Annotated in this window: 45 protein-coding genes and 1 pseudogene; 17 read left to right on the top strand and 29 right to left on the bottom strand. The window is 68.1% G+C overall.

Translation table 11 applies throughout. The features are described from left to right. Window positions 1-308 precede the first annotated feature (308 nt). On the top strand, window positions 309-1,109 hold the full coding sequence (locus BLS34_RS19810; protein ID WP_028795885.1) for an undecaprenyl-diphosphate phosphatase: 801 nt from the start codon (window positions 309-311) through the stop codon (window positions 1,107-1,109). 46 nt (window positions 1,110-1,155) lie between these two features. Then, a complete protein-coding gene (locus BLS34_RS19805; protein ID WP_093153127.1) occupies window positions 1,156-2,409 on the top strand; it encodes a serine hydrolase domain-containing protein in 1,254 nt (417 codons plus the stop codon). Here the strand turns inward: BLS34_RS19805 and BLS34_RS19800 are convergent. Continuing rightward, window positions 2,391-2,672 (bottom strand): helix-turn-helix domain-containing protein, encoded by a 282-nt coding sequence (locus BLS34_RS19800; protein ID WP_245565665.1) that lies wholly within the window; start codon window positions 2,670-2,672, stop codon window positions 2,391-2,393. The genes BLS34_RS19805 and BLS34_RS19800 overlap by 19 nt on opposite strands. A gap of 143 nt (window positions 2,673-2,815) precedes the next feature. Here BLS34_RS19800 and BLS34_RS19795 point away from each other — a divergent pair, with 143 nt between their 5' ends. Continuing rightward, window positions 2,816-3,061 carry a hypothetical protein gene (locus BLS34_RS19795; RefSeq protein ID WP_139189405.1) on the top strand — a complete coding sequence of 82 codons (246 nt, stop codon included), beginning with the start codon at window positions 2,816-2,818 and terminating at the stop codon, window positions 3,059-3,061. A gap of 16 nt (window positions 3,062-3,077) precedes the next feature. On the opposite strand, the gene BLS34_RS19790 is transcribed toward BLS34_RS19795, so the two are convergent. The 11 genes from BLS34_RS19790 to araD all read right to left on the bottom strand — a co-directional run bounded on the left by BLS34_RS19790 (window position 3,078) and on the right by araD (window position 18,740). After that, window positions 3,078-3,557, bottom strand: a complete 480-nt coding sequence (locus BLS34_RS19790; RefSeq protein ID WP_051245118.1) for an acyl-CoA thioesterase — start codon at window positions 3,555-3,557, stop codon at window positions 3,078-3,080. 28 nt (window positions 3,558-3,585) lie between these two features. Then, the gene (locus BLS34_RS19785) at window positions 3,586-7,980 is read right to left on the bottom strand and encodes a translocation/assembly module TamB domain-containing protein (protein WP_093153124.1); all 4,395 of its coding nucleotides are present in this window, start codon (window positions 7,978-7,980) and stop codon (window positions 3,586-3,588) included. Window positions 7,981-7,983: 3 nt separating this feature from the next. Further along, window positions 7,984-9,783: an autotransporter assembly complex protein TamA gene (locus BLS34_RS19780; RefSeq protein ID WP_156907415.1), complete on the bottom strand. Its 1,800-nt coding sequence runs from the start codon at window positions 9,781-9,783 to the stop codon at window positions 7,984-7,986. Between the two features lie 120 nt (window positions 9,784-9,903). After that, window positions 9,904-10,125 (bottom strand): hypothetical protein, encoded by a 222-nt coding sequence (locus BLS34_RS19775; protein ID WP_028795890.1) that lies wholly within the window; start codon window positions 10,123-10,125, stop codon window positions 9,904-9,906. Next, window positions 10,118-12,127, bottom strand: coding sequence for a TRAP transporter permease (locus tag BLS34_RS19770; RefSeq protein ID WP_051245120.1), 2,010 nt, complete (start codon window positions 12,125-12,127; stop codon window positions 10,118-10,120). The genes BLS34_RS19775 and BLS34_RS19770 overlap by 8 nt, the downstream gene beginning before the upstream one ends. A gap of 92 nt (window positions 12,128-12,219) precedes the next feature. Continuing rightward, window positions 12,220-13,188, bottom strand: coding sequence for a TAXI family TRAP transporter solute-binding subunit (locus tag BLS34_RS19765; protein WP_169400894.1), 969 nt, complete (start codon window positions 13,186-13,188; stop codon window positions 12,220-12,222). A 150-nt stretch (window positions 13,189-13,338) separates the two neighbouring features. Continuing rightward, window positions 13,339-14,724: a sensor histidine kinase gene (locus BLS34_RS19760; RefSeq protein ID WP_093153122.1), complete on the bottom strand. Its 1,386-nt coding sequence runs from the start codon at window positions 14,722-14,724 to the stop codon at window positions 13,339-13,341. 115 nt (window positions 14,725-14,839) lie between these two features. Further along, window positions 14,840-15,310, bottom strand: a complete 471-nt coding sequence (locus BLS34_RS19755) for a GFA family protein (RefSeq protein WP_093153119.1) — start codon at window positions 15,308-15,310, stop codon at window positions 14,840-14,842. A 23-nt stretch (window positions 15,311-15,333) separates the two neighbouring features. Further along, window positions 15,334-16,200 (bottom strand): TauD/TfdA dioxygenase family protein, encoded by an 867-nt coding sequence (locus BLS34_RS19750; protein ID WP_028795893.1) that lies wholly within the window; start codon window positions 16,198-16,200, stop codon window positions 15,334-15,336. A gap of 94 nt (window positions 16,201-16,294) precedes the next feature. After that, window positions 16,295-16,999, bottom strand: a complete 705-nt coding sequence (locus tag BLS34_RS19745; protein ID WP_093153118.1) for an SDR family oxidoreductase — start codon at window positions 16,997-16,999, stop codon at window positions 16,295-16,297. A gap of 16 nt (window positions 17,000-17,015) precedes the next feature. Next, window positions 17,016-18,740: an L-arabinonate dehydratase gene (araD, locus tag BLS34_RS19740; RefSeq protein ID WP_028795895.1), complete on the bottom strand. Its 1,725-nt coding sequence runs from the start codon at window positions 18,738-18,740 to the stop codon at window positions 17,016-17,018. Between the two features lie 474 nt (window positions 18,741-19,214). Here araD and BLS34_RS19735 point away from each other — a divergent pair, with 474 nt between their 5' ends. Next, entirely contained in the window at window positions 19,215-19,919 is a 705-nt protein-coding gene (locus BLS34_RS19735; protein WP_215906169.1) for a hypothetical protein, read from the top strand. 14 nt (window positions 19,920-19,933) lie between these two features. Then, window positions 19,934-20,464: a cupin domain-containing protein gene (locus BLS34_RS19730; protein WP_093153115.1), complete on the top strand. Its 531-nt coding sequence runs from the start codon at window positions 19,934-19,936 to the stop codon at window positions 20,462-20,464. A 4-nt stretch (window positions 20,465-20,468) separates the two neighbouring features. Here the strand turns inward: BLS34_RS19730 and BLS34_RS19725 are convergent, their stop codons facing one another. From BLS34_RS19725 to BLS34_RS19705, 5 genes are all read right to left on the bottom strand, one after another. After that, window positions 20,469-21,728 (bottom strand): hypothetical protein, encoded by a 1,260-nt coding sequence (locus BLS34_RS19725; protein WP_093153113.1) that lies wholly within the window; start codon window positions 21,726-21,728, stop codon window positions 20,469-20,471. Beyond that, window positions 21,725-22,558 carry a nucleotidyl cyclase domain-containing protein gene (locus tag BLS34_RS19720; RefSeq protein WP_093153110.1) on the bottom strand — a complete coding sequence of 278 codons (834 nt, stop codon included), beginning with the start codon at window positions 22,556-22,558 and terminating at the stop codon, window positions 21,725-21,727. Before BLS34_RS19720 ends, BLS34_RS19725 begins: the two co-directional genes overlap by 4 nt. 700 nt (window positions 22,559-23,258) lie before the next feature. Further along, on the bottom strand, window positions 23,259-24,623 hold the full coding sequence (locus tag BLS34_RS19715) for a glutamate--cysteine ligase (RefSeq protein WP_093153109.1): 1,365 nt from the start codon (window positions 24,621-24,623) through the stop codon (window positions 23,259-23,261). Window positions 24,624-24,636: 13 nt separating this feature from the next. Continuing rightward, on the bottom strand, window positions 24,637-25,458 hold the full coding sequence (locus BLS34_RS19710; RefSeq protein WP_342740354.1) for a 16S rRNA (uracil(1498)-N(3))-methyltransferase: 822 nt from the start codon (window positions 25,456-25,458) through the stop codon (window positions 24,637-24,639). 158 nt (window positions 25,459-25,616) lie between these two features. Then, window positions 25,617-26,003, bottom strand: a complete 387-nt coding sequence (locus BLS34_RS19705) for a nuclear transport factor 2 family protein (RefSeq protein WP_093153106.1) — start codon at window positions 26,001-26,003, stop codon at window positions 25,617-25,619. A 182-nt stretch (window positions 26,004-26,185) separates the two neighbouring features. On the opposite strand from BLS34_RS19705, the gene BLS34_RS19700 reads away from it, so the two are divergent. Beyond that, the gene (locus BLS34_RS19700; protein WP_093153104.1) at window positions 26,186-26,512 is read left to right on the top strand and encodes a DUF2312 domain-containing protein; all 327 of its coding nucleotides are present in this window, start codon (window positions 26,186-26,188) and stop codon (window positions 26,510-26,512) included. A 172-nt stretch (window positions 26,513-26,684) separates the two neighbouring features. Here the strand turns inward: BLS34_RS19700 and BLS34_RS19695 are convergent, their stop codons facing one another. Both BLS34_RS19695 and BLS34_RS19690 read right to left on the bottom strand, forming a co-directional pair. Next, window positions 26,685-30,212: an indolepyruvate ferredoxin oxidoreductase family protein gene (locus BLS34_RS19695; RefSeq protein WP_093153101.1), complete on the bottom strand. Its 3,528-nt coding sequence runs from the start codon at window positions 30,210-30,212 to the stop codon at window positions 26,685-26,687. 188 nt (window positions 30,213-30,400) lie between these two features. Next, window positions 30,401-30,970, bottom strand: a complete 570-nt coding sequence (locus BLS34_RS19690; RefSeq protein ID WP_175474311.1) for a PAS domain-containing protein — start codon at window positions 30,968-30,970, stop codon at window positions 30,401-30,403. A gap of 211 nt (window positions 30,971-31,181) precedes the next feature. Between BLS34_RS19690 and BLS34_RS19685 the strand changes: the two genes are divergently transcribed. Beyond that, complete coding sequence (locus BLS34_RS19685; protein WP_093153096.1) at window positions 31,182-32,195, top strand: NAD-dependent epimerase/dehydratase family protein; 1,014 nt, start codon at window positions 31,182-31,184, stop codon at window positions 32,193-32,195. A gap of 6 nt (window positions 32,196-32,201) precedes the next feature. Here BLS34_RS19685 and BLS34_RS19680 read toward each other — a convergent pair whose 3' ends face one another. Further along, the gene (locus tag BLS34_RS19680) at window positions 32,202-32,723 is read right to left on the bottom strand and encodes an SH3 domain-containing protein (protein ID WP_028795904.1); all 522 of its coding nucleotides are present in this window, start codon (window positions 32,721-32,723) and stop codon (window positions 32,202-32,204) included. Between the two features lie 231 nt (window positions 32,724-32,954). Here BLS34_RS19680 and BLS34_RS19675 point away from each other — a divergent pair, with 231 nt between their 5' ends. Both BLS34_RS19675 and BLS34_RS19670 read left to right on the top strand, forming a co-directional pair. Continuing rightward, a complete protein-coding gene (locus BLS34_RS19675) occupies window positions 32,955-33,941 on the top strand; it encodes a 2-hydroxyacid dehydrogenase (RefSeq protein WP_028795905.1) in 987 nt (328 codons plus the stop codon). 33 nt (window positions 33,942-33,974) lie between these two features. After that, window positions 33,975-34,553, top strand: coding sequence for a PAS domain-containing protein (locus tag BLS34_RS19670; RefSeq protein WP_139189403.1), 579 nt, complete (start codon window positions 33,975-33,977; stop codon window positions 34,551-34,553). A gap of 39 nt (window positions 34,554-34,592) precedes the next feature. Here the strand turns inward: BLS34_RS19670 and BLS34_RS26015 are convergent, their stop codons facing one another. After that, complete coding sequence (locus BLS34_RS26015; RefSeq protein ID WP_175474310.1) at window positions 34,593-34,760, bottom strand: hypothetical protein; 168 nt, start codon at window positions 34,758-34,760, stop codon at window positions 34,593-34,595. Between the two features lie 127 nt (window positions 34,761-34,887). Between BLS34_RS26015 and BLS34_RS19665 the strand changes: the two genes are divergently transcribed. Then, window positions 34,888-36,675 (top strand): SLC13 family permease, encoded by a 1,788-nt coding sequence (locus BLS34_RS19665; protein WP_175474309.1) that lies wholly within the window; start codon window positions 34,888-34,890, stop codon window positions 36,673-36,675. 31 nt (window positions 36,676-36,706) lie between these two features. Then, complete coding sequence (locus BLS34_RS19660) at window positions 36,707-37,606, top strand: DMT family transporter (RefSeq protein WP_093153089.1); 900 nt, start codon at window positions 36,707-36,709, stop codon at window positions 37,604-37,606. Window positions 37,607-37,908: 302 nt separating this feature from the next. Here the strand turns inward: BLS34_RS19660 and BLS34_RS19655 are convergent, their stop codons facing one another. Further along, window positions 37,909-38,829 (bottom strand): dihydrodipicolinate synthase family protein, encoded by a 921-nt coding sequence (locus BLS34_RS19655; RefSeq protein ID WP_028795909.1) that lies wholly within the window; start codon window positions 38,827-38,829, stop codon window positions 37,909-37,911. A gap of 84 nt (window positions 38,830-38,913) precedes the next feature. Then, window positions 38,914-39,501, bottom strand: coding sequence for an SCO family protein (locus BLS34_RS19650; protein ID WP_028795910.1), 588 nt, complete (start codon window positions 39,499-39,501; stop codon window positions 38,914-38,916). A 132-nt stretch (window positions 39,502-39,633) separates the two neighbouring features. Between BLS34_RS19650 and BLS34_RS19645 the strand changes: the two genes are divergently transcribed. Next, window positions 39,634-40,395 carry a precorrin-6A/cobalt-precorrin-6A reductase gene (locus BLS34_RS19645; RefSeq protein WP_093153086.1) on the top strand — a complete coding sequence of 254 codons (762 nt, stop codon included), beginning with the start codon at window positions 39,634-39,636 and terminating at the stop codon, window positions 40,393-40,395. Here BLS34_RS19645 and BLS34_RS19640 read toward each other — a convergent pair. Further along, window positions 40,370-40,984, bottom strand: coding sequence for a histidine phosphatase family protein (locus BLS34_RS19640; protein ID WP_093153084.1), 615 nt, complete (start codon window positions 40,982-40,984; stop codon window positions 40,370-40,372). The genes BLS34_RS19645 and BLS34_RS19640 overlap by 26 nt on opposite strands. A 10-nt stretch (window positions 40,985-40,994) precedes the next feature. Beyond that, window positions 40,995-41,792, bottom strand: coding sequence for an adenosylcobinamide-GDP ribazoletransferase (cobS, locus tag BLS34_RS19635; protein ID WP_093153081.1), 798 nt, complete (start codon window positions 41,790-41,792; stop codon window positions 40,995-40,997). 99 nt (window positions 41,793-41,891) lie between these two features. Here cobS and cobT point away from each other — a divergent pair, with 99 nt between their 5' ends. Both cobT and BLS34_RS19625 read left to right on the top strand, forming a co-directional pair. Further along, a complete protein-coding gene (cobT, locus tag BLS34_RS19630; protein ID WP_028795913.1) occupies window positions 41,892-42,935 on the top strand; it encodes a nicotinate-nucleotide--dimethylbenzimidazole phosphoribosyltransferase in 1,044 nt (347 codons plus the stop codon). Beyond that, window positions 42,935-43,531 carry an NUDIX hydrolase gene (locus BLS34_RS19625; RefSeq protein WP_093153079.1) on the top strand — a complete coding sequence of 199 codons (597 nt, stop codon included), beginning with the start codon at window positions 42,935-42,937 and terminating at the stop codon, window positions 43,529-43,531. Before cobT ends, BLS34_RS19625 begins: the two co-directional genes overlap by 1 nt. Window positions 43,532-43,620: 89 nt before the next feature. Here the strand turns inward: BLS34_RS19625 and BLS34_RS19620 are convergent, their stop codons facing one another. Beyond that, window positions 43,621-44,454, bottom strand: coding sequence for an ABC transporter permease (locus tag BLS34_RS19620; protein ID WP_245702074.1), 834 nt, complete (start codon window positions 44,452-44,454; stop codon window positions 43,621-43,623). Continuing rightward, window positions 44,451-45,221: an ABC transporter ATP-binding protein gene (locus tag BLS34_RS19615; RefSeq protein WP_093153076.1), complete on the bottom strand. Its 771-nt coding sequence runs from the start codon at window positions 45,219-45,221 to the stop codon at window positions 44,451-44,453. Before BLS34_RS19615 ends, BLS34_RS19620 begins: the two co-directional genes overlap by 4 nt. Before the next feature lie 95 nt (window positions 45,222-45,316). Between BLS34_RS19615 and BLS34_RS19610 the strand changes: the two genes are divergently transcribed. From BLS34_RS19610 to BLS34_RS19600, 3 genes are all read left to right on the top strand, one after another. Further along, complete coding sequence (locus BLS34_RS19610; protein WP_093153073.1) at window positions 45,317-46,630, top strand: ActS/PrrB/RegB family redox-sensitive histidine kinase; 1,314 nt, start codon at window positions 45,317-45,319, stop codon at window positions 46,628-46,630. A 181-nt stretch (window positions 46,631-46,811) separates the two neighbouring features. Further along, window positions 46,812-48,494 carry a methyl-accepting chemotaxis protein gene (locus BLS34_RS19605; RefSeq protein WP_175474308.1) on the top strand — a complete coding sequence of 561 codons (1,683 nt, stop codon included), beginning with the start codon at window positions 46,812-46,814 and terminating at the stop codon, window positions 48,492-48,494. Between the two features lie 299 nt (window positions 48,495-48,793). Continuing rightward, window positions 48,794-49,366 (top strand): ActR/PrrA/RegA family redox response regulator transcription factor, encoded by a 573-nt coding sequence (locus tag BLS34_RS19600; protein ID WP_211228985.1) that lies wholly within the window; start codon window positions 48,794-48,796, stop codon window positions 49,364-49,366. A gap of 302 nt (window positions 49,367-49,668) precedes the next feature. Here the strand turns inward: BLS34_RS19600 and BLS34_RS19595 are convergent, their stop codons facing one another. Next, window positions 49,669-50,811: a hypothetical protein gene (locus BLS34_RS19595; protein ID WP_245565666.1), complete on the bottom strand. Its 1,143-nt coding sequence runs from the start codon at window positions 50,809-50,811 to the stop codon at window positions 49,669-49,671. A gap of 305 nt (window positions 50,812-51,116) precedes the next feature. After that, window positions 51,117-57,671, bottom strand: a pseudogene (locus tag BLS34_RS26535) (hypothetical protein); the annotation flags it as partial.

The following is a 57,671-nucleotide window of genomic DNA, read 5'->3' as shown; positions in this document are numbered from 1 at the left end:
TCTCCTTGTCGGGAGCCGGGCGCGGAGACGCAATCCCGGATCCTTATCCCCCGCCTTATCGCGTAGCGGGCGGCTTCTATACACGTTGAGAGAGAGTCGAAAAAGACCAAATGTCCAATTTAGGTCCGATTTGGACCTAAATTGCATCGTACATGCCCGTGCAACCGGGAACAATCCCGGATCAGCGGCGGCGACGGTGTGATGTATTTTCGATTATAGATCCGATACGGGACTATTTTGCCGCCTGCGCCGCTCCGACGAATCTTATATTGTCCGAGCCGCGCAATCGGACAGCAGGGGGCGGGCGCGTGTCCATCGAACATCTGATCCTCATCGCCGTCGTGCAGGGGATCACGGAATTCCTGCCGATCAGCTCGTCAGGCCACCTGATCCTCGTCCCGACCCTGACCGGCGCGGCCGACCAGGGCCTGGTGATCGACGTGGCGGTCCATGTGGGTACGCTGCTGGCGGTCTGTCTCTATCTGTGGCGCGATATCGGACGCATGACCGCCGGCACCCTGCGCGGTCTGCGCGGCCGCCGCGATCCCGGCTTCCGTCTCGCCCTGCAGATCGTCCTGGCCACCATCCCGGTCATCGCCGCCGGCTACGCCCTGCAGCGTTACCTGGGTGGCATGCCGCGCTCGCCGGAAATCGTCGCCTGGGCGACGCTGGGCTTCGGCATCCTGCTCGGCGTGGTCGACTATGTCGGCATGACGATCCGGCGGATCGAGCACATGCGGTACGGCGAGGCGCTGTTCGTCGGCCTTGCCCAGGTGCTGGCGCTGATTCCGGGCACCAGCCGCTCCGGCATCACCATGACCGCGGCCCGCGCGCTCGGCTACGAACGCCAGGAGGCGGCCCGCTTCTCCATGCTCATGGGCATCCCGACGATCCTCGCCGCCGGCACCCTGGTCGGGCTTGACCTCTATGAGGCGGGCGACGCCCGGCTCACCGCGGACGCGCTGCTCGCCGGCGGCCTGTCCTTCATCGCCGCCCTGATCTCCATCGCCCTGATGATGGGTTGGCTGAAGCGGGCGAGCTTCCTGCCCTTTGTGGTCTACCGCATCCTAATGGGCGGCGGATTGCTGATCTGGCTCTATACGGCTTGAGACGCACTGCCTACTCTCGGCCTCAAGAGCATCGGAGGGAGCCGCGATGACCGAATATGCCGAGCACCAGAGCCTCACGGCCTTCGCCGACCAGACCGACAACCCCAAGGCGCTGGGCTTCGACCTCGGGCGGCTGGCGCGGATCGGCGACTGGATGCAGCGCTATGTCGAGGCCGGCAAGCTGCCCTATGCCATGACCGCCATCCTGCGCGGCGGCGAGATCGCCTATCTGGACGCCCGCGGCTACACCGATCCGGACGCCCGACAGGCGCCGGCGGTCGATCATCTCGCCCGCATCTATTCCATGACCAAGCCGATCGTCACGGCAGCGGCCATGACCTATTACGAGGAGGCGCGGTTCCAGCTGGAAGACCCGATCTCGCGCTTCCTGCCGGAATTCGCCGAGCCGCGGGTCTATGTCTCCGGCGAGGGCGACAGCATGGTGACACGGCCCGCCGAGGGGCCGATCACCATCCGCCAGCTCATGACCCATACCGCCGGGCTGACCTACGGCTTCTTCGATCCGGGCCCGATCGGCGCGGCCTACCGCAAGAACAACGTCAACTACTTCCCCGGCAAGGAGACCGTCGCCGGGGTCACCCAGCGCACCGCCGCGGTGCCGCTGCTGTTCGAGCCCGGCAGCCAGTGGACCTATTCGGTCGCCATCGACGTGCTCGGCCGGCTGGTCGAGGTGGTCGCCGGCAAGCCCCTGGGCGAGGTGCTGCGCGAGCGGATCTTCGAGCCGCTCGGCATGTTGGACACCGCCTTTGGCGCGCCGGAGGACAAGCTCGACCGCTTCGTGCCCTGCTACGAGAAATCCGGCCAGGGCATGAAGCGCGGCGAGGAGGCGGCGACCTCCAAGTTCCTCGGCAAGCAGGTCATGGAATCCGGTGGCGGCGGGCTGGTCGGCACGCTGCCCGACTACCTGCGCTTCATGGAGATGATGCGCCGGGGCGGGACCTTCGGCGCGGCCCGCATCCTGGGGCGCAAGACCGTCGATCTGATGATGTCGAACCACCTGCCGGGCGACATCGCCTCCATGGGCCAGTCGAGCTTCTCGGAGATGCCGATGGTCGGCATCGGCTTCGGCCTCGGCGGCTCGATCCTGCTCGACACCGCCGCCGCCCAGATTCCCGGCAGCGCCGGCGAATTCGCCTGGGGCGGGGTGGCGAGCACCGGCTTCTGGATCGACCGGGCGGAGGAGATCTCCGCCGTGTTCTTCACCCAGCTCACCCCGTCCTCCGCCTGGCCGCTACGCCGGGAGCTGCGGGTGCTGACCTATCAGTCGCTGGTCGACTGAGGCTCGGCAGGCGTTTCCTTCTCCTCGCGTGGCGGGCCGTCATAGTCCGCCACGCCGGCGGCCACGGCGGAGCAGGCCAGGCGGATATATTTCGGGATCTGCACCTTCTCGCCGTCGCGCTCGCCCTTCTCGTAATACTGGACGACGCGGCGCTTGAGGCCGAGCGCCTCGGCGGCCTCTTTCTGCGAGAGCTTCAGCGTCTTGCGCCACCGCTTGAAGTCCGCCGACTTCATCACATTGGAATCGTTGGACTGTTTAGCCACGGACACCCTCGCATTCGGTTGTGCCGGGATTTAACAGCTTCTTAAGCATCCAGCCAATATAAAATGCGCACGACGTGCGGTTTTAGCCTTGAAAGGACGCACGGTGTGCGCATATGTATATTTCTGGAAACACGGAGGGCATGATGGCACGTCATCTTTTTCTGCATAACGGCATCGCTTATGAAGGCGAGCTCGCCCTGTTCAAGAGCGCCCATGTCGGCGCGTCCAGCGCTCAGGCCGAGGCCGATCTGCCGGGCCTGCGTCCGGGCTTCATGTACAGCGTGACCGACGGCGCAGAGACCCGGATCATGGACGACGAGGTGGCGGTCCACCGCTACATGTTCAGCCATCCCGGCGCGACGGTAACGACGGTGCCGATGAGCCACTGATCCGTCGCGGCCGTTCCTATCCCGGGAACGGTCCGTCGCCGGCGCGTTCGCAGGCCGCCAGAAGCTGGCCGCGCAATACCTCTGAGATCGGCACGGAGCGACGGGCCCGCGGATCGAAGCAGACGGCGGTCGCCACCGCCGTCACCCGGCAGGTCCCGTCCACGAAGATCCCCTGCTCCACCCGGCAGGACGTGTTGCCGAAGCGCGTGACCCGCGTCCCGGTCCACGCGATGCCGGGGAAACGGATCTCCCGCACGAAATCCACCTCCAGGCGCCGCACCACCCAGGTGGTCTCCGGCGAGCCGCCCTCGGCGGCGGCACTGTAGAGGTTCTCGCCCGCCGCCATGAACATCCGGACCCGGCCGTTCTCCAGGAACACGCCGATCGCGTTGTTGTTCACGTGCCCGACGATGTCGAGATCGCCGGCGCGCAACCGCTCCTGGGTCCAGAAGGCGAAGCTGGACGGCGTGCTCGGATCGAAGGCGGCGTCGGTCATGGAAGGTCCCCGGAAGCGTGAGGCCTCCTCAATAGTCGAGCTCGTAGGTGACGCCAACCCGGCTTTGGGAATCCGCACCCACATCTGTCTCCACCGAGATGCTGTCGGTCACCTCGACTTCCACCACCGCCCGGCTGGACGCCCCGGACAGACCCTGCTGCAGCTTCAGGAACACGCCCGGCGCGATGTACTTGCCCACCGACAGCGACGCGCCGACCGAGCCGTCATCGGCGGTGCTGGTGTCCACGTCGATCGTGTCGACGCCGATCGCGTCGCGCACCTGCTCGGTGATGCCCGGCCCGGAGCCGAAGCTGCCGGACAGGATCGCCGCCGACCGGGCGAGTTTCAGCGCCTGAATGGGCGTCAGCTCCGCCTTGGTGGAGCCGAACAGGATGTGCGACAGGATGTCCTCCTCCGGCAGGGCGGGATCGCTTTCCAAGCTGATATCCGGGTCGCTCGCCCGGCCGCCGACGATGATGGAGGCGCGGATCTCCGTCAGCTCGGCGGTCAGACGCATGTCGAGGGCCGGATCCTCGGCGTCGCCGCCGTCGAAGATCACCCGGCCCCTCTCGAAATCGAAATTCTCGCCGACCGCGCTCAGCACGCCACGCCGCACGGCGATCTGGCCGTTCACCGCCGGCGCATCGGCCAGCCCCGTGACGGTCAGGTTGCCACCCCACTCGCTGTCCAGACCGCGGCCGCGCACGAAGACCTGGCCCGGAATGTCGATCTCCAGGTCGAGACGCAGGGGTGCGCTCGGCGCCTGCTCGGCCTCCTCACGCTTCTCCTTCTCCTCGGGGTCCTCGATCACCCGGCCGTCGCGGATTTCGACCACATCGATCGAGACCACGCTGGGCGGCAGGTTCTCCGGGATGCGGATCTCCGTCGGCAGCACGGTCACCTTGCCGGCAAGCAGGTATTCGGGCGAGGCGCCGCTGGCCCGCAGGTCCATGTCGATGGAGACCGAGGCCATGTCCATGTCGGAGGCGTTGAAGTTGTCCGCGGTGATGCTGATGTCCGCCGGGAACCCGGTCTCCGGATCGGCCGACAGGCTGCCGGAGGCGGAGACGGTGCCGCCGCCGGCGGCCCGGGCGTCGAAGCGCCGGATGACCAGCTCCTGACCCTCGCCCTCGGCCCGAAGCGTCAGGTCGCGCAGATAGAGGCCGGCCGACGGCACGTCGACCCGTCCCTCGTCCACGGTGACCGCGCCGGACAGGGCCGGATCGCCGACCGTGCCGCCGGCCCGCACACGCGCCTGGGCCCTGCCGGCCATCGCCACAAGGTCGATCGGCAGGAAGGCGGAGAGCCGGGCCAAATCCATGTCGGCATCCACGCTGGCCTGCAGGCCCGCGCCCGGCTCGAAGACCGGCGGCGAACCCGCCGGACCGGCGGCGCCGTCCACCACCGCCGAGACCGTCACCGTGGCCCCGTCCCCGACGGACGCGTCGAGCCGGGCGTTCGCCTGCCGGTCGGCCAGTTTCAGCACCGCCTCGGCCACCAGCGGCGGCACGTCGGCCAGATTGGGGTCGAGGGTCCGCACCCCCGGCGTGGAGAGGGCGATGTCCGCATCGGGATTCCCGATCGGGCCGGAGACGGCGATGTCGCCGCCGATCCGCCCCTCCAGCTCCAGGCTCGGGTCGGCCAGCCGGGCCAGGGCCGCCGGCAACTCTCGGATGGCGATGACGATGTCCAGATCGGCGGTGTCGAGTCCGGCATGGCCGCTTACCCGCCCGTCGTCGATCGCCAGATCGATGCCGTCGATGCGCGGCGCCGGGTCGAGGGCGACCTGCATCGCCCCCTGCTGGCGGATCGCCACGTCGCCCACATCCGCGTCGAGCCGGCTGACCGTGATCGGACCGGCCGCCGGATCCAGCGGGACGGAGGCCGCCGCGGCGAGGACCACCGGCACGCCGGCCTCGCCCTCCGCGTTCAGGGTCACCTGGGCCACCCCGCCGGTCACGTCGGCGCCGAGCACCGCCGTCTTCAGCGTGGCCCCGTCCACCGTCGCCCCGCCTACCGTCAGGTCGACGCGTCCGTTGGCCTTGCCGGTCGCGTCGGCCAGCGAGGCTTCCAGCAGAACGCGGTCCACCGTCGGGCCGTCGGCCACGGCCAGGGAGTTGGCGTCCAGGGTCAGCCCGACACCCTGGCCGTTGCGGTCCGTGAGACTGAGCGCGCCGGCGACGCTGCCGCCGGTGATCGGCACGTCCAGAGCGGTGCCGACGATGCCGAGATCGGCGATGGCGATCTCCAGGTCACCGCGGGCCAGCGTGCTGTCGAGTGCGACCGACGCGTCGCCTGAAACCGTGGCGCCGAGCCCGTCGAGCGACACGCCGCTGACCCGCAGCACCCCGTCGCCCAGGGCATAGCCAAAGGCCAGATCCACCGGCTCGCCGCCGAAGCCTAGGGACGCCGTCACATCCCCGGCCGGGCGGTCCGGCAGGCCGGCGACGGTGGCAGAGCCGGTGATCTCGTCCACCGGAGTGCCGGCCGCCACCAGATCGGAAATCCGCCAGGAGGCGGAGGCCGCCGGCGCCTCCAGGGTGCCGCCAAACGCCACGGCGACAGCGGCCGCACCGGACAGGTCGGAACCGGCGATGCCGCTCAGCGCCGACAGGTCGGCGGCGGCGAGGTCGATCCGGCCGCCGATCCCCCCACCGTCGAGATCGAGGGAGACGTCGCCGGTCGCCCGGGCGGCGGCGGCGATCAACTCCAGCCCGATCACCTCCAGCCGCCGATCGGGACCCAGGCTGATGCCGGCGATCAGGCTCGGCGCCGGGCCGACCAGACCGCCCAGGGCCGGATCACCCAGCCCGAAGTCCGAGCCGAAAACCGAGAGGGTGGCGGACACCGTCAGCGGGTCGAGATCGACGGTGCCGTCCAGTTCCACCTCGGCGGCGCCCGACAGATCCAGGCCGGCCAGATCGTTGAACCGGCCGAGATCGCCGGCGGTCAGCCGCAGGGTCGGGACCAGCCGGTTGCCGTCGGTGACCGTCGCGCGCCCCTCCAGCGTCGCCGCATCCGTGGTGAGCGCCAGGCGGTCGACGGTCGCATCCCCGGTCTCCGGGGCCACCACACCGGCCGCGGTCAGCGCCAGCCGGGGACCGAGCAGGCCGGCGGTATCGAAGCCCTCCAGCGCCGGCGTCGCCACGTTGCCGTCCAGGGCGACGCGGATCTCCGACGGCAACTCGGCGAGCGCCTGCTGCGCCTCGGCGGTCAGGGTCAGGGCGAGACCGTCGAGCGAAATGCCCTCCGCCACCGGCGCGCCCTCGACCGTCGCCACCAGCCGGCGCCCCTGCTCGTCCAGCCGGACGGAGAGTGCAAGATTGCCGCCAAGCGCCGATCCGGCAAGGTCGGCGAAGACGCCGAGCTCCGGCACCGCCAGATCCGCCTGGGCCGCCACCGGCGTGCCGGCCGCATCGACCTCCGCCGACGCCTGCAGGGTGGCCGCCGGCAGGGCGACCTCCAGGCTCTCCAGTCGGGCGCTGCCGTCGGGACGGGTCAGGGCCATCAGGGCGAGGTCGATCGGCTCGGCCAGCAATGTCCTCAGATCCGGCGGGGCCAGTGCGGCGGCGGCGACGCTCCCGTCCACCGCCAGGCCGTAGCCCTCGGCCGAGGAAGTCACCACCAGGTCCAGATCCAGCCGCGCCTGCGGTCCGAACCCGCCTTCCAGCGCGCCCTGCCAGCGTTCCAGCCCGCCCTCCCCGGTCAGCGACAGGGCGAGGGCCGGGCGGCCTTCGACGCCCAACAGCCCGGCGACCAGCCCCCCTTCGGGCTCGTGCAGGCTGAGATCCGCGCGCAGCACGCCGCTGGACGGCACCAGGGCGGCATCGATCTCCGCTCGGGCCGGCGGGCCCTGCGGCCGCACCGCCTCGATCCAGCCGCCGGCCCGGACCGCGTCGGCGGTGAGGGTGGCCGACAGGTCGGCGGTGACCGTCACCCGCTCGCCGGCGATGGCGGGGCCGAGGGTCAGGGCATCGACCGACAGCCGGTCCAGGGCGACTTCGATCCCCGGCACCTCGAACTTGAGGGACAGCGGCTCGGGGTCTTCCGGTACCGGCTCCTCCGGCGTCTCGGGCAGCACCGGCAGACGCTCCAGACCGGCATCCGCAAGGGCCAGGACGTTCACCGACACCCGGCCGGCCAGCAGGTCGAGCAGCGTCCAGTCGAGCAGCAGCGACCCGGCCCGGGCGAACTGCCCCTGGTCGTCATAGGCGGCGACGTCGCGCAGCTCGATCCGGCCCGGCAGGGTGCCGTCGATGGCGCCGATGCTGACGCGCACGGGCCCGTCGGCCGTCGCCTCCTCCACCAGGGCGATGATCCGGGCCCGGCCCCAGTCGGTATTGGCGACCGCCACCAGCCCCAGCACCGCGACCACGAGGACCGCGATCACGCCGGCGAGGATGAGGAGCGCGCGCCGCAGCATGGCTCAGAACGCCTGGCCGAGGCTGAAATAGACCTGGAAGACGTCGTCGCTGTCGCGCGGATTCAGGGGGAAGGCGATGTCGGCACGGATCGGGCCGATCGCGGTGAAGTAACGGAAACCCAGGCCGGCCGCCCATTGCAGTTCCTCGTCCAGGCTCGGCAGTTCCTGGTCGTAGACCTGGCCGGCATCGACGAACGGGACGATGCCGAAGTCGCCGAAGGCCCGCCAGCGCAGCTCCAGGCCGAAATCCAGCAGGGCACTGCCGCCGGTCGGCTCGTTGCCGGCATCCAGCGGTCCGACGCTCTGCAGCGCGTACCCCCGTACCGAGCCGGAGCCGCCGGCATAGAACCGCTTGTCGGCCGGCAGGTTGCCGGTCGAGGCGCCGACGATGGAGCCGATCCCGGCCCGGCCGGCCAGCACCAGGTCGCCCTCCTCGTCCAGGGCGAAGTACCGGGAATGGCGCAGGGACGTGGAATAGAACGACAGGGTGGAGCCGAGGCTCTCCAGATACGGCGTGAACTTCAGCCGGGTGCGCCCGCCCCGGGTCGGATTCAGCAGGTCGTTGGAGGTGTCGATGGAGGCGCCCAGCGGAATGCCGACCAGGGTGAACCGGTCCTCGGTGCCGTTCTCCTCGATCCGCGAGCGCTCCAGGCTGAGGCCGTAATCCACCGACAGGGCCTCGGACAGGCGCCGGTCGAACCGGCCGGAGAGCTTGTAGCTCTCGCTGTCGTAGCTGTCGGTGTACTGCTCGATGTACCCGGTCTCTATGGTGAAGGTCTGATCGGTCACCAAGACGTCCGGAAGGGTGAAGGCGCCGGTCAGGCTGGTCTCCACCTCGGCGACGGTCACCTCCGTGCGCAGCTTCTCCGCGCCGCCGAAGAGGTTGCGGTGTTCCCAATGGGCGCGGGTGCCGAGCCCTTCGGAGGTCGAATAGCTGATGCCGGCACCGATGCTGCGGGGCGGATGCTCGCGCACGGTGACGGTGACCGGCAGCAGACCGTCCGGGCCGACCTCGTCCGCGAAGGCGATGCCGGCGCTGTCGAACAGGCCGGTGCTGGCCAACGCCCGGCGGCCCTTGTCGAGCGCGCGGATATCCACCGGCGCACCATAGGTCCAGGGCAGGCGGCGCACGATGTAGTCGCGCTCGATGCTCTCATTGCCCTCCACGGTGACGGCCCCGTACCGCGCCCTGCCCTTCGGATCGACCCGGAAGATCAGATCCATGGTCTTGGCGTCGCGGTCGATCACCGCCTTGCGGTCCACCAGCTCGGCCAGGGGATAGGCCTGCTCCTGCAGCAGGCGGATCAGGGTGGTCTCGGCGTTCACCACCGCGGACGACTTCGCCGGCGCGCCCCGTTCCAGGCCCAGATCCTCGCGCGGCAGGCTGATATCGGCGGGTATCTGCCCCTGGCCGTCCGCCTCTTCGGCGGCGCGGACGGACACGTCGGCGAAGGTGTAGACGTCGCCGGGGTCGCCATAGACCAGGACGCGGACCGGGCCCTCCGGCGTGGCCGGATCGTCGATCCGGGGCACGAAGACCGCGTCGTAATAGCCCAGCGAACGGGCGACCCGGTTGAAGATCTCCTCGTCCTCGCGCGCCCGGCGTTCCAGGGCGGCGCGCGAGATCGGCAGGTCGTCGATGCGCGACTTCAGCACCGAGCTTTCCGCCACCAGGGATCTCAGCTCACCGGTACCGTCGAGCCCCTCGATGGTGACCTCGTAGACGATGCCGGCCTGCTCGTCCTGCGCCGGATCTTGCGCGAAAGCAGGGCAGATTCCGCCCGCGAACAGCAGGAGTGCCAAAACGGAAAACAACGCAAAGCGCATGAGCGCGGCCGGACCTTTAGTGGTCAGAACCTTCGGGTATAAGGGCCGATAGACTGGGAGTCACGCCTTGCCGCTGCCGCCGGCGGATCGCCGGCATCACTCCTCCGGCATCTCGATCGGCTCGCGGGTGATGCGCTCTCCGGGCTTGTGGGTCAGCACGACGGCCAGGACGACCACGAGACCGATGGCCAGGCAGATCGTCGTGAACAGATTGAAGGCGTAGGTGTGGAGGTAGAACACCCCGACCACGCCCAGCAGCACGAAGGCGATGACCAGCAGCCCCCAGTGCCACGCCTTGCCGATGAAGATGTCAGCCATGGGCCCCTCCCTTGCTGCCGGCGAACTGGGGCGCCGGATCGCGCCGCCGCATCAGGGCGACGGCGGCGCCGAGCGCGAGACCGCCCAGGGACAGGATGACGCCGGGCACCCCGAGGATATCGACGGTCGGCGGCATCAGGGCCAGCACCGCCGCGGCGAACACCGCCAGACGCTGCAGCCCCTTGAGCGGACCGTAGAGCCAGGATTCCAGGGCGGCCGAAAGCAGCCACAGCCCGGCCACCGCCGCCACGGTGGAATACACGGTCCACAGCACCGACCCCTCGAACAGCAGGGACGGATTATAGACGAAGGCGAACGGCACCAGATATTTGGCGATGCCGACGCGCGCCGACTCCACCGCCGTCGCCATGGGCGGTGTCTTGGCGATCGCCGCGCCGGCGAAGGCCGCCAGGGCCACCGGTGGCGTGATGGTCGAGACCACGCCGAAGTAGAAGGCGAACAGATGGGCCGCCATCGGCAGCACATCCAGCTTCTCCAGCGACGGCACGATCAGCGCCGAGACGGTGATGTAGACCGCCGTTGTGGTCATCCCCATGCCCAGCACGATCGCCGCGATCGCCGTCAGGGAGAGCAGGATCAGCAGATTGCCGCCGGACATGTCGATCACCGACTGGGTGAACTTCAGGCCGAGGCCGGAGACGAAGACCGAGCCGATGATGATGCCGGCACAGGCGCAGGCCACGGTCACCGGCACCGTCGACCGGATGCCGCTCTCGAAAGCCGCCAGGATATCGGCCGGACTCATCCGGGTCGCGGGTCGGATGAAGCTGAGGCCGACCAGCGCCAGGATGCCCCAGAAGGCCGACTTCATCGGCGTGTAGCCGGTCACCAGGAAGAAGATCAGCACGCCCAGCGCGAACAGCAGGTGCCAGCCGTCCTTGAGCACCTCCAGGGCGCGCGGCAGCCGGTCCTTGGAGATCCGCTCGATCCCGGTCTTCTCCGCCTCGAAATGCACCATGAAGTAGATGGTGGCGAAGTAGAGGAAGGCCGGGATGACGGCGGCCAGGATCACGTAGACGTAGGGCAGCGCCAGGTTCTCGGCGATGATGAAGGCGGCCGCGCCCATGATCGGCGGCGTGATCTGCCCGCCCGACGAGGCGCAGGCCTCCACCGCGGCGGCGAATTTCGGGCGATAGCCGAGCTTCTTCATCAGCGGGATGGTGAAGGAGCCGGTGGTCACCACGTTGGCCACGGCCGATCCGGACACCGTCCCCATGAAACCGGAGGCGACCGTGGCCGCCTTGGCCGGCCCGCCGACCCGGTGACCGGTCAGGGACACGGCGAGGTCGATGAAGAACTTGCCGGCACCGGAACGGATCAGCAGGCCGCCGAAGATGATGAACAGCACGATGTAGGTCGCCGCGACGTGCAGCGGCAGGCCGAAGATGCCGTCGGTGCTCATGAACATCGTGTCGATGTACTTCGCCGGTCGGGTCGGCGGGCCGTAGAAGAAGCCGAAGAACTTGTGGGCGTACAGCGCGTGGAAGATGAAGAAACCGGTCACGCAGACCATCGCCAGGCCGACGGTGCGGCGGGTCGCCTCCAGCACCAGGGCGATGCACAGGGTACCGACGATCAGATCGCCCTGCTCCTTGGAGCCCAGGCGCAGCTGGAAGGCGTCGATATCCCACATGGTCCAGACATGGACAAAGATCACCGCCAGCACGAGGCCCAGGTCGATGCCGAAGCCCAGCTTCTTCATCGGGCTATCGATCGGCTCGAAATGCGACCGGCGGAACAGCGGGTTGATCAGCAGCGCCAGCACCATCATCACCGTGAGGTGGGTGGTGCGGAACGAGCGGCCCTCCGGCGTGCCGAACTCGGCGACGTAGAGGTGGAAGAAGGAGAGCGCGACCGCGATCACCACGCAGAACAGGGTGATGGTCCAGGACAACGTCCAGCGCTTCTGCACCAGCAGGCGCTCGAGAAACGTGACCTCCTTGACCTCGCCGTAGTCGAGGGCGTTTTCCGTCTGGCTCATCGCGGCCGTCCCGGCTGTCTAATCTCAGGAATGGAATCGCTAAGCGGACGCCGGAAGGCCCGGCGTCCGCGAAGATCGGCGCTGCGGGGCGATCAGCTCGCCGGACGCACGCCCTTCTCTTCGTAATAGCGTGCCGCACCCGGATGCACCGGCACCGAGGCCCCGTTCAGGGCGTTCTCGAGGGTCACGTCGTTCCACGTCTTCTTCACCTCGGCGAAGGCGGCGTGGTTGTCCCAGAAGATGGTCATCATCTGGTAGACGAGGTCGTCCGGCAGATCCTTGCTGACGATCATGCTGGTGACGATGCCCAGGGTCGGGATGTCCTGCTCCACGCCCTCATAGGCCGCCGGCGTGATCGCGCCCCGGATGTAGCCCGGGTTGGCCTTGATGATCTCGGTCAGCTTCGGCTCCGGCACGCCGATGAAGCGCAGGCCCGGGCTGTGGTTCAGTTCGATGAACGACGCCTGCGGCATCGAGGTGGCGGCCATGAACACGTCGATATGGCCGTCCTTCATAAGAGCCACGGACTCGGTGTAATCCACGTAGTGGACGGTGCCGCCGTTGTTCTTGATGTCGTTGAAGTTGAAGCCGTAGGCCTGCAGAATCGACTCGGCGAAGGCCGTGCCGGTCCAGCCGGTCTTGCCCGGCGAAATGTTGGCGTCCTTCATGTCCTCGAAGGACATGATCTTGCTGTCGCTGGGCACCGCGACCTGGAAGGTCGACGGATAGAGCGTGGCGAAATAGGCGATGTCCTTGACCGCCTTGTCGAACTTGCCCTTGCCCTCGTAGCCGTTCGCGGCCGTATGGGCATAGGTCCAGCCGATCTCCGCGTCGCCGCCGCCGACCGCCTTGACGTTGGCGATGCCGCCGCCGGACGTGTTGGACGCGGCCACGCCGTCGATGTTGTCCTGCATGACCTGCATGATCTTGGCGCCGAGCGGATACCAGGAACCGCCCGAGGGGCCGGAGACCATGCGGACGAACTGATCGGCACTGGCGCCGGTCGCACCAAGGGCCAGAATGGGGGCGGCTACCATCGCCGCACGTGCGAGACGTCTCATCGTGTTTCCTCCATCACCTTCAATTCTCACCGGCCGTCTCATGCGGCCGTCCGACTGCAAAATTGCATCAGAGTGCCAGGGAGGCAAGAGACCATGCACGCCTAGAAGGGGATCGGAAGGGTCCAGGGCGCCGCGCCGAACCGGAAATTCTCAGCCGCGCAGGCGCTCTTCGGGCAGATAGAGATGGGCCGTCGTGCCTTCGCCGACGGTGCTCGTCAGGACCAGGGAGCCGTCATGCAGCTCCGCCAGGGTGCGCGACAGGGCCAGGCCGAGGCCCAGTCCCTCGGAGGCGCGCACCTGCGCATGGTCGCCGCGCACGAACGGCTCCATGACGCGCTTCAATTCCTCGGGAGAAATGCCGAAGCCGGTATCGCTGACCGCGATGTCGAGCCCGCCGTCGGAGGATCGGCGGATCGACAGCGCGATCCGGCCGCCGCTCTGGGTGAACTTCACCGCGTTGGACAGCAGATTGATGACGATCTGACGGATCTTCGACGGGTCGCAGCGCAGCGGCGGCAGGTCGGGATCGACCGCGACCGTCAGGGTCAGACCCTGAGAAGACGCCCGCTCGGCGATCAGGGCCTTGCAGGTCGATGCCAGCTCGGCCAGCGGAACCAGCTCTTCCTCCAGGGTGATGCGGCCGCTTTCCAGACGCGAGAGATCCATGGCCTGGCCGATCAGGATGTCGAGATGCTCGCCGGCATGCACGATGTTGCTGGCGTACTCGGTATAGCGCTTGTTGCCGATCGGCCCCCAGAGTTCCGCCTCGATCGCCTGACCGAAGCCGATGATCGCGTTCAGCGGCGTGCGCAGCTCGTGGCTGAGGCTGGCGAATCCGTCATGGCGGGTCCGGTCGATCTCCCGCGCATGCTCGCGCGCCATCGCCAGGTCGCCGGCCAGCGCGTAGTTCTCCAGCCGCAGGCTGATGCTCTCCACCAGGGTCCGCGAGACCACCCGGCCCCAGGCCACCACGGCGCCGAAATAGGGGATGCCGATCACGCCGATGGTCTGCAGGACCGGCTGATCCGAGACCAGGAAGCCGCCGACGGGCGGAACCACCACGATCACCAGGTAGCCCAGGAAGCAGCGCCACCAGATGGCGAAGGAGAACACCGCCCCCGCCGCCAGGGCGGCGATGCTGGCGGCATAGAGGGTGACCGCCTCGAGCGGCATCTGGCCGGAATACAGCAGGATCGAGGGCATGGCCCAGCCGGTGGCGGAAGCCAGCACCCCGAGATCGTGGACCAGCGCCCAACCGCGGTGGTTCGTTCCGGTGATGCGGCGGCGGCGCGCAAGGTTCCAGGCATAGACCCGGCCGGTCGCCAGGGCCACGTGCACGGCCATCCACGCCATGGCCAGCTCGAGCCCGACCACGCCGATACCGATATACGCCAGGACGACAGCCGCAAAGGTGCTCGCCAGCACCGAGGCCGGCGACCTGTACAGATAGCGAACCCGTTCCGTATCCAACGCGTCGCTCGACACGCCGAATCCCGGACCGGTCCCCCCTCTCCCCTCGAAGGCGGGAGCGGCCATGACTGACCTCCCAATAGGCTCAGGCGGCACTCGGTGCCGCCCTGTGCGGCGACGCTACAAAGCTGAAAGTTAAGGATTGGTTGATTTGTAAGTGGGCCTCCATCCCCGCCGTCGTTTAAGAAATAAGTCCTCTGCTGGCATGCCAGTCAGCGATAGATTCGTTCGGATATTCCTCGAAGCACTGATCGCCGGGGTCGACCGCGGGCACCACCCAGGGCGCCCTGGATCCCAGCATCAGATGGACCTTCTCCGGCGGCACCGGCAGGGCGGTGTCGATCGCCGAGGCGAAGGGATGGATGAGGTCGGGCCAGCGGCTGTCACAGGCCCAGAGCATGCTGCCGCAGTGGGCGCAGAAGCGCCGGCCGAGCGGGCTCGGGCCGTCCGGTCCCTCGGCGTGGTACACCGTCACATGCGCCTCGCCCTCGACGCTGAGGGAGGCCGCCTCGCCGCCGAGATTGATCGCGAAGCCGCCGCCGCCGGCGGTCTTTCGGCAGATCGAGCAGTAACAGAGGTTGAAGGGATAGGGGTGGGCGCTCTCGACGCTGAACCGCACCTTCCCGCAATGACAGGAGCCTTCGAGCTTCATTCCCCCCTCCTCTGTGTCACACCTCAGTGCGGGCGGTCGCCCTGCAGCGTCACCCGCCGCATGTGCCGGCGGTGTCCCTCGTAGTCGTTCACCGCCCGGTGCATCAGACAGCGGTTGTCCCAGACCGCGACCGAGCCGCGCTCCCAGCGGAACCGGCATACGAACTCGTCGCGGATCGCGTGGGCGTAGAGAAAGTCGAGCAGCGGCTTGGACTCCGCCTCGCTCCAGTCCCTGAAGCGGATCGTGTAGTTCGGGTTGACGAACAGTCCCTTGCGGCCGGTCTCCGGATGGGTGCGCACCACCGGATGCTCAATCAGCTTGTCGCCCTCCTCGTTGGCGTCGATCGCCATCGAGACCGAGGTGTTCCGGCCGCCCTGGAACTTCGACTGGCTTCCATAGGAGCGGATGCCGCTATGCAGCGCCGTCATCCCCTCCAGGCTGCGCTTCAGGCCGTCGGACAGGGTCTCGTAGGCGGCGTAGAGGTCGGCGAACAGCGTGTCGCCCCCGCGCGGCGGCACGTCGAGCGCGTAGAGCAGCGAGCCCATCGCCGGCGTTTCCAGGAAGCTGGTGTCGGTGTGCCAGTTACCGCCAAAGTTGTATTTCCCGACGTCCTCGGCCTCCTTGACGATGTCGATGATCTCCGGATGGCCGTCCAGCGACTTCACGAAGGGGATCGCCACAGGCTCGCCGAACAGCCGGGCGGCGCGCTTCTGGCGCTCGGGGTCGTCCAGGTCCTGGTCGCGGAAGAACACCACCGAATTGGCCAGAAACGCCGCGTGCACCTCCGCCGCCTGGGCGTTGGACAGCGGCGCGCCGAGATCGACGCCGCGGATGACGGCGCCGATCGAGCCGCCGAGCGGTTCAACGGCGATGGTGTCGTAGCTGGTCATGATGGCGTCCTCCGCACGTTCCCGTTTTGCGACAGTCTAGCCGCTGAAAACGGGAGCGCGAACAGGCGAATGTAGCCACCGATTGAGGTTCTTCTCACACACTTCGTGTGATGCCGCCGTCTACCCTCAGATTCTGCCCGGTGATGTAGGACGACGCGTCGGAGACCAGGAAGGCCGCCACGTCGGCGATCTCCTCGGCCCGGCCGTAGCGGCCCATGGGGATGCGGGCGCGGAACGCCTCCTTCTCCGGCCGGCTGTCGATGAAGCCCGGAAGGATATTGTTCATGCGGATGCCGGCGGCGGCGTATTTGTCGGTCACCAGCTTTGTGAAGGCGGCGAGCCCGGCGCGGAACACGCCGGAGGTGGGGAACGCCTCCTCCGGCTCGAAGGCGGCATAGGTGGAGATGTTGACGATCGTCCCGCCACCCTGCCTCTCCATGACCGGCACGACCAGGCGGGTCATGCGGATCACGTTCATCAGGTAGACGTCCAGGCCCAGGTGCCAGTCCTCGTCGGAGAGCTCCAGCACCGGCCCTTTCGGCCCGTGGCCGGCGGAGTTCACCACCGCGTCGATCCGCCCCCATTTGTCCAGGGCGGCATCGGCCAGCGCCTTCAGTACGTCGGGCTCCAGGTTGGAGCCGGTCACCGAGATGCCGCCGAGTTCCCGCGCGAGATCCTCGCCCTTGCCGGAGGAGGAGTTGATGGCGACGGCATACCCGTCCGCCGCCAGCTTCCGCGCGATCGCCGCGCCCATCCCGGAGCCGGCGGCGGTGATCAGAGCGACTTTGGTGTCGGGCATTCCGTGCCTCTCCAGCTCAATGAATCTCCGGCTCCGGCGTCGCCATGGTGCCCATCAGCACGTCGAAGTCGCAGCCCTTGTCGGCCTGGGTGATGTGGTCGGCGTAGATCGCGCCGAAGCCGCGCTCGAACTTGCGCTGGGGCGGGGTCCAGGCGGCCTTGCGGGCGGCCAGATCCTCGTCGGACACGTCCAGATGCAGGCGACGGCCGTCGACGTCGAGCTCGATCATGTCGCCGTCCTGCACGAAGGCCAGCGGGCCGCCGACCCAGCTTTCGGGCGCCACATGCAGCACGCAGGTGCCGTAGCTGGTGCCGGACATGCGGGCGTCGGAGATCCGCACCATGTCGCGGATGCCCATCTCCAGGATCTTCTTGGGGATCGGCAGCATGCCCCATTCCGGCATGCCCGGGCCGCCCTGGGGACCGGCATGCTTGAGCACGATGACGCTGTCCGGCGTGACCTCGAGGTTCGGATCGTCCAGGCGGGCGGCCATGTCGTTGTAGTCGGCGAAGACCACCGCCGGGCCGCGGTGCTTCATGAACTTCGGGTCCATGGCGGTCTGCTTGATCACCGCCCCGTTGGGCGCCAGGTTGCCGCGCAGCACCGCCAGCCCGCCCTGCTTGCTCATCGGGTTGGCGCGGCGGCGGATGACCTCCTCGTTGTAGACGTCGGCGTTGGCGATATCCTCGCCCAGGGTCTTGCCGGAGACGGTCACCGCGTCGGTGTGCAGCAGGTCCTTCAACTCGCCGAGCAAAGCCGGCAGGCCGCCGGCATAGAAGAAGTCCTCCATCAGCCACCGGCCCGACGGCCGGATATCGGCCAGCCACGGCACCCGGCGCGAGATCGCGTCGAACCGGTCGAGATCGATCGGCAGGCCGAGCCGGCCGGCCATGGCGATCAGGTGGACGATGGCGTTGGTCGAGCCGCCCATGGCCATGACGGTGGAGATCGAGTTCTCGAACGCCCCCTCGGTCATGATGTCGGACGGCTTCAGGTCCTCCCAGACCATGTCGACGATGCGCCGGCCGGACAGGGCGGCCATGCGCGAATGGTTGGAATCCGGCGCGGGGATGGCGCTGGAGCCGGGCAGCGACATGCCCAGGGCCTCGACCGCGCTCATCATCGTGGCCGCCGTGCCCATGGTCATGCAGGTGCCGGGCGAGCGGGCGATGCCCTCCTCGATCTCCTCCCAGTCGCGCTCGGAGATGTTCCCGACCTTCAGCTCGGCCCAGTACTTCCAGGTGTCGGAGCCGGAGCCGAGCGTCTTGCCGTGCCAGTTGCCGCGCAGCATCGGCCCGGCGGGCACGAAGATCGACGGAATGTTCATGCTGGCCGCCCCCATCAGCAGGGCCGGCGTGGTCTTGTCGCAGCCGCCCATCAGCACCGCTCCGTCGGCCGGGTAGGAGCGCAGCAGCTCCTCGGTCTCCATGGCCAGCAGGTTGCGGTACATCATGGTGGTCGGCTTCTGGAACGGCTCCGACAGGGAGATCGCCGGCAGCTCGACCGGGAAGCCGCCGGCCTGCCACACGCCGCGCTTCACCTCTTCGGCGCGCTGGCGGAAGTGGGTGTGACAGGGGTTGATTTCGGACCAGGTGTTGACGATGGCGATCACCGGCTTGCCGTTCCAGTCCTCGCGGCTGTAGCCCATCTGCAGGGTCCGCGAGCGGTGTCCGAAGGCGCGAAGATCGGCCGCCCCGTACCAGCGCGCACTGCGCAGATCCTCGTATGTCTTGCGCGCCATGTATTTCCCTCCGGTCGCTTGCTTGGTTCTGTGTTTTGCCGCAGTCGAGCACCGCACCCGGCGGGGGTCAAGGTGCGGCGTCAGGGTGGCCGAACCGGCCGCGGGCGGCCATACTCTCGGCCTGATTCGCGGAATGCGCCGGGGGGCTCATGGAATTCGACGCACACCACCTGCTGATGATGCTGGGGTTCCTCCTGGCCGCCTATTCGGTCGTCGCCAATGACGCGATCCAGACCCTGGGAACCTTCCTCAGTTCCAACAGCCACCGGCCGTGGTGGGTGCTGTGGCTGTTCGCCGGCGGCATCCTGACGGCCGTCTTCTTCTACGGCTGGTTCGCCTATGACGGCGACATCTCCTACGGGCGCCTGGAGAAGTTCCCGATCCCGGACCTGTTCACCTGGGCCCTGGTCCTGCCGCCGCTGATCGTGCTGATTCTGACCCGCTACGGCATTCCGGTGAGCACGACCTTCCTGATTGAGCACGACCTTCCTGATCCTGACCTCGTTCACCGCCACCGCCCTGCCGGCGATGCTGGTGAAATCGATCGTCGGCTACCTGGTGGCCTTCGGCGTGGGGCTGGTGGTGTATCTGGCGATCAGCAAGCTGTTCTACAGCCGCATCCTGGCGAGCCGGGACCGCGAACCGGCCAGATACTGGGTGGCGCTGCAGTGGATCTCGACCGGCTTCCTGTGGAGCCAGTGGCTGGTCCAGGACCTGGCCAACATCTTCGCCTACCTGCCGCGCCAGCTCGACATGTCGATGCTGATCTTCGCGCTGGTGGTGATGCTGGCCCTGCACGCCTATCTGTTCTACCGGCGCGGCGGCGCGATCCAGGGGATCGTGACCTCCAAGACCAACACCCAGGACATCCGCTCGGCCACGCTGATCGATTTCGCCTATGCGCTGATCCTGATCTTCTTCAAGGAATTGTCGAACGTGCCGATGAGCACCACCTGGGTGTTCCTGGGCCTGCTGGCGGGTCGGGAGATCGGCCTGGTCCTGATGCTGAAGGTGACCTCGCTGAACCAGGCGGGCCGGACCGCGGCGTCGGACATGGCCAAGGCGCTGGCCGGCCTGATCGTGAGCATCGCGGTCGCCTTCGCCATGCCGTACCTGGCGGCCTATACCGGCGGCTTCACCCACGACCACGCCCATCCGGTAACGGTCTCGCCGGATTAAGCAAGGGAGCCGACATGACCGACGCGACACCGACCGTCACCACCCCGACCGTCTCCACCCTGAGCTTCGGCCCGGACCGGGCGGCACCGAACCATCCGACCCTGCCGGTGCTTGTCCTCGGCGGCGTCGTGCCGGCCGGCACCTCGGCGCAGGAGGTGCAGGCCACTGTGCGCCGGAACGGCTGGGGCGGGGCCTGGCTCTACGGTGTGTTTCCCTATCACCACTACCACTCCAACGCCCATGAGGCGCTGATCTGCGTCGGCGGCGAGGCTGACCTGCAGCTCGGCGGCGAGAGCGGGGAGCGGGTGACGGTGAGGCGCGGCGACGCCCTGGTCCTGCCGGCGGGAACCGGACACAAGTGCCTGTCGGCCAGCGGCGATTTCCTGGTCTGCGGCTGCTATCCGCCGGGCCAGGAGAACCCCGACCTCAAGCGCGAGAACGACCCCCGCGACGGTGTGGACGCCCGGATCGCCGCTGTTCCCCTGCCGCAGACCGACCCGCTGTTCGGGCCGGTCGGACCGCTGCTGGACGCTTGGGTCCGGTAGACCGCTACATGCGGGCGCCGGCCCGGCGGCGTTTCTTGACCTGATTGGGATCGACCTTCGGCTTCGCCTGTTCCTCTTTGGCCGCCGCGACCCGCTGCTCCAGTTCCTTGTCGACCGTATTGTCGGTCCAATTGACCATGGTGCGGACCATCTGGACGCGCGCCATCTCGAAGCCGCGCCGGACCTTCGACCGGTCGTCGTTCTGGTTCACCTCCTCGTCCGGCATGATCGGCAGATTGGCCAGGATATAGCCGATCGCGTCATCGATGGTTTCGCCCTCTTTGCTGTCCAGGGCGGTGAACCAGATCCTGCACAGGTGGCTCCAGCCATCGAGCGCATAGGACACGTCGCGGCGGATCTGCTGGGCGAAGCCCTTGGTCTTATCGTACTCGCGGAAGACGTTCATGAAGTACGAGAAGAACTGCTCGATCTGATTGAAACGGTCGTCGACGTAGTCGAGAAAGTCCTTGATCGCGAACCGCACGAGCGTGATCCGGTCGGACGTCTCCGTGCGCGCCGTCTTTGAGTACTGCGTCATCGTCCGGTCCATCCGCTTGATCTCGTTCCGAGTCCGCGTCAGGAAGCCGTCGGTCTTGTTTTCCGCCTCGATGTTCACCGCGCCGAACGGCGCCATGTAGCTGGTCAGTTCCTCCAGGCGCTTGTTCACCACCTTCACCGGCGCGTCGAGCTCCTCCGAGGCGAAGGACAGCACGCGCTCGGTCAGGGCCGAGGCGTCAAGCCCGGCCTCCTTGCTGGCCTCCTTATCCTTGGTGAGCCGCATCAGCAGCGCGGTATCGGCACTTGCCATGAAGGCGTCGCCCTTGCGGATGCCGCAATCCCGGGTGAGCTGAGCCAGGAAGCTGAGATAGGTCATCAGCCGGTCCTGCTTCTCCCGGTCGACCTCCAGCGCCGCCTGCTGCCGGACCTCCTCGGTCTCGCCCATGGTCTGGTCGACGCGGATGCGGATCTCCCGCACCTTGAAGGGATCCGGGGATTCCGAGTCGTCGATGTCGTCGATGCGCTGGTACAGCTCCTTGTCGCGCAGGGTCATGCCGGCGAAGGCCGGCACGTCCCGCCAGGGCAGGATCATGACGCTGCGGGAATCGGTCCCGCCCATGCCGCTCGGCACGGTGATCTCCCAGTCCAGCTCGCGGCCCAGATCGACCACACGCAGGCGGCATTCGCGCAGACTGGTGCTCTCGAACGGAACGCTGGCGCCGCGCGCTTCAAAGCTCATCGGCAGGGGGCGGCCCTTGCGGCTCATCGCGGCGCCTCCTGGATCGACTCATTGAAGTTGCTCCAGGTCGACTGATCCACCGCCGCGGCCGCCCGGTCCAGGATCATGTCCGGGTCGGTCTCGCTGCCGCCGAAGGTGGTCATGCCGATGTTGCAGCGCACGGCGATCCGCCGGCCCGCATAGTCGATCGGATGGCCGCAGGCTTCCCGCAGCCGGCCGGCCAGGACCTGGGCGCCCTCCAGGGTCAGGCCGGTCGCCACCAGACTGGCGAACCAGTTGCGGCCGAGCCAGGAGACGATGTCGGCCGAGCGCATGGTCGCGCACAGCCGCGTGCAGATCAGCTCGGCCAGCGCTTCCGAGGGGACCGTCTCCTCGGGCACGACGCGGAGCAGGATCATGTAGCCGATCTGGCCGTGGCGATGAACCACGGACCCGGTATAGGCGATCAGCCAGCGCAAGGCCTGACCGTCGACGCAGTTCTCCTGGTCGATCACGCCGTTCCCGAAGCCGGAGGACCGGGCGCTGTCGGCCCGCCGGATCTGCAGCGCGATCGTTTCCGGCACGGGGCCGTCCACCTCGGCGGCGACAATGTAATGATCCGCCCCGCGGCTCATCGCCTGCAGGCCGTCCGCATGGGTCGGCACGATGACCACCGAGGTGACGCCATCCTGGCAGATCGGGCCGCCGCAGTCGGAATCCAGCGCCAGAGATCCGATGACGACGCCGCCGGGCGGCACCTCGAGCCAGGACTCGCAGGTCTCGGGCCCCCGAAACCCGCGTCCGCCCTCGCCGATCATCCGCTGAGCCGCAACCTGGGCCGCCAGATCCGCTCCCGAAATATAGATCGAACGCTCCATTCCTACCTTCTCCCGACCCCAACGGATGTGGCCACCCGACCCCCGGCCGGTAAACTCCCCAACCTTCTATTGCCCGCCATACGCGTGCCGATGAAGGCCTTCTCCTACCGCGGCCCTGTATTCCGACCGCGGAACCGGGCGAACACCATCGGGCGACCGCCGCATGCATTGGGACACCGTCCATCCGACAAGAGTGGCCGGACGAGAGCCAGACGACACCGAACCCCGAGAACCCCTTCAACTTACAAAGTATTTTAAAATCTTTCGAACTGCCGCCCAGAACCCCCAGTATTCGTAGAATGTAGCATATCCGGAATTTTCGTCTCAACCGGAAAGCCCATCAAAATCAAGACAATTAAATGCCTTTTGCTTTTGACTTCACCACGGCAGGAGCATTTCTGTTCTCATCGAAATGTAACATCTTATGCAGATGCCCATAACGACTGGAAATAGACCTTCCGCACCGCTCGCCGACGAAAGAACTAAGGTCAGCACTTTAAGAATGGGTTAACCGCCATGGTCCCGCGGTCCGGCACCCCTCGCACCCCCGCGGCGGCCGGCGGCAGGCAGGCGCGGGGGTCACGCCGCGCTCTCGCCTGAAGATACGCGCGGGTCCGGAATTTCTCGCAATGCGGGTGGACGCCGCACCGCCGGCGGCAAAGGAGAGCATGCCCCCGGACATGGGGGGACATGCTTGCGATCAGTAGCGCAGTTCCTCGAACACCGGGTCGACGCTGCCGTTCCAGCGGCCGTTATAGGCCTCGATCAGGTCGGCTGCCTGGCTGCGGCCGGTGGCGACGATCTCTTCCAGCGGCTGCAGGTAGCCGGTCTCGTCACTGCCCTGGTAGTCGAGACGGGCACGGCGCTTCAGGCCCTCGCGGGCCAGATCCACCACATCGGCCGACCAGTCCTTGAGGCTGCGGCCGCGGAACTCGGCGGCAAGGCCGTGACGGGGAACCGCGTTGCGGAGCTCCTCCTGCTCCTGGACCGTCCAGTCGCGGCAGAGCTGCCAGGCCTGGTCCTGCACGCCCGGGTCGTAGAGAAGACCGACCCAAAGGGCCGGCAGGGCGCAGATGCGGCCCCAGGGACCGCCGTCGGCGCCGCGCATCTCGATGTACTTCTTCAGACGGACTTCCTGGAAGACGGTGGTGGTGTGGTCCGACCAGTCGCCCATGGAGGCGGTGTGGCCCGCCACCTCCGGCAGCTTTCCGTCGATGAAGTCGCGGAAGCTCTTGCCCGCCACGTCGATGTACTGGCCGTCGCGGTAGACGAAGTACATCGGCACGTCGAGCAGGTAGTCGACATAGCGCTCGAAGCCGAAGCCCTCCTCGAAGACGAAGGGAAGCATGCCGCAGCGGTCCGGGTCGGTGTCGGTCCAGACATGGCTGCGGAAGGTGCGGAACCCGTTCAGCTTGCCCTCGGTGAAGGGCGAGTTGGCGAACAGGGCGGTGGCGATCGGCTGAAGCGCCAGCGAGATCCGGTACTTCTCCACCATGTCGGCCTCGGACTCGAAGTCGAGATTGGCCTGGATGGTGCAGGTCCGCTTCATCATGTCGAGGCCGAGCGAGCCCTTCTTGGGCATGTAGGCGCTCATGATCCCGTAGCGGCCCTTCGGCATCCACGTGATGTCCTCGCGGGTCGAGGTCGGGTCGAATCCGAGGCCGAGCATGCCGACCCCGAGTTCGTCGCAGACCTCGCGCACCTGGGCGAGGTGGGTATGCACCTCGTCGCAGGTCTGGTGCAGGTTGTCGAGCGGCGCGCCGGAGAGCTCGAACTGGCCGCCCGGCTCCAGGGTGATGGCGCAGCGGTTCTGGGTCAGGGCGATGACCTTGCCCTTCTCCTCGATGCCTTCCCAGCCGAAGCGCTTGAGGCCGTTCAGGATCGCACCGATCCCGTCCGACCCTTCGTAGGGCAGCCGCTTGTGGTCGGACAGGCGGAAGGCGAACTTCTCGTGTTCGGTCCCGACCTTCCAGTCACTGCGGGGCGTGACGGCGGAGGAGAACCACTCGATCAGCTGCGCCTTGTCGGTGATGGGCGCGCCCTGATCTTCAGGCGGACGGGACATTGAGCCTCCGGTATCAGTCGTGGCGAGCGGTCCAATCGCCCACGAGCGCCTGCCAGATGGCAAGCACCGCGAGCGCGGCCGTGTCGGCGCGCAGGAGACGCTCTCCCAGGCTGACACGCGTAACAAACGGCAGCTTCCGAAGCCGGTCAAGTTCCGGTTCGGCAAAGCCCCCTTCCGGTCCGATCAGGAATCCGGCCCTTGTCATCGGACGCTCCCGATGCATGGACAGCGCCTCGGCGATCGGCGGGCCGCCGGTCTCGTCGGCCAGAATCAGGGCGCGATCGGCCGGCCAGGCCTCGATCAGCGCCTCCAGTTTGGCCGGTTCGCGGACATCCGGGACGGTCAGCCGGTCGCTCTGCTCCGCCGCCTCGACGGCATTGGCGCGCAGCCGCTCGGTGTTCACCCGGTCGACCATGGTGTGCCGGGTCATCACCGGCCAGAGCACCGACGCGCCGAGTTCCGTCGCCTTCTGGGCGGTGAAATCGATCCGCGCCCGCTTGATCGGCGCGAAGGCGAGCCAGACATCGGGCTCGGCGCGCTGCGGGCGGGTCTGTTCTATGACGGCGAGGTCGGCGGACTTCTTGGCGACCGACGCGATCTCGGCGCGCCATTCGCCGTCGCGGCCGTTGAACAGCGCCACCCCCTCGCCGGGGCCGAGGCGCAGCACGTTCTTCAGGTAATGGGCCTGATCCTGGCCAAGCGCCACCACCCCGCCCGCCGCGAGCGGGGCGTCGACATAGAGCCGCGTTTCGATCCCGTCCTTCATGGGCGCGGTGTAGCCGGGGAGCCGGGGATGGGCAAGCGGGGTGTCGGTGCGCATTGCTTGTTCACGCACCTTCATTCTCTCATTGCCGTCATCCCGGTTCGCCCTCGGACCTGATCCGGGGCGAGACCGGGACCCAGGGTCCGGCAGTTGGGGCTGGGTCCCGGCCGACCTCCGGGTCGAGCCCGGAGCTCGCCGGGATGACGGCTGAGGAAAAGGGTGGCGGCCGTTTACAGCCGCTCCACCCAGTCGGAGCGGTCGTAGGGCGGGGTGCCGGCATCGGCGAAGTATTCCTCCGCGCTCAGGATCTTGCCGCCCATCACCCGATAGAACCCGACCGCATACACATCCTCCTCGCCATTGGAGATGTGGATCCGGGCCACCGCCCCCTCGGCCGTGGCGTCCACGGTCTTCACCGCGATCTTCCAGTCGCCCGGATAGGTCCGGTTGAGCCCGACGTAATTGGCCGGAGAGGCGATCCGCTCCCCGGTCTGCGGCCAGATCGCCTGGAAACCGCCGTCGAGCAGCCGCACCACCGAGTCCCAGTCGCGATGGTTCATCCGTTCCCACAGGGCGCGCACCGGGTCGGTCGGATCCGAAATCATGGTCGCCAGCATGCCAGCCTCCTGTTGCCGGGCTCGTAGTGCCAGGGCCGCAGATGTTCTATTTTTGTTCTAACGCTGTCAAGCTTGATTGCGCCGCGGGCTGCGCGTAGGGTCCGCACCCGTTTTCAGCGCCTTTTCCGCGCCCCGTTCCGCGCGGCGCCCCGCGCAACTGACCGCCTGAAGGAGAGCCTGCGATGTCGGACGACTACGACGACGAGACCGCCCCCGCGCCCGCCAGCAACAATTCGGGCATTACCTCCGCCAGCGAAGGCGATTCCCCCTATGTCGGCGGCATCAACGCCGGCCAGCTCGAGTCCTTCATCCAGCGGATCGAGAACCTGGAGGAGGAGAAGGCGAACCTGATGGCCGACATCAAGGAGATCTTCGCCGAAGCCAAGGCCCAGGGCTACGACGTGAAGATCATGCGCCAGATCCTGCGCCTGCGGAAAATGGAAGAAGACGACCGCGACGAGTTGGAGACCCTGCTGGAAGTCTACAAGCGCGCGCTCGGAATGGCCTAAGGGCTCACTCCACCTCTACTCCGCTCCCCAAAACACCGTCATCCCGGCGACGTCCGGACTTGATCCGGAGGTCGGCCGGGACCTAGCCGCCGGACGCCAGGGGCCCGGGCAGTCCCCGGATCAGGTCCGGGGTCTCCCGGGATGACGACCGGGGAGTGTTTGACGGCGCCCCCTACTCCGCCGCCTTCCGTGCCGCGTCCGGGTTGCGGAGCTGCTCCTCCAGCGCCTTCACCTTGGCCTCGGCCCGCTCCACATGGGCCTCCTTCACATGGCCGTAGCCGCGGATCTGTTCCGGCACCAGGGCCAGGTCGACCGCCACCGGGTGGGTCTGCGGTGAGAGTCCGTCGGCCAGCCGCTCCATGCGGGCGATGTACTCCTCGCGCAGGCGGCGCTCCATCTTCCGCTCCTCGGTCTTGCCGAAGACGTCGAAGGCACCGCCGCGCAGGCCCTTGAACTTCGCCAGCATGCCGAAAGCGCTCAGCATCCACGGGCCGTAGACCGATTTCTGCAGCTTGCCGGTCTCCGGATCGCGCTTGGCGAAGAGCGGCGGGGCCAGGTTGAACTCCAGCTTGAAGTCGCCCTCGAACGTGTCGTGGAGCTGCTTGCGGAAGGTGCCGTCGGTGTAGAGCCGGGCGACCTCGTACTCGTCCTTGATCGCCATCAGCTTGTAGGCGTAGCGGGCCACCGCCTTGGCCATGGCGTCGCTGCCCGGCACCGCCTTCTTCTCGGCCGCTTCCACCTTGTCGACCAGCGCCTTGTAACGGCCGGCATAGGCCGCGTCCTGGTACTCGGTCAGAATGTTGAAGCGCCGCTCGACCATCTCCGCCAGGGTCTCCGGCGCGGTCCGGGCCGGCGCCTCGGTCTTCGGGGCGACGATCCGCTCTACCGCTTCGCGGTCATGGGCGGTGCGGCGGCCCCACAGGAAGGCCTGCTTGTTGAAGTCGACGGCGACCGCGTTCAGCTCAATCGCTCGCTCGATGGCGGCGGCGGACAGCGGCACCAACCCCTGCTGATAGGCATAGCCCAGCATGAAGAGGTTGGAGGCGATGCTGTCGCCCAGCAGTTTGGTGGCGATCCGGTTGGCGTCCACGAACTCGGCGGAATTGTCGCCGGCGACCTCGCGGATCTGGGTCTTCATGGCCTCGGCCGGGAAGTGCAGGTCCGGGTTCTGGGTGAAGGCGCCGGTCATGGTCTCCTGGGTGTTGACCACGGCCCGGGTGCGCTCCCGGCTCATCGCCTTCAGCCCGTCCTTCGACACCGCCGTGGCGATGTCGCAGGCCAGCATGAGGTCGGCCGAGCCGGTGGCGACGCGCGGGGCGTGCACGGCGTCGGGCGAGCTTGCGACCTTCACATGGCTGATCACCGCGCCGCCCTTCTGGGCGAGGCCGGTCATGTCCAGGATGCTGGTGCCCTTGCCCTCAAGATGGGCGGCCATGCCGATCAGCGCGCCGATCGTCACCACGCCGGTGCCGCCGATGCCGGTGACCAGGATGCCGTAAGGCTCGTCCAGACCGGGGAGCGCAGGCTCCGGCAGTGCTTCGAAGACCGGCGGCGGCGTGTCCGACTTGCCCGCCTGGCCTGTGCTCTTGCGGACCTTGCCGCCGATCACGTTGACGAAGCTCGGGCAGAAGCCCTTCACGCAGGAATAGTCCTTGTTGCAGGTCGACTGGTCGATCTTACGCTTGCGGCCGAACTCGGTCTCCACCGGCTGGATCGACACGCAGTTCGACTGCACGCCGCAATCGCCGCAGCCCTCGCAGACCTGCTCGTTGATGAAGATCCGCTTGTTCGGGTCCTCCATCAGGCCGCGCTTGCGCCGGCGGCGCTTCTCCGCGGCACAGGTCTGGTCGTAGATGATGACCGTCACACCGGGCGTCTCCCGCAGGTCGCGCTGCAGGCTGTCGAGGTCGTCGCGGTGATGGACCTTCGTGCCCTCGGGCCAGATGCTGTCGGAGGGATACTTGTCGGGATCGTCGGTGACCACGTCGACCCGGGCCACACCTTCGGCGGCGACCATGCGGGCGATGATCCAGGGGGTGAGCTGGCTGTCCGACGGCTGACCGCCGGTCATGGCGACGGCGTCGTTGAACAGGATCTTGTAGGTCATGGTCGCCTTGGCGGCGACCGCCTGGCGAATCGCGAGGCTGCCCGAATGGTTGAAAGTGCCGTCGCCCAGATTGGCGAAGATGTGCTTGGTCTCGGTGAACGGCGCCATGCCGACCCAGGGCACGCCCTCGCCGCCCATCTGGGTGAAGGTCTCGGTGCTGCGCGGCATCCAGGACGCCAGGAAGTGGCAGCCGATGCCCGCCATGGCGCGGGAGCCGTCCGGCACCTTGGTGGAGGTGTTGTGCGGACAGCCGGAGCAGAAATACGGGGTGCGCGCGAAGTCGGAAGGCTTGGCCTGCTCCGACTTCATGCGCTGCTCGACCAGGGCGCGGCGCGCCTTGATCCGCTCCAGATCGGCGATCTCCAGCACCCGGTCGGCGATGGCCAGCGCGATCTCGTTGGCGAACAGCTCGCCGTTGACCCGGAACAGCGGCTTGCCGTCGATTGTCTTCTTACCCTCGACCTTCGGCTGGCGGGCATGGGGCTGGTCGTAGAGGATCTCCTTGAGCTGCCACTCGATCAGCGAGCGTTTCTCCTCGATCACCAGCACCTTTTCGGCGTCGGCCGTGGCGGCGATCGCCCCGCTGGGCTCCAGCGGCCAGGACATGCCGACCTTGTAGAGGCGCAGGCCGATGTCGCGGGCCATCTCGGCGTCGATGCCGAGATCGTCCAGCGCCTGGCGCACGTCGAGATAGGACTTGCCGGTGGTGACGATCACCAGACGCGGCTTGTCGGTGTCCCAGACCACCGTGTCGAAGGCGTTCGCCTGGGTGAAGGCGCGGACCGCCGGCAGCTTGAAATCCTGCAGCCGCTGCTCCTGGCTGGTCCAGTCGTCGGGCCAGCGGATGTTGAGCCCGCCCGGCGGCATGTCGAACTCGGGAATGGTGATGTTCACCGACTCCGGATCGGCAGTGACCGAGGCCGTGCTGTCCATGATCTCGGCGGTGGTCTTGAAGCCGATCCAGCAGCCGCTGAACCGGCTGAGCGCGATGCCGAGCAGACCGAAGTCGAGCGTGTCCTGCACCCCGGCCGGGTTCAGCACCGGCACGTTGGCGTCGACGAAGGCGTATTCGCTCTGGTGCGGGACGGTGGAGGACTTGGCGGTGTGGTCGTCGCCGGCGAACAGCAGGACGCCGCCGAGCTTGGACGAGCCGGCGAAGTTGCCGTGCTTGAACACGTCGCCGGAGCGGTCGACGCCCGGCCCCTTGCCGTACCATAGGCCGACAACGCCGTCGGCGGTCGCCCCCTGGAACAGGCCCGGCTGCTGCGAGCCCCACACGGAGGTCGCCGCCAGTTCCTCGTTCACCCCCGGGGTGAAGTGGATGCGGTGCTCCTTGAGCAGCTTGCCGGCGCGCCAGAGCTGCTGGTCGTAGGTGCCGAGCGGCGAGCCCCGGTAGCCGGAGATATAGGTCGCGGTGTCATGCCCGGCAGCCTGGTCGATCCGCCGCTGGATCATCGGCAGGCGTACGAGCGCCTGGACGCCGGTCAGGAAGATCCGTCCCCGGTCGAGGGTGTACTTGTCGTCGAGCGAGACAGTCGCGAGGGCGCTCGCGGACTGTGCGGTACTGGACTGCGCGGTACTGGACCGATCCATGCCATGGCCTCCCGGCTCGTCTGGTTGTGCCCCCCTGATGTGGGATGCGAGCCTCTGTCTCAAAGGTAAAGGTTACTGACCTAACCGACAACCGGCCGTCGGTCGCCCCCTGCTCCGGAGCGTCGATTACGACAGACGTGCCCGGTCCTGGCAATGCACGCAGGTGGGCTGCGGGGCCGGTCCGGACGCTAAATCGACTCGACACCGACAAAGGCGACGAAGTCGTTGGTGAAGCGGGGATTGTCGACCCGGTTGGTGTCGCGCCCCATCTCCGACTGATCCACCGTGCCGATCAGGAAGCGGGCGGTGCCGTCCTCGTCGCGCAGCGGCAGCACGAGCCGGCGCGCATAGTAGACCGCCTTGCCGTCCCGGTAGACGCGGCCGCTGGTGAACATGATCTCGGCTTCGGACAGAATCCGCTCGCAGCGGCTGCTGATCAATCGGCTCATGTCCTGATCGAAGATCTCGTGCACGTACCGTCCGCGCATCGGCATGTTGAAGTTCCGCCGGATGCTCTCGCCGATCAGACGGTAAAAGCAGGCACCGCCGGCGTCGCGCTCCAGGACCCAGACGAAGGGCAGAAGGCCGGCCTTGGCCAGGATGATGGGGTCCAGGGCGGATCGCGCCGCCATGACGTTGCCGACCCGGGCCGCTTTCCAGATGTCGAGCAGCGCCGCGCAGCGTGGCGCGTGACCGATCCTCTCCAGAACCACGTGACGTGGCCCGGTCCACTCCTCCGTCACCTCGCCATCCGTCACGTCGTCCCCCATACCCACCGACTATATCGCTAGCAAATTGGCTCCCGAAGTTCGAGGAAATACTGATTTACTCACTCCGGGACGCCCACCTGCCGCGGCGGGAGCGGAAATGCGACACGACTCGGCCTCGACGCGGCGAGGCCGAGAGGTTAAGCAGGCGTCGCAGTAGGAACGAGGCCCCCAAACGGGGCCGCGGGGAGACCCTAAGCAGATGACCGTGCTCGTCACCGGTGCCGCCGGCTTCATCGGTATGCATACCGTGCGCGCCCTGCTCGACCGGGGCGAACAGGTGGTCGGCATCGACAATCTGAACGCCTATTACGACCCCGCCCTGAAACGGGCGCGGCTGGCCGAGCTCGAGGGTCGAAACGGCTTCCTCTTCGAGCGGATCGACTTCGCCGACCGGGCGGCCATGGCCGCGTTCGACGCGCGCCATCCGGCGATCGACCGCATCGTCCATCTGGGCGCCCAGGCGGGCGTGCGCTATTCCCTGCAGGAGCCGTTCGACTACGCCAACGCCAATCTGATCGGCCATCTGGTGATGCTGGAGATGGCCCGCGGCCGGATGGAGGCGAGGGCCGGCCGGCCGGCCCTGAAGCATCTGGTCTACGCCTCCTCCTCCAGCGTCTACGGCGCCAACCGCGAGATCCCCTTCTCGGTGGAGGACAGGGTCGACCGGCCGGTGTCGTTCTACGGGGCCACCAAGAAGGCCAACGAGGTGATGACCTACAGCTATGCCAGCCTGTACGGCATCCCCGCCACCGGCCTGCGGTTCTTCACCGTCTACGGCCCCTGGGGCCGGCCCGACATGTCACCCTGGCTGTTCACCGAGCGGATCCTGCGGGGCGAGCCGATCCAGGTGTTCAACCACGGCCGGATGCGGCGCGACTTCACCTATATCGACGACATCGTCGCCGGCGTCCTCGCCGCCCTCGACCGTCCGCCCGCCGGCACCGACGGCGCGCCGCCGTGCGTTCTGTACAACCTGGGCAACCACGAACCTGTCGCCCTGCTCGACTATATCCGGGTGATCGAGACCGCCTGCGGCCGCGCCGCCGAGCTCGACATGAAGCCGATGCAGGCCGGCGACGTGGTCGAGACCTATGCCGACATCGCGGCCAGCACCCGGGACCTCGGCTACCGACCGGCGACCTCGATCGAGGACGGCATCCCGCGCTTCGTCGACTGGTTCAAGCGCTATCATCGGGCTTCGGCACGGCCCTGACGGGAACTATTCCTCGACCGACTCGTCCGCGCGCACGCCCCAGACGTCGCCGCGGCGCAGCCAGCCGTCGATGCCGGCGACCTCGACCTCGCACCAGTCGGCGCGGCAGGCCTCCAGCCAGGCGATCACGCCCGGCTCCAGCCGCGCCATCGGCGGCGAACTCTCCGCCGGCTCACTGCGCAGCAGACGAACGGCGGTGATCACGATCACCGTGCGCCGGCCGGACAGCATGGACTGGTGCACCCAGCCCTCGGTGCCCTCGAAGTCGCGGATCTTGCGCCAGGTGTCGAACTCGGCGACCACCTCCACCGGCAGGTTCGGGCGCTGGAACACCCAGTCGATCGGATAGCGCACGCCGGGCCCGGTGCGGACATTCACCTCGCGCGCCCGCAGGGTGACGAAGCGCGGAATCGGCAGGCCGGTCTCGGTGCCGACCGAGGTCATGGCCGACCGGCTCGCGCCGGACTGCGCTCCCGCCGCCGCCGGTGCGGCCAGGAGGGCGACGAGGAGCAGGACGAAGGCGCGCATTGGGGCTCCGGATGTCGCGGTGGGATATCGGTCCACGGGTCTTATACCGCTATCCATGGCGCTCGTTAAGGCCACGCACTACAATATACATCGTCGTCTCGCCCGTGCCGGGGGACAGGGGCCGGCGGCCGCATCGACGCAGGTGACAGGACGCCGCGACCCTGCTACCCCACCGCCGGGCGCGGCCGGGCTCGTGCCCATCGCGGCCGGATCGATCGCCGGGAGGAGAGCATGCCGCAGTCGAAGAAGCGCGTCGTCGTCACGCGAAAGCTTCCCGATCCGGTGGAAACCCGGATGATGGAACTGTTCTCGACCGTCCTGAACCTGTCGGACGAACCGATGAGCCGCGACCAGCTCGCCGCCGCCGCGCGAGACTGCGACGTGCTGGTGCCGACCGTGACCGACCGGATCGACGGCAGCCTGATCGAGCAGGCCGGCGAGCGGCTGAAGCTGATCGCCTCGTTCGGCACCGGCGTCGACCATATCGACCTGCGCGCGGCCAAGGCCCGCGGCATCACCGTCACCAACACCCCCGGCGTCCTGACCGAGGACACCGCCGACATGGTCATGGCGCTGATCCTGGCCGTCCCGCGGCGGCTGGTGGAGGGCAACGCCCTGATCACCTCGGGCAAATGGACCGGCTGGGCACCGACCCGGATGCTCGGCCACCGGATCCACGGCAAGCGCCTGGGCATCGTCGGCATGGGCCGGATCGGCCAGGCGGTCGCCCGCCGCGCCCGCGGCTTCGGCCTCTCGGTGCACTACCACAACCGCAAACCCGTCCATGCCGATATCGAGAACGAGCTCGAGGCGACCTACTGGGACAATCTCGACCAGATGGTCGGGCGCATGGACATTCTGTCATTGAACTGTCCCCACACGCCGGCCACCTATCACCTGATGAACCGGCGGCGGCTCGCCCTGATGCAGCCCCATGCCTATGTGGTGAACACCGCCCGCGGCGAGGTGGTCGACCAGGAGGCCCTGGTGGAGGCGCTTAAGGAGCGCCGGATCGCCGGCGCCGGGCTCGATGTCTACGAGCACGAGCCGGAGGTCGCCAGCGGGCTGCTCGACCTGGATAACGTAGTGCTGCTGCCGCATATGGGCAGCGCCACGATCGAAGGCCGTCAGGACATGGGCGACAAGGTCATCATCAACGTGAAGACCTTCGTCGACGGACACACGCCGCCCGACCGGGTCATCGAAACCATGTTCTGACGCCGAAGCCTGGGTGACACCCCCTTGATCCCGATGTCCAGCAACCGCCCCGACATGCCCACCGACCCGGACGCCGCCTCGGGGATCACGGTCCCTCTGGAGGCCCTGGTGGGATCGGACGCGCCCCGCGCGATGCATGATTTCGTGAAATACTGGATCGACAAGCGCGGCGAGGCCTGGATGCCCGCCTTCGGCGACATCGATCCGGTGGACATTCCCTGGGCCCTGTCGCGGATCTACGTCGTCGATGTTCTGCCCGACGGGGATTTCGTCTACCGGCTGGCGGGCGAGGCCGTCGCCGAGCGGTATGACCGGACCCTGAAGGGCACGCGGATCAGCGATCTGTTCTCCGACCGGAGCGCGGATCTCATTCTGGAGCGCTGGCGGCGGGTCGCCTCCGGGCCGAGCGCCTACTACTCCTACACCCAGCACGCCTCGATCCGCGGCCCGTCGGTCACCGCGCGCCGGGTCATGCTGCCGCTGGGTGGCGACGGTCGGACCGCCGACCATCTCCTGGGATTTGCGATGTTCGATGAGGACGAGAGGAGCCAGGACCAGTTCTCGAACGGCCTGATCACCAAGGACGTGCGCTGGTCTGATTTGCGGCGGTAGGAGCGCCAGTTGTTGCGCCGGTTTGTGGCGTGGGTGCCGCTACTCCGCCACCGGCAGGTCGTCGGCGATGATCTCACGCACCACGTCGATGAGGCTGGCGAAATACGGCTCGCGGATCGTGCCGACCGGTGTCAGCGCCGCTGCTTCGCCCGGAAGCAGGTAGCCGCTATCACCCGCATCCGAGGCAGGACGGGCATCCAAGGGCATGATCGATACTCCCCAACTTTCGTCGGATAAGCTAAACAGAGCCATGTAAAGAAAGGATTAATGCCTCCAGGGAATGTCCGAGGAGGCATTGAGCCCCCGCAACTCGGCCCTACCGCCGGATCCTCCGATGACCGTCGACCAGATCTCCACCCTTTCGCTTCTCGCCGTCGTGGTCGTCCTGTTCATCTGGGGACGATGGCGGGTCGATGCCGTCGCCATGCTGGCGCTGATGGCCTCCGTCTTCGTCGGCATCGTCGCGCCGGAGGACGCCTTCAAGGGCTTCGGCCACCCGGCGGTGATCACCGTCGCCGCCGTCCTGGCCCTGTCCTCCGCCCTGGCCCGCTCCGGCGTGGTCGACCTGATCGCCGCCTGGATCGAGCGCTTCGCCTCGACCCGGCTGACCCAGATGGCGGCGCTGTCGACGCTGGGCGGGGCGATGTCCGGGTTCATGAACAACGTCGGCGCGCTGGCCCTGCTGATGCCGGTGGCCCTGTCCATGGCCAAGCGCACCGGCTATTCGGCGTCGCTGATCCTGATGCCGCTGTCCTTCGCCACCATCCTGGGCGGCCTGGTCACCCTGATCGGCACCCCGCCGAACGTGCTGATCGCCCAATACCATCAGAGGATCACCGGGCACGGGTTCGAGCTGTTCGACTTCGCCTGGACCGGCGTGCCGATGGCGGTGGTCGGTATCCTGTTCCTCACCCTGGTTGGCTGGCGCCTGCTCCCGTCCTCCAGCAAAGGCGGGGCGGCGGGCGACGCGCCGTTCGACATCGACAGCTACCTGACGGAGCTCGTGGTGCCGAAGGAGGCGAAGGTCGTCGGCAAGACAATCGACGAGATCGCCGAGGAGATGGAGACCCCGCCGCAGTTCGACGGCATCGTGCGCGGCCGCAACCGGGTGATCCGCCGCCTGCATATCGCCAAGCTCGAAGTCGGCGACGTCCTGCTGGTCCACGGCGACACCGAGGCGATCGAGGAGCTGGTCTCCAAGGGCTTCAAGATGGTCGCGGCCAAGGACCTGAAGACCGAGGACGGCGAGAGCCCGATCGACACCGACGCGCTGGCGATCGTCGAGGCGGTGGTCGCGCCGCGCTCCTGGCTGGAAGGCCGGACGCCGGCGCTGGTCACCCTGCGGGCGCGCTACGGCATCAACCTGCTGGCCATCGCCCGGTCCGGGGCGCCGATCCGCTCGCGCCTGCGCGATGCCCGGTTCCAGGCCGGCGACGTGCTGCTGCTGCAGGGGCCGCGCGACCAGATCAACGACACCGTGCGGGCGCTGGGCTGTCTGCCCCTGGCCTACCGCAACCTGTCGCTGGAGCCGCGCCGCGCGCTGGTGCCGATCCTGCTGTTCGCCGCGGCGATCGTCGCCACCGTCACCAACGTCATCCCGGCCGCCGTCGCCCTGACCGCCGCGGTGGTCGCCCTGGTCTTCCTCAGGGGGCTGACCATGCGCGAGGTCTACGAGGCGATCGACTGGCAGGTGATCGTCCTGCTGGCCGCCATGATCCCGGTCGGCGGCGCGCTGGAGACCACCGGTGCCGCCAACGTGCTGGCCGGTGCCATCGCCGCGGTCGCCTGGAGCGCCGATCCGCACCTGATCCTCGGCGTGGTGCTGATCCTGACCATGACCCTGTCGGACATCATGAACAACGCGGCGACCGCCGTGGTCATGGCGCCGGTTTCCGTCGGGCTGGCCGAGGCCATCGGCGTCAATCCCGACCCGATGCTGATGGCCGTGGCGGTCGGTGCGTCCAGCGCCTTCCTGACCCCGATCGGCCACCAGAACAACCTGCTGGTCATGGGTCCGGGCGGTTACAGGTTCGGGGATTACTGGCGCATGGGCCTGCCGCTGGAGATCATCCTGGTGGCCATGGGCGTGTGGCTGATCCCCTGGGTCTGGCCGTTCACATGACCCTGTCGGCCCGGGTCGCGAGGAGGGCCGCATGATCCCGGCCCGGCATCTGCCCCTGGTCCTGATGCTGATCCTGGGCAACCTCTGGGGCCTGTCCTTCTCGCTGTCGAAGACGGCGGTGCTCGGCGGCATCCATCCGCTGGCCTATGTCTGGATGCAGACCACCGGGGCGACCCTGTTCCTGTTCGCGGTCTGCTACCGGGCCGGCATCAAGGTGCCGACGAGCCGGCGCCATCTGCTGCTTTACGCTGCGACCGGGCTGGTCGGCACCGTGCTCCCGAGCATCACCATCGTCACCACCGCTCTGCACGTGCCGGCGGGGATCATCTCCACCCTGGTGACCACCGTGCCGATGATGACCTTCACCCTGGCGGTGACGCTGGGGCTGCAGCGGTTCGAGCCGCTGGCCCTGGCCGGGCTGACCCTCGGGCTGATCGGCGTGCTGTTCCTGGTGGTGCCGGATGCCAGCCTACCGAGCGCCGACATGACCGGCTGGGTGCTGTTCGGCATGCTGACGCCGGTGTTCTACGCCACCAACGGCATCCTCGCCGCCCGCCTGCGTCCGGCCGGAACGTCCTCGCTGGCGGCGGCGCTGGGCATGATGGCGACGGCCTCGGTGGCCAGCCTGCCGGTGATGCTCGCGACAGGGACGTTCCACCCGCTCTTCGCCGAGGGACCGACGGCGCACGACCTGGCGATGACCGGGCAGATCGTCATCACCTGCGTGGCCTACATCATGTATTTCGAGATCAACGAGCGCGCCGGCCCGGTCTATCTCAGCCAGGTCAGCTACGTGGTGAACGTGGCCGGACTGTTCTGGGGATTCGCGATCTTCGGCGAGGTGCCGTCGCCCTGGCTCTGGGCGACGGTGGTCCTGGTGTTCGCCGGGGTGTACCTGGTCAACCGGACCACCAGGGCGAAGCCGGCCTGATCCCGCTCACCCTGATCGTCTTCCCGGCCCTGCCCGGGACCGAGAGAGGACGCGAGCCGAAGCGTCAGGGCCCTATGACCGAAGGCTCCAAGCAGGTGCCCCCCTGGGCCCCGGCGCGAGGCCGGGGAGACGGTGGATATGACGTTGTTGTCGTACTCCCCTTTCCGTCTTCCCGGCCCTGCGCCGGGATCTGGAGAGGGAGCGTGCCGGAGCGTCGGGATGCTATCGCCGAGCGCTCCAGCAGGTAACGCGTCTGGACCCAGGCGCGAGGCCAGGGAGACGGTGGCGCTCGGGGAGCGCCCTTACGCCGCCATCGCCGGGAGCTGCCAGTTCACCTTGGCCATGTCGGCGGCCAGCGCGTCGGCCTTTTCCTTCGGCAGCGGCAGGAACGGCGCGCGCACGTTGCGCCAGGACGCCTTGCCGCTCTCGCGGGCCAGCAGTTCCTTGAGACCGGCGGCCGCCGGGTAGTTCTGCAGCGCCAGACGCTGGGCGGTGAGCTGCTCCTGCAGACCCTCCATGTCCGGCGCGCCGGCCTTCCAGGCGGCATAGACCGCGCCGCAGAGCGACGAGGTGCAGTTGCCGGTCGCGGTGATCGTGCCGACGCCGCCGGCCTTCAGGGTGTCGAGCAGATAGCGCTCGGTGCCGGCGAAGACGTCGAAACCGTCGAACGCCTCGGCCATCGCCTTCATGTTGGCGAAGTCGCCGGAGCTGTCCTTGATGCCGCAGAACACGCCGGGGAATTCCTTCAGGAACCGGCCGATCAGGTCGTGGCTGAACGGCACCGCCGACATCTGCGGGAAGTGGTAGAGATAGATCTTCATCCGGTCGTCGCCGACCGCCTCGACCACCCGCGCGAAATGGGCGAACAGGCCGTCGTCGCTCGGGTTCTTGTAGTAGAACGGCGGCAGCATCAGCGCCGACTCGATGCCGATCTCCAGGGTCTTCTTGGTCAGTTCGACCGTTTCCGGCAAGGAGCAGCAGCCGGTGCCGATCATCATCCGGTCCATCGGCAGCCCGGACTCGCCGAGCACGTCGAGGAAGTCCAGACGCTCCTTCAGGGACAGCGAGTTCGCCTCGCCCGTGGTGCCGAACAGCAGCACCCCGTCGCAGCCATTGGCGAGCAGCCACTTGCTGTGATCGAGGGTGCCCTGGACATCGATCGACAGATCGTCGTTGAACGCGGTCAGGCCTGCGGCCATCACGCCTTTGATGCGCTCGCTCATCGGTTTCCTCCGGGCGGTATGTTGAGCGCCGACCATATTGCGCAGTTCCACGGCAATCAAGCGCCCGCGCGCCGCGGCGGTGCCTCAGCCCCCGATATATTGGCGCAGGGTCTCCGCCATCTTCTCCGGCGCGATGCCATGGTTGAAATGGGTGACGTACCGGCCGTTCGGATCGAGCAGGTAGGTGATGGAGGAGTGGTCCATCAGGTAGTCGGACGCGCCCTCATCGTCGGCCTTGGCGTAATAGACCCGGAATTCCCGGGCGACCTTGGCGATCTGCTCCTCGCTGCCGGTCAGCATGGCGAAGCTCGGGTGGAAATACTCGTGGTAGCCGGCGAGCTGCTCGACCGTGTCGCGCTCCGGATCGATGGTGATGAAGATCGGCGTCACCTTCTCGGCCAGCGGGCCGAGCGCGTCCAGCGCCGTGGTGACGGTCGCCATGGTCGTGGGGCAGATATCGGGACAATAGGTGTAGCCGAAGAACACGATCTGCCAGTCGCCCTGGTAGGTCTTCTCCGTCACCTGCCGGCCGGTCTGGTCGGTCAGGGTGAACGGTCCGCCGACATCGACCTCGCCGTCCTTGGCCTGCCAGATGAAATAGCCGGCGGTCACCGTGCCGACGAGGGTCGCGGTGAGCAGGGTGACGACGAACAGGAAGACGCGGGACGACATGGGATCACCCTTCGGCGGGTCGCGGAACAGGCACGCGCCTCGGTCATATGGGACGGCGGTGCCCGCGTCAAAGCCGGCGCGGCCCGATGCGGCGGAATTGCCGCAGGCGCCGGCGGCCCGTAGGCTGTCGACATGAGCGATCCGAAAACCCTGCGGATCTTCGTCGGCACCGCCGAGGGCACGCGCCTGGCCGAGCGGTTGGCCGAACATTTCTGCCCGGCCGCGCGCCTGCTGGTCACCCTGCATTCCGGCGCGAGGCCGCCCCGCGGCTGCCTCGTCGACCGGCTCGGCGATACGGAGCCCGGCGAGGCGGCGACGGTGATCGACGCCCTCGACCCGTTCGACCGGTCGGCGGTGCGGGCGCTGCGCGAGACCGCGCGGCGGCGCTCGCTGCCCCGCCTGACCTACCGGCCGCGCGGCTGGGAGCGGCATCCGCTCGACCGCTGGGTGGAGGTCCGCGACCTGGAAGGGGCCGTCGGCGCGGTCGCCTCGGTCGCCCGTACCGCCCTGCTCTGGCTACCGCCGCGCGACGTCGCCGCCTTCGCCACGGTCGGCGGTCTGCGCTTCCCGACCCGCCTCGCCCGGCCGCCGGTGACATGGGCCCTGCCGCCGCGCTTCGAGCCGATCCTGGCCCCGCCCCCCTACAGCGTGGCCGGCGACACCCTGCTGCTGCGCCGCACGGGGGCCCAGGCCGTGGTCATGCGGAAGACCGGCGCCGAGACCGACGCGCCACTGGTGCGCGCGGCCCGCAGCCTCGACCTGCCGATCGTGATGATCCGCCCGCCGATCGAGCGCAGCGAGGTGCCGGCCCGCTCGATCGACGTGGCCGTGGACTGGGTGGACTCGATCCTGAACCCGCCGGACTACCTCAGAACCTCCAGGGAGTGGCGTTGACGAAGACCACCGCGGACTGGCCGTCCGGATAGAGGTCGATCCGGCTCACCGAGACGGTCTCTGCATGGAAGGACAGCGCCCGTTCCGGCGCCAGCGCCAGGGCATGGGCCAGGGCCGCGCGGATCGATCCGCCGTGCATGACCGCGACCACGTCGCGGCCCGGCAGCTTGGCGCTCCACTCGTCCAGCGCCGCGCTGACCCGGCCGACCACGTCGACGAAGCTCTCGCCGTTCGGCGCCCGCTCGTCCGCCGGCGCCAGCCAGAACCGGCGATAGGCCTCCGGATGGCGCTCGCGGATCCGATTGCGGTCGCCGCCCTGCCAGTCGCCGAAATGCTGTTCCATCAGGCGCGGCTCGTCGATCGGGTCCGGTCCTTCGGCGCCGGCCGCCCTCAGCGCCGCCGCGGTCTTACGGGTCCGGTTGAGCGGGCTCTGCAGCCAGACGGCCTGCGTCGGCAGCAGCCGGGCGACCGAGGTGAACACCTTTTCGTCGGCCACGTCGCAGTCGAGATCGATCTGGCCGTAGATGGTGTTGGTCGGATTGATCACGGGGGCGTGGCGGACGAGCCACCAGCGGGTCGGCGCGGGCATGCGGTCTCCTTCAGGCAGCGAGATAGGCGGCGATGGCGGCGAGTGCCGCGACCTCGGCGGTCTGCTCGGCGGCGCCCAGCACGTCGCCGGTAAGCCCGCCGATCTGCCGCCGGGCCAGCATGCCGACGAGGACGGCCGCGACGCCGGCGGCGATGGCGGCGGCGAGGCCGATCCCGGCGGGCAGCACGAACAGGGCGACGGCAACGGCGATCGCGGCTGCCCAGAGCGCGCCGGTGCGTCCCGGCTTGCCGGCGGCACAGCCGAGCCCGTCCCCGGCCGCGAAGGGCAGCGCGCGGGCCAGGCCGGGCACCACGCCCCGGGCGACGGCGTGGGCGGCGATCATCGCCAGCACGGCGGTATCGGCCTCCAGGGCGGCGAGGCAGGCAGCCTTGAGGCTCACCGCCAGGATCAGGGCAAGGACGCCGTAGCTGCCGATCCGGCTGTCGCGCATGATCCGGCGCTTGGCCTCGGGATCGCGCCCGCCGCCGAACCCGTCGGCCAGATCCGCCAGCCCGTCCTCGTGCAGGGCGCCGCTGGCCAGGGCCGAGGCAGCCAGGGCGATCAGCGCGCAGACGGCGCCCGGCAGGCCGGCGGCATCGGCCACCGCGAAGGCCACGCCGCCGATCAGGCCGATCGCGAGGCCGACCACCGGGAAGGCCCAGGCCGCCGCCATCAGCGGGCGCGGGTCGATGATCGGCCGGGGCCAGGGCAGCCGGGTCAGGAAGACGGTGGCCAGGCCCAGTTCGTCGAACCAGCGCGAGGTCGGCCCGCCGGAGCCCGGACCGTCGGAAGGAGGCGTATCGGTCATGTCGATGGTCTCGCTTTGCGTCACATCGGTCGAGCGGGTATAGCCTTCGCCCGACGTTGCAACAACCGTGGCCCCAAACGAGGTCCCACTCGAGGTCTCATGTCCAAGACCGGTTTCGACCCCGCCGACGCCTCGCTCGACGAGATCCGCGCCCTGTTCAAGGAACTGCCCGGCCCGGACCTGGAGGCCGCCACCTCGGCCGCCGAGCGCGAGGCCCAGCTCACCAAGCCACGCGGCTCGCTGGGCCGTCTGGAGGAGCTGGCAAGCTGGCTGGCCACCTGGCAGGGCCGGCATCCGCCGGAGATGCGCCACCCGCGCACGGCGGTCTTCGCCGCCAACCACGGCGTCGCCGCCCGCGGCGTGTCGGCCTATCCGGCCGAGGTCACCGCGCAGATGGTGCAGAACTTCATCGCCGGCGGGGCCGCGGTGAACCAGCTCTGCCAGGCCTTCGACGCCGACCTGCGGGTCTACGAGATGGCGCTGGAGCAGCCGACCCAGGACTTCACCCAGGGCCCGGCGATGGACGAGGGCGCCTGCGCCCGGGCGATGGCCTACGGGATGATGGCGGTGGAGCCGAACCTGGACGTGCTGTGCCTCGGCGAGATGGGGATCGCCAACACGACCTCGGCCGCCGCTCTGGCCTGCGCGCTGTTCGGCGGCGAGGTCTCCGACTGGGTCGGCCGCGGCACCGGGGTGACCGGCGACGCGCTCGCCCGCAAGACCGACGTGGTGGCCGAGGGTGTGGCGAAGCACGCCGCCCTGACCGATCCGCTGGAGACGCTGGCCGCCCTGGGAGGCATGGAGCTGGCGGCGATCGCCGGTGCCGTGATGGCGGCGCGCCTCGCCCGCACACCGGTGGTGCTGGACGGCTTCGCCTGCACCGTCGCCGCCTCGGTCCTCTGGAAGATCGACCCCAAGTCGCTCGACCACTGCATCGTCGCCCACCGTTCCGTCGAGCCCGGCCACGCCAAGCTGCTGCAGCTCATCGACAAGGAGCCGCTGTTCGACTTCGGCATGCGGCTGGGCGAGGGCAGCGGGGCGACCCTGGCCATCGGCATCCTGAAGGCGGCCGCCGAGTGCCATGCCGGCATGGCGACCTTCGCCTCGGCCGGCGTGTCCACCGCCTCGTCCAAGCCGCACTGATGTCCGCAAAGCCCGCACCCTGGACGGTCGAGAGCAGCCGGATCGCCTATTCCGACCGCTTCCTGCGCCACCGCATGGACCGCTGCGTCACCGAGCGCGGCAACCTGCTCGACCCCTATCATGTGATCGAGTTCAACGACTGGTGCATGGTGGTCGCGCTGACGCAGAGCGGCGACCTGGTGCTCGTGGAGGAATACCGGCATGCGGCCGGCGAGATCGTCCAGGGTCTGCCCTCGGGCACCGTGGAGCCGGGAGAGGATCCCGCCGTCGCCATGCCGCGGGAACTGCTTGAGGAGACCGGCTACGAGGGCGGGGCGTGGTTCACCCTGCCGAGCTACTGGTCGAATCCGGCAACGGCGGACAACACCTGCTACGCCTATCTGGCGGTGGGCGTGTCGCCGACCGGCAGCCAGAAGCTGGACGACGGCGAGACCATCGCGGTCGTCACGGCCGATCCGGCGGAGACCCTGCGCGAGATCCTGAGCGGCGACCGCAAGGCCCATGGGCTGCACATCGCCAACCTGCTGCTGGCGCGGGAGGTTGCGCGGTCCGAGCTGGCCGACCATCCGGCGGCGGCGAAGCTGATCGGAAACTAGCCGTCATCCTGATGCAAATCAGGACCATGATACGGACGGCCGACACAGCGCGGCTTGGTCCTGTCGTGCATCAGGATGACGGCAAACGTTTACTCCCCGGTCTGCAGCAGCTTGCCCTCTTCCCGCGCCTTGGCGAAGGCCCAGGCGAAGGTCGCGGCACCGATCCCCAGATACACCACGTCCAGCAGCAACGCCCGGCCCAGCAGGTCCCAGCGGAACACGCCCTCGACCATCAGCGCCCGCATGCCCTCGAACACATGGGCCGACGGGGTCAGCCAGGCGAGCCAGCGCACCGCCTCCGGCAAGGTCTCCACCGGGTAGTAGACGGCACTGATCGGCGCCAGGGCGAACATCGCCACCCAGGCAAGCGACTCCGCCCCCAGCCCCGCGCGCAGCACGATGGCGGTGATCACCATGCCGATACCCCAGCCCATCCCCATCAGCACCAGGAAGAAGGCAAGCAGCGGCAGGCCGAGATCGAAGATCGAGAACTCGTAGAGCAGGATGGCGATGACCGCCGCGAACACCCCGCCGAGCACCGTGCGGATCGCGCTCATGGTGATCAGCGCCACCACCAGCTCCCACGGCCGCAGCGGGCTGACGAACAGGTGGCCGAGATTGCGCGACCACATCTCCTCCAGGAAGCAGATGGTGAATCCGATCTGGCCCCGGAACAGCAGGTCCCACAGCAGCACGCCGGCGATCAGCACGCCGCCGGCCTGGGCCAGCCAGCTCGACTGGGTCATGAAGAACTGGGAGACCAGCCCCCACAGGATCATCTGCACCGTCGGCCAGTAGGCGAGCTCGGCCAGGCGCGGCCAGGACCCGCGGATCAGGTACCAGTAGCGCCGGACCATGGCGGCGATCCGACGGGCGGAGGCGGCCGGGCCGGTCACCCGGTGCATCTCGGTTGTCACGCTCATGCCGGCACCTCGTCGCTGGCGGGTTCGGCCTCCGGCTCGGCCCTGCGGTCGCGGGCGATGTCGAGGAACACGTCCTCCATGGTCCGCCGTCCGTATTTCGCCAGCAGCTCGGCCGGGCTGCCCTGGTCGACGATCTTGCCCGCCCGCAGCATCAGCACCGAATCGCACAGCCGCTCGACCTCCGCCATGTTGTGCGAGGCCAGCAGCATCGTGGCGCCGGTATCGGCGCGGTACTCCTCCAGATAGCGGCGTACCCAGTCGCCGGTATCCGGGTCGAGCGACGCCGTCGGCTCGTCCAGCAGCAGCAGGTCCGGATGGTTCACCAACGCCTTGGCGAGCGCCACCCGGGTCTTCTGCCCGGCCGACAGCTTGCCCGCCGGCCGGTCCAGCAGATCGGCGATGTGCAGCCGGTCGGCCAGCTCCGCCACCCGACCCTTGGCGTCGGACACGCCGTAGAGCTCGGCATAGACGATCAGGTTCTGACCCACGGTCAGCCGGTGCGGAAGTTCCACATAGGGCGAGGAGAAATTCATCCGGTGCAGCACGGCATAGCGGTCGCGCACCAGGTCGTGACCCAGCGCGCGCACCGCGCCGGAGGTCGGCAGCAGCAGACCGAGCAGCATGGAGATCGTCGTCGTCTTGCCCGCCCCGTTGCCGCCGAGCAGGGCGACCGTCGCGCCCGACGGCACGGAGAACGAGACGTCGTCGACGGCGCGCACGGTGCCGAAGGACTTCGTCAGATTCCTGACTTCAAGGGCAGGGGTCATGGGAAAACCGGGTCGTGAGGGATCGGCGGGAAGCAGGACCATAGGCGCTCGATGCCGGCCTGGAAAGTTTCGCGCGCCCGCGCCATTCTGCGGCGATGACATTCGCCCATGACAGCCTCGATCCCGGCCGCCCGGTCACCACCCGCACGGTCAGCGTCCGCACCCTCGTCGTCATCCGCTGGGTGGCGCTGGCGGGCCAGGTGGCGGCCCTCGTCCTGGTCGCCTTCGGGCTCGGCTCGCCGGTGCCGCTGCCGCCCAGCCTGGGCGTGGTCGCCGTCTCCGCCCTGCTGAACCTGCGCCTGCAGATGCGCCGCGACGGCCGTGAGCGGCTGCGCGAGGGCGAGGCCGCGTTCTACCTCGCCTTCGACATCATGCAGCTCTCGGTGCTGCTGTATCTGACCGGCGGGCTGGAGAACCCCTTCGCCCTCATGCTGCTGGCCCCGGTGACCGTGTCGGCGACCATCCTGGGACGCAAGTCCACGGTGAACCTGTGCCTGCTGGCGATGGTCTGCGCCTCCCTGCTGACGGTGAGCCATCTGCCGCTGCCCTGGGTGGAGGCCGAGTTCGCCCTGCCGGAGCTTTACGTCACCGGGATCTGGTGCGCCCTGGTGATCGCCCTGGTGTTCAACGCCGCCTATGCCTGGTGGGTGGCGGAAGAGGCCCGCCAGCTCTCGACCGCCCTGGCCGCGACCCAGCAGGCCCTGGCCCGCGAGCAGCGCATGGCCGCCATGGGCGGTATCGCCGCCGCGGCCGCCCACGAACTCGGCTCCCCGCTCGCCACCATCGCCGTGGTCGCCCGCGAGCTGGCGCGCGAACTGCCGAAGGACAGCGACCTGACCGAGGACGTCCAGCTCCTGCTGTCGGAAAGCCAGCGCTGCCGCGAGATCCTGGCCAGCCTCGGCCGCGACCCGACCCCCGACGCCGCCCAGCCCTTCACCGCCATCCCGATAGACCTTCTGGTCGAACAGGCCGCCGCCCCGCACCAGCGCGACGACGTGGCGGTGATCGTCGAGGTGCAGGACCGCGACAGTCTCGCCGAAGGCACGGCCGGCCGGGAGGTTCCGAGCGTCACGCCCAGCCCGGAGCTGTTGCACGGTATCGGCGCCTTCATCCAGAACGCGGTCCAGTTCGCCAAGGCGACGGTGGAGGTCGCGATCGTGGTCGGGCCCCGGGCGCTCACGGTCACGATCGAGGATGACGGACCGGGTTTCCCCCTGACCCTGCTGACCCGGCTGGGCGAGCCCTATGTCTCGGGTCGGGGCAACCGGGACGGCCATATGGGCCTGGGCGTGTTCATCGCCATCACCCTGCTGGGACGGACCGGCGCGCAGGTGGAATTCGCCAACCGCCACGAGGGCGGCGCCCGGGTCGTGATCCACTGGCCCGACGGGGTGATCCGCGGCGACTGACCGGCGGGCAAATCCACGCGCGTTTGTGGAAAAAAATAGGGTACAATTTATTTTTCGCGTCTTTTGATATTCATCGTTTGTAAATCTATAGAGCGCTATTTGCGCGCGCTGCTTTGAATTCAGCGCCCTTCCAAATTCCTTTTTTTGGAGTCACTCCCCCCAAATGAAAAACCTTTCTATCATGGCCAAGATCTCCGGCCTTATCGCGTCCCTTGTGCTCGTCGCGGCCGTGATCGGTGGCGTCGGCATCTACGCGATCGGTGAGCTTGCAGACCAAACCAAAAGCGTCAGCGTCGCCGGCGAAGAGGCTCTCCTCGCCGCCCGCGTCAACCGCAATGTCACGGTGCTCAACCGCGCCGAGTTCCGGGTCGCCGCCGACCCGAGCCAGACCATCCTCGACGAGGCCAAAGCAACGATCGCCGAAGAACGCGCCAAGATCGACGAGCGCCTGACGCGGCTCGACGCGACGGCCACCCCTGCTCAGGCGCGGATGATCGACACGATCCGCGCGGCCTATGCCGCCTATGTCGTCGAACTTGAAGAAACCCTCGCGATCGCCGAGAAGGTCTCCGGCAACGTTCAGCTCAATGCCGCCCAGCAGGAACTCGTTCAGTCGGCCCGCGCCTCGCGCCGCCAGGCCAACAAACTCGAGGAGGTGGTCCGAACCTATGCCGATAGCGCTAGGGACGGAGCCCTTGGCACCGCCAAGACCGCGATCGAAACCGGGAGCGCCCTGAGCCTGACGATGATCGTCATCGCCGCGGCCGGCCTGCTCGCCGGTGCCGGCGCCGGCTTCGCACTTGGCCGATTTGGCGTCGCGCTTCCGCTGCAAAAAGCGGTCGGGACGCTGCGTCAGCTCGCCGGTGGCGACACCGCGACCCAGATTTCCGGCGGCGATCGCGGCGACGAGATCGGTGACATCGCGCGCGCCATGGACACCTTCAAGCAGGGCCTGATCGAGCAGCGCCGGCTCGAGGCCGAGGCCGACGAGAACAAGCGGCTGGCCGAGGAACGCCGCAAGGCCGACCTGATCGCGCTGGCAAACCAGGTCGAGGAGCGGATCGGTCAGATCACCCGCGAGGTTGGCAAGTCGGTCACCGACCTGCACGCCGCCGCGACCCAGATGTCGGCCGCGGTCGAGGAGACCTCGGCCCAGAGCACGGCGGTTGCCGCCGCCTCCGAGCAGGCCAGCAGCAACGTGCAGACGGTCGCAACGGCGTCGGAAGAGCTCTCCACCGCGATCGCGGACGTGACGCACCAGGTCGCCGACACCTCACGCCGGGTCAACAAGGCGGCATCCAACGCCGCGAGCGCCCAGTCGGAGATCGAGAAGCTGACCGCGGCCGTCACGACGGTCAACGCGGTGATCGAGGACATCAACGGTGTCGCCGAGCAGACCAATCTCCTGGCCCTGAACGCCACGATCGAGGCGGCCAGAGCCGGCGAGATGGGCAAGGGCTTCGCGGTGGTCGCCGCCGAGGTCAAGGGCCTGGCCCAGCAGACCACCAAGCTCACCGAGAGTGTCGCCGGCCGCATCGAGACGGTCGTGTCTTCCGCCGCCCATGTGGTCAGCGTGCTCCGGAGCCTCATCGAGGAGATTTCGGAGATCGACGAGGCGGCCACAGCCGTCGCGGCCTCGGTGGAAGAACAGTCCGCCGCGACCCAGGAGATCAGCCGGAACGCGACGGAGGCGGCTGCGGGCACCAGCGAGGTGTCGTCGAACATCACTGGCGTCCAGACGGCGGCAACCCAGACCAGCCAGGCGACGATGATCGTCAGCGGTGCCGCAAACGGCCTGCAGACGAACATGGTGGCCCTCGAGAAGGCCGTCGATCAGCTGGTCGGCGAGTTGCGGGCCGCCTAAAGCAATTCACGATCAGGTGGAAACATCTGCTCGTGAATTGCTCTGTCTCTATTGGGTTAGAGGGCGATCCACGGTTCAGGTCGTTTCGACCTGAACCGATCGCGCAATGACGCAAGACGCGGTCATCCGGGATCACCAAGAGATCCCCCCGACGTGCGACACACTCCAGCCGTCGCCATACACCGCAGGGCGGCGTCCGACCCTATTGCTAGCCACGGGCGCCGTCACATTATAGAAACGGGGGGAACGCCGGTCACTCATCCGGATCGGCGCCCGGAACGTAAACGGACATCATGACGATGGCTGATCAACCGGAACCGAAAGCACTGACAGCGCCCAGCGGCGGGGACGTCACCCTGCTGATCGTCGATGACGACGCGCCGCTGCGCAACCGCCTCGGACGGGCCATGGAACGGCGCGGCTTCGACGTGCGTCTTGCGGAATCCGTCGAGGAAGGTGTCGGAATCGCCCGGCGGGAACGCCCGGCCTATGCGATCCTCGACCTGCGGCTGTCCGACGGCAACGGCCTCGACATCGTCGCCGCCCTGCGCGATGCACGATCCGATGCCCGGATCATCATGCTGACCGGCTACGGCAACATCGCCAGCGCCGTGGCCGCGGTGAAGGCGGGCGTACTCGACTACCTGCCGAAGCCGGCCGATGCCGACGCCATCACCGCCGCCCTGCTCGACCACGCGGACGCGCTGCCGCCGCCCCCGGAAAATCCGATGTCGGCCGACCGGGTGCGCTGGGAGCATATCCAGCGGGTCTACGAGCAGTGCGACCGCAACGTGTCGGAGACCGCCCGCCGGCTGAAGATGCACCGCCGCACTCTGCAGCGGATCCTGGCCAAGCACGCGCCGCGGGATTGAGGGTTTCCCCTTGATGTAAGGCCTTGTGCCGGGGCCTATAGGTCTGCGTGCTTAGCGGTGGAACGCAATTCTCTATCGGGCAGAGCAACCCCATGCGCGGGCCCCGGCACAAGGCCGGGGAGTGAGTTCAGGGTCTGGGTGGGAGAGAGAGCGGGAAAAGAACCGCTAGAGCAGATCGTGCGGTGACGGTATCACTCCGTGATCGCGTCAACGTGCGTGAATATGCTCTATCTGATTGTTTTAGAGACAAATTCACCGACCATACTGAATCATGAAATGATTCAATATGGTCGGATTTGGCTCTAGCTGACCCGGCTTTCCTGGGTGAGCAGTTTGTCGACGTAGCGGCCCTGATACATCGTGATGCCGAGCGACTGGCCGAAGCGGATCGCCTCGTCGCTGTCGCAGCGGGTCAGGATGATGCGGGCGCGGCCGCAGCGGTCGATATGTTCCTTCAACTCGTTCGTCCGGTTGCCCGACAGATCGTCGGCCATGTCCGGCGACCAGATCAGCTTCAGCAGGTCGAGCCCCAGCCGCTCGCGGTCTATGAACTGCAGCGTCAGGTGGTTCAAGCCGTCCAGACAGATCCGGTAGCCGCGCTCGCGCATGAAGTCGCGGGCGAACATGTAGGCGCCCATGTCGCCGAAGATGTCGATCTTCTGCAGCTCGATGACCACGGTGCCGCGGGCGATCGCCTTCAGCGAGCTGTCGAAGTTCAGGAACGGCGGCGACAGGATGGTGCCGACATTCAGGTTGATGCTGAACGAACTGGCGATCGACGTGTCGTCGTTGCGCACCAGCATGGACAGCATGCGCGAGTCCAGCGTCTGGGTCAGGTGCTGGAACAGCCACAGGTTCGAGGCCAGGTCGAATTCCGGCAGCACCGACTGCTGCAGGTCGGCGATCGAGATGTAGAGCTCGCGGAACACCGGCTGCGGGTTCATGTTGCCCGGGGTGATGGCGCAGACCGGCTGACGGCGCATCAGGTTCGACAGGTCGGCGCGGCGCAGGAAATTCTCCAGCTTGCCGAGCTGCTCCGGATCCAGGGCCTTGCGCGAGCCCTTGGAGCGCTGCTGGCCCTTCTCGCTGGCGACGGCGAGCCGCGCCTTGCGCTCACGCTCCCGGTGCATGGACTTCACCAGGTCGAGCAGCTCGTCGTACTGGCTCTCGACATTGTACCAGGTGCAGAACCGGGCCAGATCCTCTTCCTCGTCGCCCTGGCTCAGCGGATCCTCGCTGAACAGGTAGCGCACCTTCATGATCGCCGCGTCGATATCCTCGATCGCCGCGTCCTTGCAGATGAAGAAGAGATCCATGTTCGAGAGGATGAAGATCTGCCCCTCGTAATTGTTGGTCATCCCCTCGAAGGTCGCCGCCGCGATCCGGATGTGGTGCTCCTGGCGGTTCTGCGGACGCAGGCGCGACAGGTGAATGTGCACCGCCATCCGCCCGTCGAGATTGCGTCCGAGACGCTGGAGATAATCGAGCAGGAGATATTCCTGGCTCGGCCCTCGTGATCGGTTTTGCGTTTGGCTCAGCGCCATCGTCGTCCCGCTCTGGTCAATCCACCCGGTCGGCCACCGCCTGAAGCCCCGGGCAGGGATGCGAAGCTATCACTGTCTGCTACCCAGGTAAACGCGACGCACGGTTAAGAAATCGGAAATAACAGCAGGGTTTCTACGAATTTAGCCGTACTCCGACCGGAATCCATCCTCTCCGATTCGACAATATCAGAATTATGGCCGGCGGCTCAAATCAATGACCAGTCGGTCGGAACCGTCGACACGATCTCCAGGGTCGGGTTGTCGTCGTCGACCACATCGAGGACCGCAACCTCGCCCGCGTCGTTCTGCAGCAGCAGGTCGCGGGTGAAGGACGGGGCCAGATCCTCGAGGTCGAGGATCCGCCAGTTGGCCTCCACGGTGATGGTCTCCTCGGCCGCAACCGACGCGCCGTCCATCATCCACAGGGTGGTGGTGTCGCCGGAGCGCCAGACCACGTCTGCCTTGCCGTCGCCGGAGAAGTCGCCCACCAGATCGGCCTCCCAGACGGAGTCGAGCTGACCGACGTCGGTGCGGGTCACCGCGTTGCCGTCGGATTCCCACACGCTGACGGTGCCGTCCGCCGCGCGCACCAGCAGGTCGTCGCGCCCGTCGCCGCCGAAATCGGCGATGCCGACGATTTCCGTCGAGGCGTCCAGCGCGAACTCGGCGGACCGGGTCGCGCCGCCGGCATCCGCCACGTCGATCCAGGCGCTGATGCCGCCGGTGGCGCCGTTGCGCCACAGCAGGTCGTCGGTCCCGTCGCCGTCGAAATCGCCGGTGCCCGCCAGGGACCATCCGGCGCCCACGGTCTGGGTCAGACCGGCGGTGGACACGCCGTTGTCGCCGAGCTGCCAGACCGAGACGGACCCGTCTCCGCTCAGCAGCAGGTCGTCGGTCCCGTCGCCGTCGAAGTCGCCGGTGGCCGCCACCGTGGCATCGGTCGGCAGGCCGGTCTGGGTGCCCTGTTCGGTGATGCCGGCGGCATCGACGCCGACCACCGTGGTCGCCCCGGTCGCAGTGTTCTGGATCAGATGCTCGTCGGCCTGGCCGTCGCCGTTGAAGTCGCCGGACGCCAGGATGCGCTCATCGGCGCCCAGGGCCCGGGTGTCGAGCACGGCGGTGCCGTCCTCGTCGACCGCCAGCGCCCGCAGCATGCCGTCATCGCCCTGGGCGGTGACAACCGTGGCGTCGTCCGCCACCGAGCCAAGACGCGGCAGCAGATCGCGCACCGGCTCCTCGCCCAGCACCAGTTCCACATTGTCGATGCGCGCGCCGTGATTGTCCGACGTGCCGTCGGCATCGGCGCCGACGAAGGAGATGGTGTGCTCGCCGACCCCCAGGTTCAGGGTGACCACATCGCTGTGCCACGAGGTCTGAGCGTGGGTCTGGGTGTAGACGACCTGCCCGTCGATCTCGATGCTGAACTCGCTCGTCGCCGCCGGATTGTTGCTGTACTGGCGCGCCGAGAAGTCGAAGGACAGGGTGTGCAGCCCGGCTTCCTGGATGGTGAATTCCTGGGTGACCTTGGCGTTGGTGTCGCCGCTTCTGCCGCCCTTGTCCGGATGGCTGTCGAGTTCCAGCACCTGGTTGTCGTGACCGCTCTGGATCGCCTGGCCGCCCAGATCGTCGTCCTGGATCTCGATCGGCGCGGTCCCGGTGACATCCGGCGTCGCATCCTCGGCGAACCAGCCCTCGATCTCGGTGAAGGTGCCCCAGCGGCCGTGGTTCAGCGCCGGAGTGTTCTCGAAGTCGCCGTTCAGCAGCAGGTTCACCCCGGCGCCCGGGCCCATGTCGCCGCCGATGACCAGCCGTTCGATTCCGTCGAGCGTCACGCCGTCCAGATCGCCCATGCTGTCGATATAGACGGTGTCGAAGCCGACGCCGCCGACCAGCGAGGTGTCGCCCGCACCGGCATACAGCGCGTCGTTGCCGGCACCGCCCGACAGGGCGTCATTGCCTTCGCCGCCGATCAGGGTGTCGTCGCCGTCACCGCCGGAGAGGGTGTCGTTGCCGGCCCGGCCGTCGAGTTCGTCATTGCCGGAGCCGCCGAGCATCAGGTCGTCGCCCGAGGTCCCGGCCTGCGGCAGCAGGGTGCGGGCCGGCTCGGTGCCGGAGACCAGTTCGATATTGTCGATCAGCGCGCCGTGGCGATCTTCGAGGAGGGTGCCGCGCAGGCTGATCGTGTGCTCGCCGACGCCCAGATCCAAGGTCAGCCAGTCGCTCACCCAGGCGTGCGGCGCGTCCTCCTGGCTGTAGACGACCTCGCCGTCGATCAGGATGTCGAAGCCGCTGGTCTCCGCAGTGTTGCCGTTGAACTCGCGCGCGGCGTAGTCGAAGGACAGGGTGTAGGTGCCTTCGTTGAACACCGTGAAGGCCTGCTCGACCAGCGCGTTGTTGTGGTTGACCGGCTGGCCGCCCTCCTCCGGACCGGAGTCGAGTTCGAGAACGTTGTTGTCCGACACCCAGCTGTCCGGCGATACCGGCGCGCCGCCGATGCGGCCGTGCTGGATCTCGATCGGCGCGGTGCCGGCGATCTCCGGGTCGGTGTCGATCGCGGTCCAGCCGTCGATCTGCTGGAACATGGTCCAGACGTTGGTCAGCTCGGTCGGCGTGGTCTCGAAATCGGCGTTGATCAGCAGGTTCTGGCCTTCGCCCGGACCGGTGCTGCCGCCGACCACCAGATGCTCGATCCCGTCGACGGTCACGCCGTCCAGATCGTCGATGCTGTCGACATAGAGCGTGTCGTCGCCGGCCCCGCCGATCAGGCTGGCATCGCCGGCGCCGCCATACAGGGCGTCGTTGCCGTCGCCGCCCAGCAGCACGTCGCTGCCCGCGCCACCGACCAGGACGTCGCCGGCCGAGTTGTCGGCGCCTTCGGGCGTCACGGAAATGCCCGTGATCAGGTAGTCACTGCTGTCGGAAGACCCGCTCTGGCTCACGCCGCCATAGGGCAGGGCGGTGAAGACCAGCGTGTCGAAGGCAGCGGCGGGTGCGATCTCGACAGTGGTGGAGATCCCGGTCTCTGAGGTGGTGTCGATATCCCCCTCGCCGACCAGCACGCCGTCGCGATACGCCGTCCAGTGGCCGACTTCGCCGCCGCTACCCTCATTCGGGAACAGGCGGTCGACCTGAACCGTGGCACCGGTGGCCGGACTGTCGAGCTCGACGATGAGCTGTTCGGAGACGCCCGTGGCCGGGTCGTAGCCGAGCTGCACCGCCGGGCCGGTTCCGGTGTTGCCGTCGACGCCGATGTTGGAGCCGGACGTGGAGACATGCTCGACGCTGGCATCGGTCAGCGCGCCGTCGACGATCTTGCGGCCGGTGACGGCGTAGCCGGTATCGGTCTCGGCATAGTTGGAGGCGTTGATCTCGAGCGCGGCCGGATTGGCGTCGCCGTCGCCGGAGATCGTGTCGTTACCGGCGCCGCCCGACAGGGTGTCGGAGCCGCCGCCGCCGGAGATCACGTCGTCGCCGGCCAGCCCGGAGATCAGGTCGGCGTCGGGCGAGCCGATCAGCGTGTCGTCGCCCTCAGTCGGGCCGAACGGATTGACGAAGCCTGCCGCTTCCAGCGCGTCCATGTCGGCCGCGTTCGGGTTGGAGGCCTTGGTCTCCTGCCGGTCGGTCTCGTCGATCTCGTAGCGCACGACCATCGTGCCGCTGGGCGCCTCGCTCCAGAAGAAGCTGTCGCCCGGCTCGGCGACGAGCGGCCCGTCCTGCGGATCCTCGACGCCGTACATGTCGGCGGTGGCCTCGATCGCCACGTCGTTCGGGTTGTGCAGGCGCCAGATCTGCTCAAGGTCGCCGTCGCCGTCGAGATCGGCCTTGCCCATCGCGGTCAGGGTCAGCCGCTCAAGCGGAACGGTCTCGGCCAGCGCGATGTCCACGCCATCGGCATCGACGGTGAGCTCGGCCGTGCCGAAATCGCCGTCGACCTGGAAGCTGGCATCGACATTGCCGTCGCCGTCGGTGTCGAGGTTGACCGTGGTGACGTCGTTCTCGGAGGTCAGGGTGACGTCGAGCTGGCCGGTGCCGCCGGTGACCCGGATGGCGTCCTGCTCGGCGTCGTAATCGGTGATCCGGTCGCCATCGAGATCGGCCGCCGTGCCGGCGAAGGTGTCCGCACCGTCGCCGCCCGTGAGCGTGTCGGCTCCGGCGCCGCCGGACAGCAGGTCGGTCCCCGCGCCACCGAGCAGCGCATCGCTGCCCGCTCCGCCGGACAGGGAATCCGCGCCGTCGCCGCCCGAGAGCACGTCGTTGTCGGCCAGGCCTTCCATGCGGTCGTTGCCGGTACCGCCCGACAGGGTGTCGTCGCCGGAATTGCCGGCCAGCCAGTCATTGCCGGAGCCGCCGGAGACCAGGTCGTCACCGACATTGCCCCAGGCGACGTCGTCGCCCTCGCCACCGATCAGGGTGGTCGCCCCCTGGCCGTAGCGGTGGCTCGCCAGATCGAGGATGTCGTTGCCGGCGCCGCCGTCGATCACCTCGATGCCGGACAGGCGTCGGCCGCCGTAATCCAGCACGATATCGTCGGCGCCGTCGGAGCCGAGCAGGGTGTCGCTGTCACCGGTGCCGCTGTCGGTATAGGTGTCGTAGCGGGCATGGCCGGCACCGTTGGAACCGGTGCCCTCGGCGTCGGTGATGCTGCCGTCGGTCAGCGGGTTCTCGGGATCGCCGACCTGGTAGTTCTGGATGCCGTTGGTCTGGTCGCCGGTCCAAAGGTACAGGTCGTCGCCGGCACCGCCGTCGAGGCTGTCGCGTCCGGCGCCGCCGCTCAGGGTGTCGTCGCCCGCACCGCCCTTCAGGGTGTCGTTGCCTGTGCCGCCCTCCAGGCGGTCGCCGCCGGTGCCGCCGGACAGGGCGTCATTGCCCGCGCCGCCATAGACGGTGTCGGCGCCCGCGCCGCCACTGACCACGTCGTCGCCGGACTGGGCGTTCACCAGGTCGTCGCCGGCGAGCGCATCGATCGTGTCGTCGGTACCGGAGAGGCCGGTGATCGTGTCCGCGCCCTCGGTGGCGCCATAGGGATCGACCGGGTCCTCGCTGAGGGTCAGGGTGAGACCGCCCGCGGTCTCGGTCAGCGTCGCGCCCTGGTAGTTGCCGGAGACCCGGAAGCTGGACAGCGGGTTGCCGTTCCCGTCGTCGCCGATTTCCACCAGGGTCTTCGTGCCCTCGATGGTCAGCGAGACCGGCGTGCCGGTGTCGGAGAGGTCGGAGATCACGATCTCCTCGCCCTCGGCGTAGTCGCCCAGCAGGTCGCCGTTCAGATCATCCAGCGTGCCGGTGAAGACGTCGTCGCCGACATTGCCGAACAGGTAGTCGGCACCCGCGCCGCCGCCGATCGTGTCGGCGCCGTTGCCGCCGAACACCCAGTCGACGCCGTCGCCGCCCTCGATGGAGTCGTTGCCGGCACCGCCGGTGAGCTGGTCGTTGCCCGCCTCACCCGACAGGGTGTCGTCGCCGCCATCGCCGGCCAGCCGATCCACGCCGTCCCCGCCGACCAGCAGGTCGTTGTCGCCGCCGCCCACCAGGGAGTCGTTGCCGTCACCGCCGCGCAGCGTGTCGGAGGCCCCGCCGCCGAGCAGGGTGTCGTTGCCTGCACCGCCATCGAGCAGATCGTTGTCGGCCCCGCCGTCGAGCCGGTCCTTGCCCTCGCCGCCCGACAGGGTGTCGTTGCCGCCGCCGCCGCTGATCGTGTCCTCGCCGTCCTGGCCGAGCACGACATCGTCGCCGTCCTCGCCGTTGAGCACGTCCTCGCCCTGGCCGCCGGAAATCGTGTCGTTGCCGCCGCCGCCGAACACCACGTCCGCCGCCGAGAGGGCGGTGATGAGGTCGTCCTCCTCGCCGCCGGAGAGCGTGTCGCTGTCCGGCGTGCCCATCAGACCGTCATTGCCTTCGCCGCCGGTCAGCGTGTCGTTGCCGGTACCGCCGGAGATCGTGTCCCCGACACCGCCGCCGAAGAGCGTATCGGCGCCATGGCCGCCGCTCAGGGTGTCGTTGCCGCCGCCGCCGACCAGCACATCCGTGCCGTTGCCGCCGCGCAGGGAATCCTCGCCCGCGCCGCCGGACAGCGAGTCCGCGTCATGGCTGCCCTCAAGCGTATCGTCGCCGGCGCCGCCGAGCACCGTGTCCGACCCGTTGCCGCCGCCCAGCGCGTCGTTGCCGTCGCCGCCGGAGAGCGCGTCGTTGCCGTGACCGCCGGTCAGGCTGTCATCGCCCTCGCCGCCCGTCAGCGTCTCGCTCTGACTGCCGTTGTTGCTCGACTGCCAGCCGCCATTCTGGTTCTGGATCCCCGGACCGGAGCCGTCGCCGAAATACAGGTAGGTCTGACCGCCCTGAACCGTCGCCGACACACTGTCGAAGCTGCCGGTCATGTCGAAGGTCATGTCGGCCGAGCCGTCGCCCGTGGTGTCGATGGAGACCGTGGTGACGCCGCCTTCGGTGCTCAGGCTGACGGCGTCGCTGTCGAACGACCCGGCGACCCGGACCAGGTCCTGGTTGTCGTAATCGCTGATCAGGTCGCCGTCGCCGGCCACGAAGGTGTCGCGGCCGAGCCCGCCGACCATTGTGTCGCTGCCGGCACCGCCGACCAGAAGGTCGTCGTCATGCCCGCCCGACAGGGTGTCGTCACCGGCGCCGCCATATAGCTGATCCGGACCGTTTCCACCCACCAGGAGGTCGTCGTCGCCACCCGTCAGGGTGTCGTTGCCGTCGCCGCCCGTCAGCGTGTCATTGCCGTCGCCACCCGTCAGGGTGTCGTTGCC

Source organism: Thalassobaculum litoreum DSM 18839, assembly GCF_900102465.1.
Classification (GTDB): domain Bacteria; phylum Pseudomonadota; class Alphaproteobacteria; order Thalassobaculales; family Thalassobaculaceae; genus Thalassobaculum; species Thalassobaculum litoreum.
The sequence above is the reverse complement of the archived record's forward strand: the minus strand, read 5'-3'. Positions and strand labels throughout refer to the sequence as shown.

Coding starts and splice junctions, on each gene's coding strand:
- BLS34_RS19720 (WP_093153110.1), bottom strand. CDS start 22,558: ATGGAGCGTTCGATCTATATTTCGGGAGCGGATCTGGCGGCCCAGGTT.
- BLS34_RS19640 (WP_093153084.1), bottom strand. CDS start 40,984: ATGCCCGCGCCGACCCGCTGGTGGCTCGTCCGCCACGCCCCCGTGATC.
- BLS34_RS19610 (WP_093153073.1), top strand. CDS start 45,317: ATGACATTCGCCCATGACAGCCTCGATCCCGGCCGCCCGGTCACCACC.
- BLS34_RS19745 (WP_093153118.1), bottom strand. CDS start 16,999: ATGCCCGACACCAAAGTCGCTCTGATCACCGCCGCCGGCTCCGGGATG.
- BLS34_RS19650 (WP_028795910.1), bottom strand. CDS start 39,501: ATGTCGTCCCGCGTCTTCCTGTTCGTCGTCACCCTGCTCACCGCGACC.
- BLS34_RS19605 (WP_175474308.1), top strand. CDS start 46,812: ATGGCCAAGATCTCCGGCCTTATCGCGTCCCTTGTGCTCGTCGCGGCC.
- cobT (WP_028795913.1), top strand. CDS start 41,892: ATGTCCAAGACCGGTTTCGACCCCGCCGACGCCTCGCTCGACGAGATC.
- BLS34_RS19685 (WP_093153096.1), top strand. CDS start 31,182: ATGACCGTGCTCGTCACCGGTGCCGCCGGCTTCATCGGTATGCATACC.
- cobS (WP_093153081.1), bottom strand. CDS start 41,792: ATGACCGATACGCCTCCTTCCGACGGTCCGGGCTCCGGCGGGCCGACC.
- BLS34_RS19625 (WP_093153079.1), top strand. CDS start 42,935: ATGTCCGCAAAGCCCGCACCCTGGACGGTCGAGAGCAGCCGGATCGCC.
- BLS34_RS19755 (WP_093153119.1), bottom strand. CDS start 15,310: ATGAAGCTCGAAGGCTCCTGTCATTGCGGGAAGGTGCGGTTCAGCGTC.
- BLS34_RS19715 (WP_093153109.1), bottom strand. CDS start 24,623: ATGTCCCGTCCGCCTGAAGATCAGGGCGCGCCCATCACCGACAAGGCG.
- BLS34_RS19665 (WP_175474309.1), top strand. CDS start 34,888: ATGACCGTCGACCAGATCTCCACCCTTTCGCTTCTCGCCGTCGTGGTC.
- BLS34_RS19765 (WP_169400894.1), bottom strand. CDS start 13,188: ATGAGACGTCTCGCACGTGCGGCGATGGTAGCCGCCCCCATTCTGGCC.
- BLS34_RS19700 (WP_093153104.1), top strand. CDS start 26,186: ATGTCGGACGACTACGACGACGAGACCGCCCCCGCGCCCGCCAGCAAC.
- BLS34_RS19785 (WP_093153124.1), bottom strand. CDS start 7,980: ATGCTGCGGCGCGCGCTCCTCATCCTCGCCGGCGTGATCGCGGTCCTC.
- BLS34_RS19695 (WP_093153101.1), bottom strand. CDS start 30,212: ATGGATCGGTCCAGTACCGCGCAGTCCAGTACCGCACAGTCCGCGAGC.
- BLS34_RS19775 (WP_028795890.1), bottom strand. CDS start 10,125: ATGGCTGACATCTTCATCGGCAAGGCGTGGCACTGGGGGCTGCTGGTC.
- BLS34_RS19595 (WP_245565666.1), bottom strand. CDS start 50,811: ATGGCGGTGCACATTCACCTGTCGCGCCTGCGTCCGCAGAACCGCCAG.
- BLS34_RS19660 (WP_093153089.1), top strand. CDS start 36,707: ATGATCCCGGCCCGGCATCTGCCCCTGGTCCTGATGCTGATCCTGGGC.
- BLS34_RS19680 (WP_028795904.1), bottom strand. CDS start 32,723: ATGCGCGCCTTCGTCCTGCTCCTCGTCGCCCTCCTGGCCGCACCGGCG.
- BLS34_RS19795 (WP_139189405.1), top strand. CDS start 2,816: ATGGCACGTCATCTTTTTCTGCATAACGGCATCGCTTATGAAGGCGAG.
- BLS34_RS19750 (WP_028795893.1), bottom strand. CDS start 16,200: ATGACCAGCTACGACACCATCGCCGTTGAACCGCTCGGCGGCTCGATC.
- BLS34_RS19675 (WP_028795905.1), top strand. CDS start 32,955: ATGCCGCAGTCGAAGAAGCGCGTCGTCGTCACGCGAAAGCTTCCCGAT.
- BLS34_RS19600 (WP_211228985.1), top strand. CDS start 48,794: ATGGCTGATCAACCGGAACCGAAAGCACTGACAGCGCCCAGCGGCGGG.
- araD (WP_028795895.1), bottom strand. CDS start 18,740: ATGGCGCGCAAGACATACGAGGATCTGCGCAGTGCGCGCTGGTACGGG.
- BLS34_RS19760 (WP_093153122.1), bottom strand. CDS start 14,724: ATGGCCGCTCCCGCCTTCGAGGGGAGAGGGGGGACCGGTCCGGGATTC.
- BLS34_RS19725 (WP_093153113.1), bottom strand. CDS start 21,728: ATGAGCCGCAAGGGCCGCCCCCTGCCGATGAGCTTTGAAGCGCGCGGC.
- BLS34_RS19805 (WP_093153127.1), top strand. CDS start 1,156: ATGACCGAATATGCCGAGCACCAGAGCCTCACGGCCTTCGCCGACCAG.
- BLS34_RS26015 (WP_175474310.1), bottom strand. CDS start 34,760: ATGCCCTTGGATGCCCGTCCTGCCTCGGATGCGGGTGATAGCGGCTAC.
- BLS34_RS19670 (WP_139189403.1), top strand. CDS start 33,975: ATGTCCAGCAACCGCCCCGACATGCCCACCGACCCGGACGCCGCCTCG.
- BLS34_RS19615 (WP_093153076.1), bottom strand. CDS start 45,221: ATGACCCCTGCCCTTGAAGTCAGGAATCTGACGAAGTCCTTCGGCACC.
- BLS34_RS19705 (WP_093153106.1), bottom strand. CDS start 26,003: ATGCTGGCGACCATGATTTCGGATCCGACCGACCCGGTGCGCGCCCTG.
- BLS34_RS19645 (WP_093153086.1), top strand. CDS start 39,634: ATGAGCGATCCGAAAACCCTGCGGATCTTCGTCGGCACCGCCGAGGGC.
- BLS34_RS19730 (WP_093153115.1), top strand. CDS start 19,934: ATGACCGACGCGACACCGACCGTCACCACCCCGACCGTCTCCACCCTG.
- BLS34_RS19770 (WP_051245120.1), bottom strand. CDS start 12,127: ATGAGCCAGACGGAAAACGCCCTCGACTACGGCGAGGTCAAGGAGGTC.
- BLS34_RS19620 (WP_245702074.1), bottom strand. CDS start 44,454: ATGAGCGTGACAACCGAGATGCACCGGGTGACCGGCCCGGCCGCCTCC.
- BLS34_RS19790 (WP_051245118.1), bottom strand. CDS start 3,557: ATGACCGACGCCGCCTTCGATCCGAGCACGCCGTCCAGCTTCGCCTTC.
- BLS34_RS19655 (WP_028795909.1), bottom strand. CDS start 38,829: ATGAGCGAGCGCATCAAAGGCGTGATGGCCGCAGGCCTGACCGCGTTC.